The sequence below is a fragment of the Streptomyces sp. NPDC030862 genome (genome assembly GCF_055571835.1).
In genome coordinates this window covers 55,600-110,631 of the sequence record NZ_JBVIEN010000010.1, presented here as the reverse complement: position 1 = coordinate 110,631, position 55,032 = coordinate 55,600, and the positions used below count along the sequence as shown (strand labels likewise).

The following is a 55,032-nucleotide window of genomic DNA, read 5'->3' as shown; positions in this document are numbered from 1 at the left end:
CAAGGCCATCAACGACCACGCCGCGGACGACATCAAGGTGCTCGTCGTCGGCAACCCGGCCAACACCAACGCGCTCATCGCGCAGGCCGCCGCCCCGGACGTACCGGCCGAGCGCTTCACCGCGATGACCCGCCTGGACCACAACCGCGCGCTGTCGCAGCTGGCGAAGAAGACCGGTTCCCAGGTCTCCGACATCAAGAAGCTGACGATCTGGGGCAACCACTCGGCCACCCAGTACCCGGACATCTTCCACGCCACCATCGGCGGCAAGAGCGCCGCCGAGGTCGTCAACGACGAGAAGTGGCTGGCCGACGACTTCATCCCGACCGTCGCCAAGCGCGGCGCCGCCATCATCGAGGCCCGTGGCGCCTCCTCGGCCGCCTCCGCCGCGAACGCCGCGATCGACCACGTGTACACGTGGGTGAACGGCACCGCCGAGGGCGACTGGACCTCCATGGCCATCCCGTCGGACGGCTCCTACGGCGTCCCGGAGGGCCTGATCTCCTCCTTCCCGGTCACCTGCAAGGACGGCGCGTACGAGATCGTCCAGGGCCTGGACATCAACGAGTTCTCGCGCTCGCGCATCGACGCGTCGGTGCAGGAGCTGGTGGAGGAGCGCGACGCGGTTCGCGGTCTCGGCCTGATCTGACCTCACGAGTCCGTACGCGTACGGATCTCACCGCCCCCGGTAGCCGACCGCTGCCGGGGGCGCGGTGTTTCCGCGCCACCCGCCGCGCCCGCCGCGCCCGCGCCGCCCACGTACGGCCGCCGCAGCCGCAGGAACGGCAGTTCGATGGCGTGGTACGTCACGAACGACACCGCCACCGTCAGCGGCAGCGCCACCAGCAGCGTCAGCAGGAACGCCTCGCCCACCGGGGGCAGGACGCCGGGGAACCAGGCGTACTCGCACAGCAGCGTCAGCACCATGAAGTGCGTCAGGTAGACCGAGAAGCTGACCTCCCCGAGCCGGGCCAGCCACCGTGACACCCGGCCCTGCCCGCCGCCGGCCCCGCCCTTCCCGCCCTCCCCGGCCGCCGCCACGTACGCGACGACCACCAGCGCCCACACGGCCCCCTCGGCGCCGCTCCACGCCAGCTTCAGCGGGCTGTCGGAGACGTACCCGTGGAGCTGGTTGTACGACCAGAGCGCCCCCAGTGCGAGGCTCAGCGCCCCCGGCGCCAGCCACCGGGCCGCCGCCCGCAGCCGCTCGCGGTGGTGCACGTACGCCCAGGCGGCCAGCATCCCCAGCAGGAACTGGTCGATGCGCCCCGCCAGGCCCAGGTAGAGCGCCGCCGTGTGCGGCGCGGGCGCCGGGCTGCTGAACCACACCAGCGCCCGCAGCAGGGACACGGCGGCCAGCAGGCGCAGCAGGGCGCCCGGTCCACGCTCCGTCAGGAGCCGGTTGAGCAGCGGGAAGACCAGGTAGAACTGCATCTCCACGCAGAGCGTCCAGAACACGCCCCCGTAGGGCAGGCTCGGCGTCGCGAACGTCAGGATCCGGAGCAGGTCCTGAAAGGTCGGCAGGGAGACGTGGGTCGCCAGGCCGAGGACGGCGATCACCAGGTACAGCGGGTAGACGCGCAGCAGCCGGTTGGTGAGGAAGCGGCCGTAGCGGATCGGGCGGCCGTGCGCGCCGACGGTGAAGATGAAGCCGGACAGCACCATGAAGAGCGCGACGCCCGTGTGGCCTTCGAAGACGAGGGTGGCGGCGGGGTTCGCCGAGTACAGCCAGTCGGTCCCGGCGACGAAGCGCGGCCGCCCCTCGATGCGCGCGCTCAGCAGCTGGCAGCCGTGGTAGAGCACCACGAGCACAGCGGCGACGGCCCGCAGGTGGTCGACGGGGGCGAGGTAGACGCGGTCGTCGCTGCTGCGCATGGACGCACCCTAGGTCGCCCCGGTCGTGGGGCCGGGGAGCGACGCTCCTTCCGGTCATCCATTCGGATCATTGCGTAAGTGCGATCGAATGTAGTACTTCTTATACATGAGCGAGCAGGTGCACAACAGGCTGGCGATGGTCCGGGCTGAGCGGAAGGTGTCGCGACAGGCCCTCGCGGAGGCCGTGGGCGTCCACTACCAGACCATCGGCTACATCGAGCGGGGGCAGTACAACCCCAGCCTCGACCTGGCGTTGAAGGTGGCCCGCTTCTTCCGGCTGCCGGTGGAGGCGCTGTTCTCGCTGGAGCCGTTCCAGCCGCTCACCAGTGAGATCTACGGGGAAAACGGGAGGAAGTAGTAACCATGAACACGACCACGACCACGACCACGACCACGCCCATGGCGGAGACCGTCACGCGCTACGACCGTCGGATGTACGCGCTCATGAACAGGCGTGAGGCGGCCGGGCTGTACGCCACGGCGGCGCGCCGGCGCGCGGTGGTGGGGGCGCACGTCCTGATCACGCTCGCCTCCATCGCCCTGTGGCTCCTCATGGTCCTGGACGGCGACGCCCTCTGGCCCGCCTTCGCCCTGCTCGCGCTGGTGCTGCCCTGGTGCGTCGCCACCGGCGCCATCAACGCCGCCACGCGGGGCCTGCTCGAACTGCGCGGCCGGATGCTCGACGAGCGCCAGCTCACCGAGCGTGACCGCGTGCGGGCGCTGGCGCACCGGATCACCACCGGGCTCCTGTTCCTCTCCGCCGCCGTCATGGGCGCCGTGACGTGGTTCGCCGACGTGCGGTTCGAGGGGCTCGCCTTCGCCGTGCTGTTCAGCGCGCTCGTCATCCACTGGGTGATGCCGCTGTGGGTGGCCGGACTGCGCGCGGAGGACGAGCCCGACCCGTACGGGGACCCCGTAGCCGAGTGAGCAAACCCACTTTCGCGGACTGATTCCGCATGCTTTCCGCCGCCCCGGGCAGGGTCACCGGTCGCCGACCACCGTCGGTGACGACCACCCGAGCAGGACAGGCACAACGGAAGGCAGAACGCGACCGTGGCGGAACAACAGACCATCCACGTGGGCGGAGAGTGGCGCTCGGCCACCTCCGGAGCCACCCGGGACATCCTCGACCCGGCCGACGCCACGACCCTCGCGGTCGTGGCGGAAGGCGGCACCGAGGACACGGACGCCGCCGTCGCCGCCGCCCGCACGGCATTCGACGGGGGCCGCGGCGCCTGGCCGCGCACCCCCGTCGCCGAGCGGGCCGCGCTGCTGCGCCGCGTCGCCGACCTGCTCGTGCGCGACCGCGAGAAGCTCGGCCTGCTGGAGAGCCGCGACGCCGGCAAGACCCTCGAAGAGGGCCGGATCGACGTCGACTGCGTCGCCGACGCCTTCCGCTACTACGCCGACCTCGTCACCGCCGAGAGCGGCGGCCGCGTCGTCGACGCCGGCTCGCCCGACGTCCACAGCGTCGTCGTCCACGAACCCGTCGGCGTGTGCGCGCTGATCACACCCTGGAACTACCCGCTGCTCCAGGCCAGCTGGAAGATCGCCCCGGCCCTCGCCGCGGGCAACACCTTCGTCGTCAAGCCCAGCGAGATCACCCCGCTCACCACCGTCGCCCTCATCGAGCTGCTGGTGGAGGCGGGCCTCCCGGCCGGTGTCGCCAACCTCGTCACCGGCCCGGGCGACCCCGTCGGCGCCCGCCTCGCCGAACACCCCGACGTCGACCTGGTGTCGTTCACCGGCGGCCTCGTCAGCGGTACGAAGGTGATGCGCGCCGCCGCCGACACCGTCAAGAAGGTCGCCCTCGAACTGGGCGGCAAGAACCCCAACGTCGTCTTCGCCGACGCCTGCGCGACCGACGAGGGCTTCGACACCGCCGTCGACCAGGCGCTCAACGCCGCCTTCATCCACAGCGGCCAGGTCTGCTCGGCCGGCTCCCGCCTCATCGTCGAGGAGTCCGTGCGCGAGCGTTTCGTCGCCGAACTCGCCCGCCGCGCCGAGCGGATCCGCATCGGCCGCGGCACCGACGAGGGCGTCGAGTGCGGCCCGCTCGTCTCCGCCCAGCAGCTCGCCCGCACCGAGGAGTACGTCGCCTCCGCCCTCGCCGAGGGCGCGGTCCTGCGCGCGGGCGGCGAACGCCCCGGCGGCCCCGAGCACGCGAGCGGCTACTTCTACCGCCCGACCGTCCTCGACCGGTGCCACCGCGCCATGCGCGTCGTACGCGAGGAGGTCTTCGGTCCCGTCCTGACCGTCGAGACCTTCCGTACGGAGGACGAGGCCGTCGCCCTCGCCAACGACACCGAGTACGGCCTCGCGGGCGGCGTCTGGACCGCCGACCCCGGCCGGGCGCGGCGCGTCGCCGGGCGGCTGCGCCACGGCACCGTCTGGATCAACGACTTCCACCCCTACCTGCCGCAGGCGGAGTGGGGCGGCTTCGGCAAGAGCGGCATCGGCCGTGAACTCGGCCCCTCCGGGCTCGCCGAGTACCGCGAGTCCAAGCACGTCTACCAGAACCTGGCCCCGCGCCCCGTGCGCTGGTTCGCGGGCTGACCGGCGGGAGAACCTTGTGAACACCGACACCCACGCGTACGACCACGAGTACGACTACGTCATCGTCGGCGGCGGGACCGCCGGTTCCGTGATCGCGCACCGCCTCACGGCCGACCCCGACGTCACGGTCGCCGTCATCGAGGGCGGCCCCAGCGACGTCGACCGCCCCGACGTCCTCACCCTGCGCCGCTGGATGGGCCTCCTCGGCGGCGACCTGGACTACGACTACCCCACCACCGAGCAGCCACGCGGCAATTCCCACATCCGGCACAGCCGCGCCCGCGTGCTGGGCGGCTGCTCCTCCCACAACACCCTCATCTCCTTCAAGCCGCTGCCGTCCGACTGGGACGAGTGGGAGGAGGCGGGTGCCGAGGGCTGGCACGCGGCCGCCATGGACCCGTACTACGACAAGCTCCTCAACAACATCGTGTCGGTCGACGAGAAGGACCGGAACGCCATCGCCCGCGACTTCGTCGACGCCGCTCAGGCCGCGCTCGGCGTCCCGCGCGTCGAGGGCTTCAACGAGAAGCCCTTCCACGAGGGCGTCGGCTTCTTCGACCTCGCCTACCACCCGGAGACCAACAAGCGCTCGTCGGCGTCGGTCGCGTACCTCCACCCGGTCATGGACGAGCGGCCCAATCTCCACCTGATGCTGGAGACCTGGGCGTACCGGCTGGAGCTCGACGGTACGACCGCACGCGGTGTCCACGTCCGTACGAAGGACGGCGAGGAGCGGCTCGTCACCGCCCGTCGCGAGGTCGTCGTCTGCGCCGGTGCCGTGGACACGCCCCGGCTGCTGCTGCACTCCGGCATCGGCCCCAAGGCCGACCTGGAGAAGCTGGGCATCCCGGTCGTGCACGACCTGCCGGGCGTCGGCGAGAACCTCCTCGACCACCCCGAGTCGGTCATCGTCTGGGAGACCCACGGGCCCATCCCCGAGAACTCCGCCATGGACAGCGACGCGGGGCTCTTCGTCCGCCGCGACCCGCAGTCGCCGGGTCCGGACCTGATGTTCCACTTCTACCAGATCCCCTTCACCGACAACCCCGAGCGCCTCGGCTACGAACGCCCCGCGCACGGCGTGTCGATGACGCCGAACATCCCCAAGCCGCGCAGCCGCGGGCGCCTCTACCTCACCAGCGCCGACCCCGAGGTCAAGCCGGCCCTCGACTTCCGCTACTTCACGGACGAGGACGACTACGACGGCCGCACCCTCGTCGACGGCATCCGCCTCGCGCGCGAGATCGCCAAGACCGAGCCGCTGGCCGGCTGGCTCAAGCGCGAGGTCTGCCCCGGGCCGGAGGTCACCGACGAGGAGGAGCTCAGCGCGTACGCCCGGCAGGTCGCGCACACCGTCTACCACCCGGCCGGCACCTGCCGCATGGGCGCCGAGGGCGACGAACTCGCCGTCGTCGCCCCCGACCTGAAGGTCCGGGGCCTGGACGGCATCCGGATCGCCGACGCGTCCGTCTTCCCGACCATCCCGGCCGTCAACCCGATGATCGGCGTGCTGATGGTCGGGGAGAAGGCCGCCGATCTGCTGCGAGGTGACGCCCGATGAGCACTCCTGCGAGTACCCCCGTCTTCTCCGTCCAGGGCCTGTGGAAGGTCTTCGGCCCCAAGGCCGACCGCATACCCGGCTCGCCCGAGCTGGCCGCCCTGCCCGCCGCCGAGCTGCGCGAGCGCACCGGCTGCACCGCCGCCGTCCGCGACGTCTCCTTCGACGTGCGCAAGGGCGAGGTCTTCGTCGTCATGGGCCTCTCCGGCTCCGGCAAGTCCACCCTCGTCCGCTGCCTGACCCGGCTCATCGAGCCGACCTCCGGCACCGTCGCCATCGACGGCGAGGACGTCACGGCCATGGACAAGAACCGGCTGCGCGAACTGCGCCGCCACCGCGCCGCCATGGTCTTCCAGCACTTCGGCCTGTTGCCGCACCGCACGGTGCTCGACAACGTCGCCTACGGCCTCGAGATCCAGGGCGTCGCGCGCGCCGAGCGCCGCGCCAAGGCCGCCGAGGTCGTCGCCAAGGTCGGCCTGGAGGGCATGGAGGACCGCACGCCCGCCCAGCTCTCCGGCGGACAGCAGCAGCGCGTGGGCCTCGCCCGCGCCCTCGCCGTCGACCCCGAGGTGCTGCTCTTCGACGAGCCGTTCAGCGCGCTGGACCCGCTCATCCGGCGCGACATGCAGGAGGAGGTGGTACGCCTCCACCGCGAGGAGGGCCGCACGATGGTCTTCATCACCCACGACCTGAACGAGGCGCTGCGCCTCGGCGACCGCATCGCCCTGATGCGCGACGGCCGCATCGTGCAGCTCGGCACGCCCGAGGAGATCGTCGGCGCGCCCGCCGACGCGTACGTCCGCGACTTCGTGCGCGATGTGCCGCGCGAGCAGGTGATGACGGTACGCACCGCCATGCGGCCGCCCTGCGACGCCGACGGCGCCACCGAGTCGGCGGCGGCCGTCGCCCCGGGCGCGACCGTCTCCGAGGCCATCGAGGCGGTCGCCCGCAGCGGCGGCCCGGTGCGGGTCGTCGACGGCGGCCGGTGGGTGGGGGTCGTGGACCACAAGGACCTGCTGTCGGTGGTGGCGGGAATCCCCACCGGCGAGGCGGCACCCACGAATGACCCCGCCGCCGGGCGGAAGGCGGCGGCATGACCGCAGCCGTCACCACCCCCGTCCACCGGACCGAGCGTGAGCGGCAGTCCCGGCTGCCGACCGCCGTGCGCCTCCTCCGCAGGTACTGGCCGCTGGCCGCCGCGCTCGTCGTCCTCCCGCTCGGCGCCGTCCTCGCGGGCGGCGGCAGCTGGCCCGCCGCGCTCGAAGTCGACCTCTCCGGCCCGCTCGGCTCGACCAGCGACTGGATCATCGACCACCGCGACAGCCACCCCCTGTTCCTCTACTTCTTCGGGCACATCAGCAACGCCGTCGTCCTCTCCGTGCGCGCCGTCTACCTCGTGCTGCTCGCCGCCGGATGGGCCGGTGTCACCGCCGCCGCGGGCGTCATCGCCTGGCGCGTCGCGGGCCTGCGCCTCGGGCTCACCGCCGTCGGCGCGTTCTCCGTGTGCGGGCTGCTCGGCATGTGGGTGCCCACCATGCAGACCCTCGCCCTGATGGTCGTCGCCGTGGCCGCGTCCGTCGCGCTCGGCGCGCTGCTCGGCCTCGCGGCCGGTCTTTCGGACCGTACGTACCGGGCGCTGCGGCCGGTGCTCGACACCATGCAGGTGCTGCCCGCGTTCGCGTACCTGCTCCCCGTCGTCCTCGTCTTCGGCATCGGCGTACCGGCGGCCGTCCTCGCGACCGTCGTCTACGCCGCCCCGCCCATGGCCCGCCTCACCGCGCTGGGCCTGCGCGGCGCCGACGCGGGGGTGTTGGAAGCCTCCGCCTCGCTCGGCGCGACCGGGCGGCAGCGGCTGTTCACCGCGCGCCTCCCGCTGGCGCGCAAGGAGCTGCTCCTCGGCGTCAACCAGTCGATCATGATGGCGCTGTCCATGGCGGTCATCGCCTCCGTCATCGGTGCCGGCGGCCTCGGCGACCGCGTCTACCAGGCGCTCGCCTCCGTCGACGTCGGTGCCGCGCTCGCCGCGGGCATCCCGATCGTGCTGCTGGCCGTGGTGATGGACCGTACGGCGACGGGCGCGCGTTCCAGGGCCGGCGGCCGCCGCGAGTGGGCCGCCTGCGCGGTGGGCGTGGTGGCCGCCGCCGTGACCGGCCGGCTGGCCGGCGGGCTCAGCTGGCCCGCGGCGTGGCACCTCGACATCGCGGGGCCGGTCAACCGGGCCGTCGACTGGATGACCGCCCACCTCTACTCGGGCGTCCCCGTCGTCGGCGGCACGGCCGACTGGGCGGGCCACTTCACCCACTGGGTGCTCGACCCCGTCCGCGACGGCCTCCAGGCCCTGCCCTGGTGGACCCTCCTGCTGCTGGTCGGCGTGCTGGCGCTGCTGGTCGGCACCTGGCGCACGGCGCTGACGGCCGTCACCGCGATGGCCGCCATCGGGGTGCTCGGCGTCTGGGACGCGTCCCTCGACACGCTGTCGCAGGTGCTCGCCGCCGTGGCGGTCACGCTCGTGCTGGGCTTCGTCGTCGCGGTCGCCGCCGCGCGCAGTGCGCGTGTCGAACGCTGTCTGCGCCCGGTCCTGGACGTCTTCCAGACGATGCCGCAGTTCGTCTACCTCATCCCGGTGGTGGCGCTCTTCGGCGTGGGCCGCGCCCCGGCGGTCGCCGCCGCCGTGGTGTACGCGCTGCCCGCCGTCGTCCGCATCACCACGCAGGGCCTGCGGGGCGTCGACCCGGTGGCGCTGGAGTCGGCGCGGTCGCTGGGCGCGACGGGCTGGCAGCAGCTGCGCCAGGTCCAGCTCCCGCTCGCGCGGCCCGCGCTGCTGCTGGCCGTGAACCAGGCCGTCGTGCTCGTCCTCGCCGTCGTCATCATCGGCGGCCTGGTGGGCGGCGGGGCGCTCGGTTACGACGTCGTCTTCGGCCTCGCGCAGGGCGACCTGGCGACCGGCCTGGTCGCGGGCGCGGCGATCGTATGCCTGGGCCTGATGCTCGACCGGGTGACCCAGCCGACCGGAAAGGAGGCCGGACATGCTGCGTAAGCGCGTGATGGCCCCCCTGATCGCCGCCCTGACCCTGCTGCCCCTGACGGCGTGCGGCGCGGCGGACATGACCAAGCAGGCGTCCCCGTACGCCGCCGCCCGGGGCGCGAAGACGGTCACGCTCTCCGTCCCCTCGTGGGTGGGCGCGCAGGCCAACGTCGCCGTCGCCAAGTACCTCCTCGAACACGAGCTGGGCTACCGCGTCGACACCGTCCAGATCGACGAGGTGCCGGCCTGGGACGCGCTCAGCCAGGGCCGGGTCGACGCCCTCATGGAGGACTGGGGCCACCCGGAGGAGGAGAAGCGGTACGTCGACGACAAGAAGACCGTCGTACGCGGCGGCGACCTCGGCGTGACCGGCCACATCGGCTGGTACGTCCCCACGTACTTCGCCGAGGCCCACCCGGACGTCACCGACTGGAAGAACCTGAACAAGTACGCCGACCAGCTGCGGACGGCGGAGAGCGGCGGCAAGGGCCAGCTGCTCGACGGCTCCCCGTCGTACGTCACGAACGACAAGGCGCTCGTGAAGAACCTCGGCCTGGACTACAAGGTCGTCTTCGCGGGCTCCGAGGCGGCGCAGATCACCCAGATCAAGCAGTTCGCCAAGGAGAAGAAGCCCTTCCTGACGTACTGGTACAAGCCGCAGTGGCTCTTCGAGAAGGTCCCGATGACGGAGGTGAAGCTGCCCCCGTACAAGGAGGGCTGCGACGCCGACCCGGAGAAGGTCGCCTGCGCGTACCCGCACACGCCGCTGCAGAAGTTCCTCAACGCCGACTTCGCCCGGAAGGGCGGGGAGGCGGCCGCCTTCCTGAAGAACTTCCGCTGGACGACGGAGGCGCAGAACGACGTCGCGCTGATGATCGCCGAGGAGAAGCTGTCGCCGGAGGAGGCCGCCGAGAAGTGGGTCAAGGCGAACGAGCCGACGTGGCGGGCGTGGCTTCCGTAACGCCGGTCACCGGCGGCGCACCTCGGCCATGAAGCAGCCGAACAGCACGGCCCGGATGTGGACCAGCGCCACCGCCGGGTCGGCGAACACCTCGCGCAGCGCGTGCTCCACCTCGCCGGCACGCTCCTGGGGAAGCTCCAGGAGCGTGCCCCCGAGGATGCGCCCGCCCGCGTCGTACGCCCGGAGCACCCGCAGCGCGCCGTGCATCTCCACCGGATAGCCCCCGCCCGGGGCCGGCCCCGCGCACTCCTCGGCGTGGACGAACACGGGCCCGCACTCGTCGTACGCCCCCGGCTCGGCCCCGCTCTCCACCGCCCAGCGCCGCAGGGGCGCGTACGCCACGCGCAGCAGCCGCTCCCCGGCCTCGCTGTGCCGCAGACAGCAGCGCAGCGGGGCCCCGCCCTCCGTGTCGGCGACGGCCTCGCGCGTGATCCCGACGTCATCCCGCGCGCGCAACTCCCGCAGGACGGCGGGTGGGATGGCGCGCACTTCGTAGGTGGTGGTCATGCCTCCAGCATCGGAGGCCCCGCCTCAGGACGCTGGCGGGAATCGGACGTCGCATGGCCGAGTGGAGCGGCCTTCAGCCTTCATCCGTCGACTGCGCCGCGGCTTCGTGGGCCGCGAGTTCCTCGGGGGTGCCCACGAAGGCGGGACCGCACCCGGCCGGCAGGCGCTCAACGACCATGGCGATCGCCTCCTGCGCTGTAGCCGCGGGACCCACCGTCTCACTGCGGAGGGGGCCGGAGACCCAGTAAGTGCCTCCGAGGACGGGCTGGATGTAGGGGATGTCCCAGGTCCACCGTTGCCCGGTGCAGCGGCTGAAGTGCAGTTCCCCCATCCCGGTCCAGGGGAACAGCCGGCGGAGGCGGGGTTCTGCGTACGCCGCTTCCAACAGTTGGGGCCGTACGCGCCCGTCGTCCCGTACTTTCTGCCAGCCCGCTTCGACGACTGCGTCGCCCGCTGCATCCCTGTTCACGGTCCCCATCATGCGGGGGGACGGCCGATCGGTCGCGGCGGGAACGCCGGACGCGAACTACCCAAACACGGGGGAAGGCCCGTACCCCAGCCCCTCGGTGAACGCAGCCCACGCGGTGGGCGCGACGCCGAGTATGGGGCCGTCGGGAGCCTTGGAGTCCCGTACGGCGACGGCGCCGGACACGTTGAGGGCGACCTCGACGCACTCGCCACCGGCGGTGCTATAGGACGACTTTACGAACTCGAAGCGGCTCACTTGTCTAGCTCTCCTCCATGACGCGCCTGATGAGCGACCGGGAGTCGGTCTGCGCGAGTGCCTGACGAGCGGCTCGGTCGAAAATGACCGCGTGGTGCGCAGCGTCCTGCTCGCTCTCCAGCCACAGGCTAGAGGAGGGTGTGTCGAGGTGAACCACTTCCATCGCGCCGGAGTCGGCGAACGACATGACGCTGAACGCGCCCGCCATCCCAGCGTGTGCACCGGCCAGGTACGGCAGTACCTGAAGCCGGAGGCGCTACCGGCCCCGGCTGGCTTCCGTACTGGCTGCCAGGCGCCGTGTGGCGCGGCTCGTACGGGACTTCCTCACTGGGGCTGCCCTTCGGGTCGCGGTGACAGACCCGAAGGGCGAGCGGTTGCCGACACCGCGAACGACCTGCGCTGAGCAGCAGTTCGGACGCGGGCTGATGATCGTCGAGTCCGTCGCGGCTCGGTGGGGCGTGGAGGAGCTCACGGTCGGCAAAACGGTGTGGGCGGAGCTGGTCTCGGTACCGGAGGGCTGAGGCTTGGCCCTCTGGGCGGGCCGACTGCGGTGGGTCGCGGTGCGGGCCGCCCTCGCTCCGAGTGTGGCGGTCTCCGTCGCCCCGTCAAGGGCGCTGCGCGTCGGCTGCGCCGATGGCCTTCGGCCACCCTTGACGGGCCGCCTCCACCCGCCTTTTCACACGCGGAGGGCGGCCCCGGGGGGCGGGCCCCGGCGCAGGTCTGTTTGTGGCGGGGCTGCGTTCCCGGGCGGCGGGTGTGTGGGTGGTGGTGCGCGGCATTGGAATGGGGCGGCCCGGGCCGGTTCGGCGACTGCTGCCCGGTGGCGGGCCGGGGCGCAGGCTGGTGGCCGGGGCTGGGGTCACGGCACCCATGGCCAAACGCCCCCCCGTACAGCCGCTCGGGCCGTACGGGGGGCGCTCTTTGCGCTCAGGCTCACCGGTCAGGGGTCATACCGACCAGCTGTCCTTGGGATCGTCTAGCCAGGCCCGGTGGCCCACGAAGCGGTGGCTGCAGCCTTCCCGCAGCCGACCCACGAGCAAGATCAAGGTCTATGGCTGGAGGTCGCGCTGGTACCAGGTGCCTGACTTGCCGCCGAGATCGGCCGGGGTGGCAGGGCCAACCGGGACGAACCCGGCCTTGGCCAAAACTTTCTGGGACGCGGCGTTGTCGTGGGAGGTGGCCGCCCGCAGTGTGCGCAGGCCGTGCCGCGCTGTCGCCATCCGGCACAGCTCCCGGACGGTCGCGGTCGCCACGCCGCGGCCGGCGACCCGCTCCGCGACCCGGTAGCCGAGTCTGGCAGTGCCGTCCTCCAAGTCGTACAGGTTGAACCTGCCGAGTACCGAGCCGTCCTCGGCGACGAGCACGTAGAAGGCGCAGATGCCGGCCTCCTGCTCGGCCAGCGAGGCGTTGTACCGGTCGGTGAACTGGTCGAAGAAGTCGTCGCCGCGGTCGGAGATCGAGGCAGCGAAGTAGGCGCGGTTCGCCAGCTCGAAGGCCAGGACCGCCGGGGCGTGGCCGGCATGCAGCGGCTTCAGCATGGGCATTGCCCGACCTTACCCAGATGGTCCGTTGAGGCCACCTGGTTTTGCAGACAGCTCCAAGACCAGGGCACATGACGATCTACGACTGGAGTCCTAGGCGCCCTGGTGGTCGCACCCACCGGGCAGAAGCGAGGTCCTGAACCCGGCCGCCCACGGGCCGCAGCCGCTGAGCCGACCCGGGACCCCCCATTCCGCTGCCGCGCAGCCAACCACACACCCGCCGCCCGGCGGCGCGCCTGCGCCGCCCACGCACGTCCACCGCTCGCCCTCACCCGCACGCGGGCGCCTGACTCCCCGGGGCGTAGCCCGCACCCGTACCACGCCCACCACGCAGGCGGCCCCGCCGCGGAGATACTGCCGTGGAGGCGCCTTGCCGCCGGGGCGGAGGGAGGGACTTCGGCATCGGCCGCAGGGGCGGATTCCTCTGCCTACGAGGGCGAGCCGGTGCCGGGCCGGCGTGCCCGGATCTTCGCCGCCGCGTCGCGGAGCAGCCCGGGTGTCAGTCGGCGGTGGAGGGCGGAAGACGGCGTCCAGATGATGCGGCCGAGCAGCCGTTCATAGCGCAGGACCGTCACCAGGGACACCCGCCCCTCGACCGCCCGGACGATGAGGTTGCCGCTGAGGAACCACGACGCCGCCTCGAGCCTGACCCAGTCTTCGCCACGCTCGGCGAGCCGCCAGCCGGCCACGGTCTCCGGCGATCGCCCCCGGCTGAGCCGCAGACCGAGCAGGCCACGCCAGATCACTCGTGCCGGGAGGCTGGGCACGTCGCCGAACATCGCCCGGGCCCACTCCTCCGGGCTCGCCTCGGCGTCCGCGGTGAGGGTGAAGAGGTCGGCATAGTCTGCGTCGGGCAAGGAACTGGGGGCGAGCACCGACGCCGGGACGTTGCCCTTCCATACGGCGCTGTCGACGGTTTCCGGGCTGCCGCCTTCGTGAACCGGGCCCCCGCGCTCCTGCCAGGCGCGTTCCCATTGCCGGGTCAGCGCCGGGTAGACGATGAGACGGCGGAACGGCGCGATGGCGGCCATGTACAGCCGGCCCATCAGGCCGTTGGGCTTCACGAGGACCGCCATGCGCAGCTCGTGCTCGCCGCTCGCGGTCGGCACCCATCCGAGGTGCATGATCGTGTGCACGGTCTTGTTCGCCAGTTCGCGGGCGCACTCGTCGTCGAGCCCGTACACCGGGGTGAGCGGACCGAGTGCAGAGCCGGCAGGCACCGCGCGGAGGTCACGCGGCAGGCGGTCGCGCAGCGACGGAACCCGTGCCGCGATACCCGCTTCGGGCTTGTCCAGGCCGAGGAGGGCGCCGAGCTTCCAGCGCACCGCGAAGAGGAACCGGACCAGGGGGGACTGGCTCCCGGGTCCGTCGGCCGCCTCCATCGCGGCGAGCATCGTGGGGAAGTCGTCGGGTCCGGCGCCAGGCGTGCGGTAGGACCACACGTCCTCCAGTCGGAAGTCCCGGGTGAGTTCGTGGATCCGCCACGGCTGATCGGTGTGGGCTGCTTCCGGAAGCCTCATTGCCACTACCGCCTTCGCTGTCGTGGGACATATACGGGTGCGTATAAGCGAGCCTAGTAGACTTATACGGCACCGTATATTTCCTGGAGTGGTGAGGTGGGACACGTCGTGGGAGCTCCTCGCACGCCGCGTGGCAGGTGGATCGAGGAAGGGCTGCAGGCCCTGGCCGAAGGTGGCCCGGATGCCGTTCGCGTCGAGGCGCTGGCCAAGCGGATCGGCGTGACGAAGGGCGGTTTCTACGGGTACTTCGCCGACCGCGGCGCGCTGCTCGAGGCGATGCTGGACGCCTGGGAGCGGGAGAGTGTCGATGAGGTGCTCGACCGCGTCGAGCGCGAGGGCGGCGACCCCAAGACCAAGATCCAGCGGGCGGGCGCACTCACCTTCTCCAACGACCGTCTGCTGCCCATCGATCTGGCGATCCGCGACTGGGCCCGGCGCGACGAGGCGGTCGCCGAGCGCTTGCGAAGGGTCGACAACGCGCGCATGGCGCTGCTGCGCCAGATGATCGGCACCTTCTGCTCCGATGCGGACGAGGTCGAGGCCCGCAGCCTGCTCGCCTTCTGCGTGGCGATCGGTGAGAACTTCCTCGCCGCCGACCACGGCGAGCGCACCCGGGCCGAGGTCCTCGCCCGCGCCGCCGACCTGCTGCTCGACCGGCCTGCGCCAGGCCGCGCGTGAGCGTGCGGGTGCGCTGACGGAGCCCGGCATCCGCCGGCGCTTGACCGCGTAAGTCCGGGCCGCTCAGGAGAAGTCGCCCACGGCCGGAATCCCCCGCGAGGCGGCCGGCCGTCCGTCGAATCCCCGTCGAATTCCCCGGTCGCATGCCTGTACGCGCATCGCCGCGCCGGTGTACCGTCCGGGCCGATGGGTTTTGGGAGCGCTCCCATCGTGCTCGTATCCGCTTCGCACGAGGAGGAACGCGATGAAACGCTTTGTGGCCTTACTCGCCACCTGCGCGACGGCCCTGGGTCTCACCGCACTGGCCAGCCCGCCGGCCGCCGCCGCCACCGGCTGCAAGGTCGACTACACGGTCGTCAACCAGTGGCAGGGCGGCTTCCAGGCCGGGGTGAAGGTGACCAACCTGGGCGCCCCCGTCACCGGCTGGACGCTCAAGTTCACCCTGCCGGACGCCGGACAGAAGGTCGTCCAGGGCTGGAACGCCACCTGGTCGCAGTCCGGCTCCACCGTCAGCGCCGCCGGCGTCGACTGGAACCGCACCCTGGCCACCGGCGCGGCCACCGACCTGGGATTCACGGGCTCGTTCACCGGCGCCAACCCCAAGCCCACGGCGTTCACGCTCAACGGCGTGGCCTGTACGGGCTCCGTCGGAGGCGAGGAACCCCCGCCCGACCCGGATCCCAACCCGGGCACCGGCACCCCCGTGGGCATCAACGGACAGCTCCACGTCTGCGGTGTGAACCTCTGCAACCAGTACAACCGCCCCATCCAGCTGCGGGGCATGAGCACCCACGGCATCCAGTGGTTCAGTAAGTGCTACAACAACGCATCCCTGGACGCGCTGGCGAAGGACTGGAAGTCGGACCTGTTCCGCGTCGCCATGTACGTGCAGGAGGGCGGTTACGAGACCGACCCGGCGGGCTTCACCGCCCGCGTCAACAGCCTCGTCGACATGGCCGAGGCGCGCGGCATGTACGCCATGATCGACTTCCACACCCTGACGCCGGGTGACCCCAACTACAACCTGGAGCGCGCGAAGACGTTCTTCAAGTCCGTCGCCACCCGCAACGCCGGCAAGAAGAACGTCATCTACGAGATCGCCAACGAGCCCAACGGCGTGAGCTGGGCCGCCATCAAGAGCTACGCCGAGCAGGTCATCCCGGTGATCCGGGCCGCCGACCCCGACGCCGTCGTCATCGTCGGCACCCGCGGCTGGTCCTCGCTCGGCGTCTCGGACGGCTCCAACGAGACCGAGGTCGTCAACAACCCGGTCAACGCCACCAACATCATGTACGCGTTCCACTTCTACGCGGCGAGCCACCAGGACACCTACCGCGCCGCGGTGAGCCGGGCGGCCACGAAGCTGCCGCTGTTCGTCACGGAGTTCGGCACGGTGACCTACACCGGCGGCGGAGCGGTGGACCAGGCCAGCAGCAAGGCCTGGCTGGACCTGCTCGACCAGCACAAGATCGGCTACGCGAACTGGACGTACTCCGACGCCAACGAGGGAAGCGCCGCCTTCAAACCCGGCACCTGCAACGGCACGGACTACTCCAGCAGCGGTGTCCTGACCGAGTCCGGGGCGCTGATGAAGAGCCGCATCAGCACCCCCGACGCCTTCCCGACCAGCTGACCAGCTGACCAGCTGACCGGAGGCACGAGAGGGGCTCCGGCCGACCACCGGAGCCCCGTCCCGGCAGCGGCGCTAACCGCTCACGCCCCCGTCGCCCGCAGCAGCATCAGCGCGATGTCGTCGGTGCGGTGGTGCGTGGGCCGGGCGTGGTGGAGGAGCGCGGCCATGACCTGCTCGAGGTCCTCCTCCGCGGCCTGTTCGTCGAGGTGGGCCGCGACTTCGGTGATGGCGACCTCGATGTCCGTGCCGGCGGCTTCGACCAGGCCGTCGGTGTAGAGGGCCAACAGGGTGCCAGGGTGGAGCGGGATGTCCGTCACCGGGTACGCGGCGTCCGGCACGACGCCGAGGACCGGGCCCGGCGGCACGTCCAGGGGGCGGGCGGGGCCGTCCGGCCGGCGCAGCAGCGGGGGCGGGTGGCCCGCGCTGACCAGGTGGGCGCGGCGGTTGCCGAGGTCGAGGTGGGCGTACAGGCAGGTGGTGAACAGCCCCGGGTCGAGGTCGAGGAGCAGGCGGTTGGTGCGGGCCAGTACCTCGTCGGGTGCCGCGCCGGCGGTCGCGTGGGTGTGGACGGCCGTACGGACCTGGCCCATGAGCGCGGCGGCGGAGACGTTGTGGCCCTGGACGTCGCCGATGACGGCCGCCGCCGTGGTGGAGTCGAGGCGGATCAGGTCGTAGAAGTCGCCGCCGATGTCCATGCCCCGGGTGGCGGGCAGGTAGCGGGCGGCGACGCTCAGGCCCGTGACGGCGGGCAGCGTGTGGGGCAGCAGGGCCTGCTGGAGGCCGTGGGCGAGCTGGTGCTTGGTGTCGTACAGCCGCGCCCGGTCCAGCGCCTGCGCGATCAGCCCCGCGAGGGAGGTGAGGACGGCGCGCTCCTCGGCGGGGAAGGGCCTCGGGTGGTCGTACGTCAGGACGCAGATGCCGACCGGGCGGCCGGAGATGATCAGCGGCAGGAACGCCCACGCCTGCTTGCCGCTGATCAGCGGCGCCTGCGGGTAGATGCGCGCCATGTCGTCGGGGTGCGTGAAGAACGACGGCACACCGGTGGCGAGGGCCCGCCCCGCCGGGGTGAGGCGCGTGTCGAGGGGGAGGCCGTCGAGGCGTTCGATGACGTGCTGCGGATACCCGCGCGAGCCGGTGATCCGCAGGCGGCCGGAGTCGGCGGTGGACAGCACCAGGCCGTGCGCCCCGAAGGCCGGCATGATCTGGTCGGCGACCAGGTCCACCACGTCCTGCACCCCGACGGCCTCGGTGAGCGTGGCCGCCAGGTGCATCAGCTGGTACAGCTGCCCCGCCCGCGCCGGTGCCGCCGCCGGGAGTGACTGGTCGGGGTCCGGGCCGGGCTCCCGGCCCGGCGGGGTCTCGGGCGTGGTCTCGGGCGTGCTGTCGGGTGTGGGGCCGGCCGCCGGACGGGGCCCGGTGCGCGACGGGGTGATGCGTACGCTGATGCCGCTCGCGTCCGGGTACAGCCGGAAGTCCAGCCACCGGTCGGGCGGGCGGCACGCCGTGAACGACACGGGCCGGCGGCTCAGGACCGCCGCGCGGTAGCGGTCCTCGTACACCGGGTCGTCGAGCCACGGCAGCGACTGCCACGGCATGGTGCCCAGCAGGCTTTCGGCGCCGCGCCCGAGCAGCTCGGCGCCCCGGGTGCTCAGGTACGTCACCCGCCCCTGGAGGTCCAGCCCGCAGCAGCCCTCGGGCAGCCGCTCCGCGAAGTCGGCGGCGGCGAGGGCGGGTTGGGGTGCCGCCGGTTCCGGTGCGGTCGGCCGGGACGTGGTCTCCGGGGTGGCCAGGACGCGCGGCCGTTCGGGTGGCGTCACCGGGCGGCCGGCGTCCGCGGCCTCGTCCAGCAGCCGGGCCAGCCGGCGGCTGCTGGAGGCGATGTGGCCGCGTTCGCGCCGCGTCGTGCGCGGCGGATGGTTCCCCGGCCACATCAGCAGCAGCGCACCCCAGCAGCGGTCGCCGGTGACGGGCACGGCGGCCAGCGCCAGCGGGTACGGCAGCGCCACCGCGGTCCGCGGATACGTACGGGCCATCTCCTCCTGTCCCCCGACCCAGACGAGGCGGTTCTCCCGGACCGCGTCCGCCACCGGCGCCGGGGCGGCCGTCGCGACCCGCGTCCACGGCCCGACCAGCTCGGCGGGCACACCGCCCACCACGACCAGGTGCAGCACCTGCTCCTCGGGACGCAGCAGGTAGAAGGCGCCGATGGACGCGCCGGTACGGCGCATGGTCTCGCCGAGCGCCGCGTCCAGCGCCGAGTCCAGCGCCGCGGCGGGGTCCGCGGCCGGGTCCGCGTTCACGGGGTCCTCCCGGCACTGTCCGGGCCTGCCCCGGGCTCAGCCCAGGTCGTCGAACATGTCCAGCAGCGCATGCTCGTCCGCCTCTGCCTCCGGCGTCGCCCGGCGTTCGGTATGCGCGACCTGCTCCGCCCACACCGTCTTCCCCTGCGGCATGTAGCGGGCGCCCCAGCTCTTGGTGAACTGCGCCACCAGGAACAGTCCGCGGCCGCCCTCCTCGGTGGTGGCGGCGCGCCGGATGCGTGGGGAGGAGTTGCTGTGGTCGGACACCTCGCAGATCAGCGTCCCGTCGCGCAGCAGCCGCAGCGCCACCGGCCCTGCACCGCCGTACCGCACGGCGTTGGTCACCAGCTCGCTCACCACCAGTCCCGTGGTGAACTCCAGGTGCGCCAGGTCCCAGTCGATGAGTTGGTGGCGTACGAGCGAACGGGCCTCGGCCACCACCGACGGGTCGGCGGGCAGCTCCCAGCAGGCCACCCGGTCCTCGGGGAGCGCGCGTACCCGCGCCAGCAGCAGGGCCACGTCGTCGCGGGGCCCGTCGGGCAGCAGGGTGTCCGTGATCCGGTCGCAGGTCCGGTCCAGCGAGCCGTCCCGGTCGCCCAGCGCGGCCAGCAGCCGGTCCGTGCGCGCGTCGGAGACCTCGTACCCGCGCTCCTCCTTGAGCAGGCCGTCGGTGTACAGCGCCAGCAGACTGTCCGGCGCGAGGTCGACGGAGGCGGACTCGTACGGCTGGAGCCCGCCGAGTCCGAGCGGCGGGCCGGCCGGCAGGTCGATCAGGCGGGCCGTGCCGTCCGGTGACACCACGGCGGGCGGCGGATGCCCGGCCCTGGCGGCCGTGCAGCGGCACGACACCGGGTCGTACACCGCGTACAGGCAGGTCGCCGCCATGGCGGGGTCCGGCTCCGGGTCCTCCACCGAGGCGGGGTCCGATGGCGGGTCCGACGGCGTCCCGGAGGCGCGGCCGACCAGTTCGTCCAGGTGGGCCAGGACCTCCTCGGGCGGCAGGTCCAGCCCGGCCAGGGTGCGTACGGCGGTACGCAGGCGGCCCATGGTCGCCGCCGCCTGCAGGCCGTGCCCGGCCACGTCGCCGACGACCAGCGCCACCCGCATCCCGGACAGCGGGATCGCGTCGAACCAGTCACCGCCCACCCCCACCCCGGTGCCGGTGTCGGCGGGCAGGTAGCGGAAGGCGAGCTCGGCGGCGGTCAGCCGGGGCAGGTCACGGGGGAGCAGGCTGCGCTGGAGGGTGAGGGAGGCGGTGCGCTCGCGGCTGAAGCGGCGGGCGTTGTCCACGCTGATCGCGGCGCGGGCCGCGAGCTCGCCCGCCAGGGTGAGGTCGTCCTCTTCGTACGGCCTGTCCCGGCCGCGGCGGTAGAACCCCGCCAGCCCGAGGATGGCGCCCCGGGCGCACAGCGGGGCGCCCAGGTAGGAGTGCACGCCCTCGCCGAGGAGCTCGACGGGGTGGGCGCCGCCCACGGAGGCGGCCGCCGCGGCCGCCGCGGGCACCGAGTCGGCGACCGGCCGCCCGGTGCGCAGGCAGCGGGCCTGCGGGGTGCCGGGCGCGTAGTGGACGGGCCGGCCGACGCCCCGAGCGGAGTCGTGGCCCCCGGTCCCGGTGGCCTGCCCGGTGTCCCCGGCGGTGTCCCCGGCGGCGTCCTCGGCCGTCCAGGCGGCGGTACGGCACAGCCCCGCGCCCGGGGCCAGCGGGCCCGGCGGGGGCTCCTCGCCCGCCAGCACGCCGTCGACGAGGTCCACCACGACCAGGTCGGCGAAGCGCGGTACCGCGATCTCGGCCAGCTCCTCGGCGGTGCGCCGCATGTCGAGCGTGGTGCCGACGCGTACGCCGGCCTCGTTGAGGAGGCCCAGCCGCCGGCGGGCCTCGGCGGCGAGGCGGCCGACGCCCGGGTCGCCCACGAGCAGGAGCCACGCGTCCGGACGGCCTCCCGCGGCAGCGCCGGACGGCTCGTGCGGCGGGGGCGGCCCCTGCGGCTCCGGTGGACCGGCGGGGGCGGGCGGCCGGTGGAGCAGCGGCACCTCCCGCCCGTCGGGAGCGGTCGCCATGGGCGCACGGGTGGCCGTGGCGGTCGTACCGGTGGAGCCCGTCGTCGTAGCCGTCGCCGCAGTCGTCATCGTCATCGGCAGCGACGTACGCCGTACGTCGGGGAGGAAGCTGACCTCGACCGCCGCGCCCTCCGCGTCGCCGTGGCGCAGCTGCCTGCGGCGCAGCGCGGCCACGCGGCCGCCCGCCAGGGTGACCTCCGCGAAGGACTCGTCGTTCGAGGAGATCAGCTGGACCGCGGCCTCCAGCAGGGCGAGCCGCTCCCGGCGGGCCAGCCGGGGCGCCTCACCGCCGGGCCCGGCCAGCTCGCCGGAATGCAGGTCGAGGCGGGCGTGCGCGCCGCGCTCCCGCTCCCGGAGGAAGGAGCGCATGAGGTCGCGCTCCTTCGCGGAGCTCAGCTCCAGCAGCCGCTCGGCGATGCGGTCGGTGGCGTCCTGGAGCAGTACGGCCATGCCCGGCTCGGCGAGCGACTCGGGGACGGAGAGGTTGACGGCGCCCTGGACCGTACCGCCCACGGGGTCGAACACCGGGGCCGCCATGCAGGTCAGGGACTTGAGGTTGTGCAGGAAGTGCTCGTGGCCGACGACCACGAACGGCGAGCGGGTGCTCAGCACCATGCTGACGCTGCTGGTGCCCATGAAGCGCTCGTCGACGTTGGCGCCGGTGACCAGCGAGGCCTCGTTCATGAGCTCCAGCCCCACGGGGTCGCCCCACCGCTCCACGATGTTCGCGCGGGCGTCGGCCAGCGCCACGGTGACCGGCAGCCCGGAAAACCGGCGGCACAGCCCCTCCAGCACCGGCGTGGCGGCCCTGATCAACCGCGAGTCGGGATCCAGGTCGCCCTCCACCGGCAGCGCCACGCCCTCGGTGTCGATGCCCAGCGACTGCGATCGCTCCCAGGAGGCGAGGATCTCCGCGCGCACTCCGCCACTGCGGGTCGGATACGAGTCCACAAAACTAGGTTAATCGGGCAAATGGTGCGGTGCTAACGTCGGCCGAAGCCATGATCACAGGCGGAGCCATGGAACACCCGACGAACCAACCGCGTCCGGTCACCGTCGTCACCGGCGGCAGCCGCGGCGGCCGACACCTCCGTCGAGGCGGACGTGGAGAGGCTGTTCGACACCGCCGCGGCCGCGCTGGGCGGTCACCGGCCTGGTGAACAACGCGGGCGTGACCGGCCCGCTGGGCAGGCCCGCCGACGCCCGCAGGGCGTCGCGCCCGTCGGGTCGTACGCGACGGACCGATGCGTTCCGTGGTCATGGAGGGGTCCCTGTGGACGGAGTGCCGACATGCCGGTCCCAGAACGGTCCGGAGAGGCTCGCCACCGGCACCCGGGTCCGGCAGAACCAGACACCCCTGGGCCCTCTCGTTCGGATCGTCGACCGGCATACTGGGCGCCATCCAACGGCTGGAAGCAGACAGCGTGCCATTCGACATACTTCGCACGGGTGCAAGCCTCGCGACCGCCACCATGATGGGATTCGCCCCGTCCGCTTGCGGGACGGTCAAACCCGCCCCCACTCCGAAGGCCGTCACTCATGCCGAATTGGTCGGCCGGTGGGACGGGGAGGGGGAATGCGGATCGCCGATCGTCCGGCTACGCGACGACTACACCTTCTCCAGCAAGGACTTTCCGGTCCAGTGGGACGGTCCCGGGCCGGACTCGCAGGTGACACGCCGTTCAAGCGACGGGAAATGGCATGGGGTCAACAACGACCCCGGCCTGACGCCTTATCTGGTGCTTAGTTTCAAGAATCACAACGACCACCAGTTTCTGGCGTTCTATCTGGAGCGCGGAAAGCTGTGGATGGACGGGACCGTCCACGCGGACGGCGGGGACCCCTATCCCTACTCATGTCACTACACACGCACTTCCGCCGACCCTGAGGCCTAGTACTCCAGCTGTAGATCGTGATGTTGCCGGTGAGGTCGGTGTGGAGACGGGGACAGCCAGATCACGACGTCGGGGCGGCCAGGTTGCCGGCCTGGCCCTGCAGAATGCGTTCGAACCAGTCCGCAGTCCGTTCCGCGCATCGTCCGGGTGAACCGGCCACGTGGAGTCTCCCCACCACAGACCCCTGGAGGGGAATGTACATCTGGTCGTGGAGTTCGGTGCCGAGCACGCCTTGCCCGTCGAAGAACGCACCGAAGACATGGGAAAGGGCATCGGTTCCAGGCGTCACCACATAGAGCAAGGCCAGCAGGTGCGCGAATCCTGTCTCGTCGGGGCGAAGGATGAGGGTGTCGTCGGGGTCACAGGGCCAGGTGACGGCCCGCTCGCGTAGTACGGACACGAACGTGCGCCATGCGCCATCCAGCGTCTCGAACGTGTCCTCGTCGGCTTCCCCAACCGAGAACCAGGGCACGTACACGCGGCCGTCCATGGCCTGCACCCTAGCTGGAAGGCCGGCTGATCAAGCCGACGGCACCCTCCGGCTCGGGTCCCTAGCTCCCGTCCCGTACCTCCTCCGCGATCCGCCGCACCTCCGCCAGCGTGCGGTGCAGCAGCCCCGGACCGAAGGTGACGCGGGTGGCGCCCAGGCGGCCGAGCTCCGCGGGGGGCGGGCCGTCCGGCTTGGACAGGGCGTTGACCGGTGCCGTGATCTCGGCGCTGAGCGACCGGAGGTGCTCGGGCGGGACGAGGATCGGGTAGACGCAGTCGGCGCCCGCCTCGGCGTACAGGCGGCTGCGGGTGATCGCGTCCGCCAGGGCCGCCGCGCCCGTCAGGCCGCGTACGTACGTGTCGACGCGGGCGTTGAGGAAGAGCGCTTCGCCCGCCTCCGCCCGTACCTCCGCGAGCCACTCGGCGTGCCGGTGCGGGTCCTTGAGCGCGCCCGCCTCGCTGTCCTCCAGGTTCACGCCGACCGCGCCCGTCTCCAGCACGCGTGCCACGAGCTCCTTCGGCGGCAGGCCGTAGCCGCCCTCGATGTCCGCCGAGACCGGGACGGACACCGACCGGGCGATCCGGGACACCGCGGCGAACATCTCGTCCGCGGGCGTGGCCCCGTCCTCGTACCCGAGCGACGCCGCGACCCCCGCGCTCGGCGTCGCCAGGGCCGGGAAGCCGGCCGCCTCGAAGGCGCGGGCGCTTGCCGCGTCCCAGGGGCCCGGCAGGACCAGCGGGTCGCCGGGGGCGCGGTCATGGTGGAGGGCGCGGAACGCGGCGACGGGTGACTGCGGGGACGGCTGCGACGGCGCCGACGGCGACGGCTGTGAAAGGTTCACGGCCGTCGTCCTCAGTGGCTGAACTGGCCGGGGGTGTAGTGACCCGGGACCTGGCGGGTGGCCACGCCGAAGCGGTTCCAGGCGTTGATGACCGTGATCGCCGCGATGAGCTGCGCCAGTTCGGCCTCCTCGAAGTGCTCGGCCGCCTTCGCGTAGACCTCGTCCGGTACGAAGCCGTCCGTCAGGACCGTGACCGCCTCGGTCAGTTCGAGCGCGGCCAGCTCCTTCTCGGTGTAGAAGTGCCGCGACTCCTCCCAGGCGGCGAGCTGGACGATCCGCTCCACCGACTCGCCGGCCGCCAGCGCGTCCTTCGCGTGCATGTCGAGGCAGAGGGCGCAGCGGTTGAGCTGCGAGGCGCGGATCTTGACCAGTTCCAGGAGGTCCGCGTCCAGGCCCCGGCGGCTCGCCGCGTCCAGCCGGACCATGGCCTTGTAGACCTCGGGCGCGTGCGTGGCCCAGTCCAGGCGCGGGGTGTGTGCGGGGGCGTAGTCCTTGGCGTCGTTCGTCGTCATGACAGTGACCGTACGGGCCCGATGGCGCGGGGGTATGGTCCATTTCCATGACGGATCCCTGGGCCAATGCGGCGACAGCCGCCCGTGTCACCGTCGGCGCCGACCTACACCTGGAGCTGCGCGGCCCCCGGCTGCGCGCCGGACTCATGGACGCGCTGCGCGACGCCGTGCGCACCGGACGTCTCGCCCCCGGCACCCGGCTGCCGTCGTCCCGCTCGCTCGCCGCCGACCTGGGCATCGCCCGCAACACGGTCGCCGACGCGTACGCCGAACTCGTCGCCGAGGGCTGGCTGACCGCTCGCCAGGGCTCCGGCACGCGCGTCGCCCGCCGCGCCGCCCCGCGCCGGCTGCCCGCGCCCGCACCCGCGCCGGCGGGCGGCGACCAGGGCCGCGCACCGGCGCCGCGCCCGTCCGCCCGGCCACCGGCCCGGCCCCGGCGGGGCCCCCTCCACAGCCTCCACCCCGGCACGCCCGACCTCGGCTCCTTCCCGCGCGGCGAGTGGCTCAAGGCGGCGCGCCGTGCGCTGACGGCCGCCCCGCACGAAGCCTTCGGCTACGGCGACCCGCGTGGCCGGACCGAGCTGCGCACCGTCCTCGCCGACTACCTCGCCCGGGCGCGCGGGGTCCACGCCCACCCGGACCGGATCGTGATCTGCTCCGGCTTCGTCCACGGGCTGATGCTGATGGCCAAGGTGCTGCGCGGGCGCCGCGTACGGGACGTCGCGGTCGAGTCGTACGGCCTCGACGTCCACTGGAGCCTCCTCGCCGACGCCGGACTGCGCACCTCCGTGCTGTCCCTCGACGAACAGGGCACCCGTACCGACACCTTGGGCACCCAGGGCGCGGTCCTCATCACGCCCGCCCACCAGTTCCCGCTGGGCGGTGCCCTGCCGCCCGCGCGGCGCGCGGCGGCCGTCGACTGGGCGCGGCGCGCCGGCGCGCTGATCCTGGAGGACGACTACGACGGCGAGTTCCGGTACGACCGGCAACCGGTCGGCGCCCTGCAGGGCCTCGACCCGGAGCGGGTGGTCTACTTCGGCACGGCGAGCAAGTCGCTGACGCCGGGGCTGCGCCTGGCGTGGATGGTGCTGCCCGAAGCGCTGGTGGGCGAGGTGGCGGAGGCGAAGGGCCCCATCGACTGGGCGTCCGGCGCGCTGGACCAGCTCACCCTCGCGGAGTTCATCTCCTCGGGCGCGTACGACCGGCACGTGCGGTCCATGCGGCTGCGCTACCGGCGCCGGCGCGACCAGCTCGTGGCGGCGCTCGCCGAACGGGCCCCGCACATCCGCGTCAGCGGCATCGCCGCCGGGCTCCACGCCGTGCTCGAACTGCCGCCGGGCACGGAACGGTCCGTCGTCCAGGCCGCCGCCTGGCAGGGCCTCGCCCTCCAGGGCCTCGACGGTTTCCGGCACCCGGGGGTCGAGCGCACCCGGGACGGGCTGGTCGTCGGATACGGGACGCCGACCGACAGCGCGTGGGCCGGCGCGCTGGACGCGCTGTGCCGCGTGCTGCCGTGAGCACCGTTCCCGGACCCGCCCTCTCCGGCGCGGGAACCGCCCTCTAATCTGTGCCGTCCATGGTCGTGTTGACGGACGACGAAAACGGACGACGAGAGGGTGGGCGCATGCGCAGGCTGAGGTCGAGCACGGTCGTGCTCGGCGGCATGGGGGTGCTCGCGGCGACGCTGACGTCCTGCGGCTCTGAGCCGGACAAGCGCTGCGTCGACCCGGTCACGCGCGAGAAGCTCCCCAGCTACGAGTGCGAGAGCGGCAAGGGCGGCAGCGGCGGTTCGACCGGCGGCACGTACTACTACGGCGGCTCCGTCAGCAACGGCAAGGTCTCCGGCGGCAGCTTCGACAAGTCGGCCGTCGAGCGCGGCGGCTTCGGCTGCTCGGGCTCCGGCGGCGGCTGAGCCCGGGGCACGAGGGCACGAGGTCACCGATGAAGCGTTTCACCATCGAGCCGCGCCCCGACTGGCAGCGGACGGTCGAGGAGCAGGGGCTCGTCTACCCCCTCACCCGCTTCCCCGACGGCTCCCTGCGCCCGTACTGGGACGAGAGCGCCTACTACGTCTTCACGCTCCCCGAGGTGGAGGCCCTGGAGGAGGTCGTCGAGGAGCTGCACGCCATGTGCCTCGCCGCGGCCGCCCACATCGTGGACCACGACCGCTTCGCCGACCTCGGCATCACCGACCCGCGCCTCGCCGGGCTCGTCGCCGAGTCCTGGCGCCGGCGCGCCGAACTCCCGTCCCTCTACGGCCGGTTCGACCTGCGCTACGACGGTACGGGCCCGGCCAAGATGCTGGAGTACAACGCCGACACGCCCACCTCGCTCGTGGAGGCCGCCAGCCCCCAGTGGTTCTGGATGGAGGAGCGCTTCCCCGGCGCCGACCAGTGGAACTCCCTCCACGAGCGGCTCGTCGACGCCTGGAAGCGGCAGGCCGCGCTGCTGCCGCCGGGCCCGGTCCACTTCGTCCACTCGGAGGGCGACGAGCTCGGCGAGGACCTGATGACCGTCGCGTACCTGCGCGAGACGGCCCAGCAGGCCGGGCTCGACACCGAGGCGCTGTCGGTCGAGCGGATCGGCTGGGACCGGCTCTCCGGCCGCTTCGTGGACGACCGGCTGCGCTTCATTCGCAGCTGCTTCAAGCTCTACCCGTGGGAGTGGCTGACGACCGACCCCTTCGGCGGGCACGTCCTCGACACCCTCGACAACGGCGGTGGCACCGGCACCACCTGCTGGATCGAGCCCGCCTGGAAGATGCTCCTCTCCAACAAGGCCCTGCTGGCCATCCTGTGGGAGCTGTATCCGGGCCACCCGAACCTGCTCCCGGCCTACCTCGACGGCCCGCGCGAACTGGCCGCCCCCTCCGGGCCCGGTTACGTCGCCAAGCCGCTGCTCGGCCGGGAGGGCGCCGGGGTCACGCTCCACGAGCCCGGCAGCGAGCCCGTGGTGCGCGAGGAGCCGTGCTGCTACCAGGAGCTCGCCCCGCTGCCCGATTTCGACGGCAACCGCGTGGTGCTCGGCGCGTGGGTCGTCGAGGACGAGGCGGCGGGGCTCGGCATCCGGGAGTCGTCCGGCCTGGTCACGGACGAGTACGCCCGCTTCCTGCCGCACGTCATCCTGTAGGGGCGCCGCCGGTCAGCGCAGCACCGCCCGCAGCTGCTCCAGCGCCCAGTCCAGGTCCTCCTTGCCGATCACCAGCGGCGGTGCGATCCGGATCGTCGACCCGTGGGTGTCCTTCACCAGGACCCCGCGCTCCATCAGCTTCTCGGAGATCTGCCGACCGGTGCCGAGCCGCGGCGCGATGTCGACGCCCGCCCACAGGCCCCGCCCGCGGACGGCCTCCACGGCGCCGCCGCCCACCAGCAGGCCCAGCTCGTGGTGGAGGTGGTCGCCCAGCTCGGCCGCCCGCTGCTGGTACTCGCCGGTGCGCAGCATCGCGATCACCTCCAGCGCCACGGCGCACGCCAGCGGGTTGCCGCCGAACGTCGAGCCGTGCTCGCCCGGCCGGTGCACCCCGAGCACCGCCGCACTCGACACCACCGCCGACACCGGCACCACGCCGCCGCCGAGCGCCTTGCCCAGCACGTACATGTCGGGCACCACGCCCTCGTGCTCGCACGCGAAGGTCCGGCCCGTGCGCCCGAGGCCCGACTGGATCTCGTCCGCGATGAACAGCACGTTCCGCTCGCGGGTCAGCTCGCGGACCCGGGCCAGATAGCCGGGCGGCGGCACCAGCACCCCGGCCTCGCCCTGGATCGGCTCCAGGAGCACGGCCACGGTGTTGTCGGTCATCGCCTCCTCGAGCGCGGTGGCGTCGCCGTACGGCACGATCTCGAACCCCGGCGTGTACGGGCCGTAGTCCGCGCGCGCCTCCGGGTCGGTCGAGAAGCTGACGATGGTGGTCGTCCGGCCGTGGAAGTTGTCCGCCGCCACGATGATCTTCGCGGTGCCGTCGGGGACGCCCTTCACCCGGTAGCCCCACTTGCGGGCGGTCTTCACGGCGGTCTCCACCGCCTCCGCACCCGTGTTCATCGGCAGCACCATCTCCATGCCGCACAGGTCGGCGAGCTGCTCGCAGAAGTCCGCGAACCGGTCGTGGTGGAAGGCGCGGGAGGTCAGCGTCACCCGCTCCAGCTGGGCCTTGGCGGCGTCGATCAGCCGCCGGTTGCCATGGCCGAAGTTGAGCGCCGAATAACCGGCGAGCATGTCGAGGAAGCGGCGCCCCTCGACATCGGTCATCCACGCCCCCTCCGCCGAGGCGATGACGACCGGCAACGGGTGGTAGTTGTGCGCGCTGCGCGCCTCCGCGGAAGCGATCGCGTCCTGCGTTCTCGACACGGGGTCTCCGTTCGTCCTGCGGCTGGGGGCCTGGGTACACCCACATCTATCGTCGCTCGCGATGTGGGCCGGGAAACCTCCGTGCGACGCGCCCCCTAAGGTGGGCCGTACGCACGGCGACTGGCGTACGGGGAAGCGACCCCGGGGGAGTCGTGCGCGGCAGACCGCTCGAGGTGCCGCCCGCCTGGGGACCTCGTTGGATGTGAGTGCTGCCGACCCTCCCAGGAGGACGCCATGACCGACGTTTCCCTTCCCCCGCACCACCCGGCCCTGTCCGCCGCCGATCCCGAACTGGCCGCGCTGGTCGGTGCCGAGGAGCGGCTGCAGGCCGAGACCCTGCGCCTGATCCCCAGCGAGAACTACGTCTCCGACGCGGTGCTGGAGGCATCCGGCACCGTCCTGCAGAACAAGTACAGCGAGGGCTACGCCGGGCGCCGCTACTACGAGGGCCAGCAGAACATCGACCAGGTCGAGCGGCTCGCCGTCGGCCGCGCCAAGGCCCTGTTCGGCGTCGAGCACGCCAACGTCCAGCCCTACTCCGGCTCGCCCGCGAACCTCGCCGTGTACCTCGCCTTCGCCCAGCCCGGCGACACCGTGATGGGCATGGCCCTCCCGATGGGCGGCCACCTCACCCACGGGTGGGGCGTCTCCGCGACCGGCACCTGGTTCCGCGGGGTGCAGTACGGCGTACGCGAAGACACCGGGCTGATCGACTTCGACCAGGTCCGCGACCTCGCCCTCAAGGAGCGGCCGAAGATCATCTTCTGTGGCGGCACCGCGCTGCCCCGGACCATCGACTTCGCCGCCTTCGCAGAGATCGCCCGGGAGGCGGGCTCCGTGCTCGTCGCCGACGTCGCGCACATCGCCGGCCTGATCGCGGGCGGCGCCCACCCCTCACCCGTGCCCCACGCGGACGTGATCTCCACGACCACGCACAAGACCCTGCGCGGGCCGCGCGGCGCGATGCTGATGTCGCGCGAGGAGCACGCCAAGGCCATCGACAAGGCGGTCTTCCCGGGCCTCCAGGGCGGTCCCCACAACCAGACCACCGCGGCCATCGCCGTCGCCCTCCACGAGGCCGCCCAGCCCTCCTTCCGGGACTACGCCCACGCGGTCGTCGCCAACGCCAAGGCCCTCGCGGCCGAGCTGCTCGCCCGCGGCTTCGACCTCGTCTCCGGCGGCACGGACAACCACCTGATCCTCATGGACCTCACGCCCAAGGACGTCCCGGGCAAGGTCGCCGCGAAGGCCCTCGACCGGGCCGGGATCGTCGTGAACTACAACACCGTCCCCTACGACCCCCGCAAGCCCTTCGACCCCTCCGGCATCCGCATCGGCACCCCGTCGCTGACCTCGCGCGGGCTGGGCACCGCGCACATGGCGGCCGTCGCCGACTGGATCGACCGGGGCGTCACCGCGGCCCGGACCGGGGACGAGGACTCCCTGGCCAAGATCCGCGCCGAGGTCGCCGACCTGATGGCCGCCCACCCTGCCCCGGGCCTGCCCGTCTGACGCGCACCCGTCCTCCAGTCCGCCCGCTCCCTGTGTTCTTCGTCGCAGAGGGCGGGCGGGATCCGTTCCCCAGCTGTCGGCGGCACCTGCGAGAATGAGGGGCATGGCCTCTGATCGTCCTCGTGTGCTCTCCGGAATCCAGCCCACCGCCGGCTCGTTCCACCTCGGCAACTACCTCGGCGCGGTCCGTCAGTGGGTCGCGCTGCAGGAGTCGCACGACGCCTTCTACATGGTCGTCGACCTGCACGCGATCACCGTTCCGCAGGACCCGGCCGAGCTGCGCGCCAACACCCGGCTCGCCGCCGCCCAGCTGCTCGCCGCCGGTCTCGACCCCGAGCGCTGCACGCTCTTCGTCCAGAGCCACGTGCCCGAGCACGCCCAGCTCGGCTGGGTCATGAACTGCCTCACCGGCTTCGGCGAGGCCGGCCGCATGACGCAGTTCAAGGACAAGGCCGCCAAGCAGGGCGCCGACCGCGCCACCGTGGGCCTCTTCACGTACCCGATCCTCCAGGTCGCGGACATCCTGCTCTACCAGGCCCATCAGGTCCCGGTCGGCGAGGACCAGCGCCAGCACATCGAGCTCACCCGGGACCTCGCCGAGCGGTTCAACGCCCGCTTCGGTGAGACGTTCACCATCCCGGCGCCGTACATCCTGAAGGAAACGGCGAAGATCTACGACCTGCAGGACCCGACCGCCAAGATGAGCAAGTCGGCGTCCACCCCGAAGGGCCTGATCAACCTGCTCGACGAACCGAAGACGACGGCGAAGAAGGTGAAGAGCGCGGTCACGGACACCGACACCGTGATCCGCTTCGACCCGGAGGAGAAGCCGGGCGTCAGCAACCTCCTGACGATCATGTCCACCCTCACCGGCACCTCCGTCCCCGACCTGGAGCGGTCGTACGAGGGCAAGCTGTACGGAGCCCTGAAGACCGACCTCGCCGAGGTCGTCGTGGACTTCGTCACCCCCTTCCGGACCCGTACGCAGGAATACCTGGACGACCCGGAGACGCTGGACTCGATCCTGGCCAAGGGCGCGGAGAAGGCCCGGACGGTCGCCGGCGAGACGCTGGCCCGGACGTACGACCGGATCGGCTTCCTGCCCGCGAAGCACTGAGCACGCACGGAGCGAGCACGGAGCGCGCTCGCGCGGTGGCCCGACGGCTCTGGCCACGCGGCGGGTGCAGCCGCCACACTGGCGCTGCGCCCGCACCGACCGGACGACTGGACTGAGGAGTGAGGAGAACGACGTGGGGACCGTAACGCTCGGCGTTTCGATCGCGGTCCCGGAGCCCTACGGCAGCCTGCTCCAGGAGCGGCGCGCGGGCTTCGGGGATCCCGCCGCGCACGGCATCCCCACCCACGTCACGCTCCTGCCCCCGACCGAGGTCGACGCGGCGCGGCTGCCCGAGGTCCGGGCGCACCTCGCCGCCGTCGCGGCGGCCGGCCGCTCCTTCCCGATGCGGCTCAGCGGCACGGGCACGTTCCGGCCGCTGTCGCCGGTCGTCTTCGTCCAGGTCGTGGAGGGCGCGTCGGCGTGCTCCTGGCTCCAACAGCAGGTCCGCGACCCCTCCGGGCCGCTGGCGCGCGAGCTGGCGTTCCCGTACCACCCGCACGTCACCGTCGCGCACGGCATCCCCGACGAGGCGATGGACCGGGCGTACGACGAGCTCGCCGGCTTCGAGGCGGCGTGGACCGTCGGCTCCTTCGCGCTCTACGAACAGGGCGCGGACGGAGTGTGGCGCAAGCTGCACGCGTACGAGTTCGGCGCCGGCCGCCCGACGAAGGGCGGCGTGCCCGCGCAGGGCGCACCCGTGGACGAGCCGGCCCCGACGCGCGGCTGACCCGTCCTGCCGGCGGGCCCCTCAGAACGGCAGCCGGCGGAAGACCGGGCGCGGCAGGTGCCGCAGGACCGACATGACCGGCCGCAGTGCGCCCGGCACCCACACCGTCTCCGCGCGCCGCCGCAGCCCCTGCTCGACGGCGTGGGCGACCGCCTCCGGGGTCGTCGCGAGCGGCGGCTCGGCGAGCCCGGCCGTCATCTTTGTTCGTACGAACCCGGGCCTGACCACCATGACGTGCACGCCGGTGCCGTGCATCGCGTCGCCCAGGCCCTGGGCGAAGGCGTCGAGGCCCGCCTTGCTGGAGCCGTAGACGAAGTTGGCGCGGCGGGCCCGCTCGGCGGCCACGGAGGAGAGCACGACCAGCGAGCCGTGGCCCTGTGCGCGCAGGGCGTTGGCGCAGGCCAGCGCCGAGGAGACGCCCCCGGTGTAGTTGGTCTGGGCGACCTGCGCGGCGGCCGCCGGGACGGCCTCGTCACGGGCCTGGTCCCCCAGGACGCCGAAGGCCAGCAGCACCATGTCGACGTCGCCCTCCGCGAAGACCTTGCCGAGCGTCTCCTCGTGCGCGGCGGTGTCGAGGGCGTCGAACGGCACCGTGTGCGCCACGGCCCCGAGCTCCCGCAGCGACGCGGCGGCCGCGTCCAGCGCGGGGGAGGGGCGCCCGGCGAGCCACACGGTCCGGGTGCGGCCGGCGATCAGGCGGCGGGCGGTGGCCAGGGCGATCTCCGACGTACCGCCGAGGATCAGGAGGGACTGGGGGGCGCCGAAGGCGTCCTTCATGGCGGCGTACTCCTTACAGGCCGAGGCGGCGGGCGAGGTCCGAGGTGAAGACGGAGCCGGGGTCCAGGCGGCCCCGCAGGGCGAGGAAGTCGGGCAGCCGGGGGTACATGGCGCGCAGCGTCTCCGGGCGCATCCGGGAGTCCTTGGCGAGGTAGACCCGGCCGCCCGCCCCCGCCACCTCCTCGTCGAGTGCGTCGAGGAACGCGCCGAGGCCCGGCAGTCCGGCCGGGATGTCCAGCGCCAGCGTCCAGCCCGGCATCGGGAAGGAGAGCCAGCCGGAGCCGGCCTCGCCGAAGCGCTTCAGCACGGCGAGGAAGGACGGGCAGCGGCGGCGCGCGATCCGGTGCACGATGCGGCGCAGGGTGTCCTCGCGGCCGTACGGGACGACGAACTGGTACTGGACGAAACCGGCGCGGCCGTAGACCCGGTTCCAGTGCGGCACGCCGTCGAGCGGGTGGAAGAAGGCCGGGATCGGCTGGAGCTGCCCGGTGCGGGGGCGGCGCGGGGCCTTGCGGTACCAGAGCTCGTTGAAGGCGCGGACGCCGGAGCGGCTCAGCAGCCCGTCGCGGGAGGGCAGGTGGGGCGGCGGGGGCAGCTGGCCGGTGCGGAAGGCGAGCGGGCGGCGCCGCGCGCGGGCCGGGAGCGCGTCGTACGGGGCGTGGTCGCCGCGCGTGAGGACGGCGCGGCCGGTCGCGGCGCCGCGCGCGAGGAGGTCGATCCAGGCGACGGAGTAGCGGTAGCGGTGGTCGGTCGCGGTCAGACGGCCCATCAGGTCGTCGAGGTCGGCCGCGCGTTCGGTGTCCACGGACATCAGGGACGTCTCGACGGGCAGGAGCCGGATCGTGGCGGCGAGGATCACGCCGGTGAGCCCCATGCCGCCGGCGGTGGCGTCGAACAGCTCGGTGCCGGGTGCCACGGTGCGGATCTCGCCCTCGGCGGTGAGGAGTTCGAGGGCGTGTACGTGGTGGGTGAAGGAGCCGGAGACGTGGTGGTTCTTGCCGTGGATGTCGGCGGCGACGGCTCCGCCGACCGTGACGTGGCGGGTGCCGGGGGTGACGGGGACGAACCAGCCGAGCGGGAGCAGCACCTCCATCAGGTGGTGGAGGCTGACCCCGGCGTCGCAGACGACGACGCCCACGTCGGCGTCGAGGGAGCGGACGCGGGCGAGGGCGGTCATGTCGAGGACGGCGCCGCCCGCGTTCTGCGCGGCGTCGCCGTAGGCCCGGCCGAGGCCGCGGGCGACGGCCCCCCGGGCACCGCACGCGCGGACGGCGGCGGCTGCCTCCTCGTACGTGCGGGGCCGTACGACGCGGGCGACGGTGGGGGCGGTGCGGCCCCAGCCGGTGAGGGACTCCGTGGCGGGCTCGGTGGCGGACTCCGTGACGGACTCGGTGGCGGGCTCGGTGGGCATGGGGCGACGGTAAGTCGTTCCATGCCCCTTCCAGATGATTTCGAGCGGGATGTACCGCTTATCGCCTGACTCCCCGAAATGGGTGATTAAACGAGTGTCAGGAAAGATGTCCGTGCGATGAGACGCCCGGCGGGCGACAGTCGCCTCCGATGCAGAGGGGTGCAGAAAGGGGTGGCAGATGCGATACGTCGACCACCGGCTGCTCGCCGCCGCACGCGACGCCGGGCGCCGCAGGCCCGCCGTGGCGGTGGCCGCGCGGGTGCTGTCGGCCGGCGGCGAGCACGCGGCGCTGTGGCTGGCCGCGGGGCTCGCGGGCGCGGCGGCCGACCGGGAACGGCGCGCGGCCTGGCTGCGGGCCACCGCGCTCGTCGGTGCGGCGCACGGGGTGAGCATGGGCGCGAAGCGGGTGGTGCGCCGGCCCCGCCCGAGCGACGCGCCCGCGCTCGTCCGTACCGCCGGACGGCACTCCTTCCCCAGCTCCCACGCCACCTCCGCCACCGCCGCGGCGCTCCTCTTCGCCGCCCTCCGCCCCCGCGCAGGCCGGGTGACCGCGCCGCTGGCCGCCGCGATGTGCCTGTCCCGCCTGGTGGTGGGCGTCCACTACCCGACGGACGTGGCGGCGGGCGCGCTGCTCGGCGCCGCGACCGGCCTCGCGGGCGCGGGCTGGGCGCGGGACGGGCGGGCGGTGCGCGATGCGTGAGGCCCGCGGCGGGCTGACACCCCCTGCCCCACCCCCGCCCCGCACGGCCCACGGCGTCACCGACCCGCCCGGACCGCGCGCGACGGCCCCCCGCCCGGTGCGGCGGCCCGCGCTGCGCACCGTGGGGCTCGGGGTGCTGCGGGCGGCGCGCCCGCGCCAGTGGGTGAAGAACGTGCTCGTCGTCGCCGCGCCCGCCGCCGCGGGCGAGCTCGTCTCGCGGCACACCGCGCTCCAGCTCGGCGTGGTCTTCCTGCTGTTCACGGCCGCCGCCTCGGGCGTCTACCTCGTCAACGACGCCCGCGACGCCGACGCCGACCGGGCGCACCCCGCCAAGTGCCGCCGCCCGGTCGCCGCGGGCGAGGTGCCCGTACCCGTGGCGTACGCGGCGGGCGGCGCGCTCGCGGTGGGCGCGCTCCTCGGCGGGGCCGTGCTCTGCAACGCCATGACGGCCGCCCTCCTCGCCGCCTACCTGCTCATGCAGTTCGCCTACTGCCTGCGCCTCAAGCACGTCCTCGTCGTCGACCTCGCCGTCGTCACGACCGGCTTCGTCCTGCGCGCCATGATCGGCGGTGTCGCGCTCGCCATCCCGCTCTCGCGCTGGTTCCTCATCACCACCGCCTTCGGCGCCCTGTTCATGGTGGCGGCCAAGCGGTACTCGGAAGCCGTGCAGATGGCCGGCCGTAACGGCACCACGCGCGCGCTGCTCACCGAGTACACCACCGGCTACCTCCGCTTCGTCTGGCAGCTCGCCGCCGGGGTCGCCGTCCTCGGCTACTGCCTCTGGGCCCTGGAGAACAGCGGCACCTGGCGCCAGCTGTCGATGATCGCCTTCATCCTCGCGGTCCTCCGCTACGCCGTCTTCGCCGACCGCGGCGCCGCCGGCGCGCCCGAGGACGTCGTCCTGCGCGACCGGCCCCTCGCCGTCATCGGCCTCGTGTGGACGGCGATGTACGGGATGGCGGTCGCCGACCTTTGACCCGGACGAGACGACGGGAGGTCCTGGGCTTCCTCGGCGTGGGCGGCGTCGCGTACGCGGCCGACCTCGCCGTCTTCCTCCTGCTGCGCCGCACGGCCCTCGACCCGCTCGCCGCGAAGGCGGTCTCCTTCCTCGCCGGCTGCACGGTCGCCTACCTGGGCAACGCCCTCGGCACCTACCGCCGCAGGGCCCTGGACCTGCGCCGGTACGCGGTCTTCTTCGGCGTCAACCTCGCGGGCGCCGCCGTGCAGGTGGCCTGCCTCGGCGTCTCGCGCCACGGCCTCGGGCTGACCTCCCCGCTCGCCGACACGGTCTCCGGCCTCGGCGTCGGCATGGTTCTCGCCACCTTCCTGCGTTTCTGGGGGACGAGGACCCTGGTCTTCGGTGTACGGGGGTAGGCGGACCCCATGGACTGGCTGACCAAGCTTCCCCTCATCGGCCCGTGGGCCGCGCGTCTCCTGCGGACGCACGCGTGGCGTTCGTACGAGACCCTCGACCGCGTCCACTGGACGCGCCTCGCCGCCGCGATCACCTTCGTCAGCTTCGTCGCCCTCTTCCCGCTGATCGCCGTCTCCGCCACCGTCGGCGCGGCGCTCCTCAGCGACGAGCAGGTGCGCCGCCTGGAGGGCACGCTCGCCGAGCAGGTCCCCGGCATCTCCGACCAGCTCGACCTGAACGCCCTCATCTCGAACGCCGGCACCGTCGGGCTGGTCGCCGGCGCCGTGCTGCTGTTCACCGGCATCAACTGGGTCGGTTCCATGCGCGACTGCCTGCGCGCGGTGTGGCGCATCGACGACTGCGACGAGGGCAACCCCTTCGTCCGCAAGGGCAAGGACGCCGTCATCCTCGTCGGCCTCGGCGCGACCGGCCTCGCCTCGCTCGCCGCCTCCGCCTTCGGCTCCACCGCCGTCGGCTGGACCGCGGAGCGGCTCGGCATCCCCGAGAGCGGCGCCGGCGGCGTGCTCCTCCAGGCCGGCGCCCTCGCGGTCGCCGTCCTCGCCGACTTCCTGATCCTGCTCTACGTCCTGACCCTGCTGCCCGGCGTGGAGCCGCCGCGCCGCCGCCTCGTCGTCGCGGGGCTGATCGGCGCGGTCGGCTTCGAGGCGCTGAAGCTGCTGCTCGGCGGCTACATGAGCGGCGTGGCGGCGAAGTCGATGTACGGCGCCTTCGGCGTGCCGGTCGCGCTGCTGCTGTGGATCAACTTCACTGCCAAGCTGCTGCTGTACTGCGCCGCCTGGACGGCTACCGGCTCCCTGAGTGAGGCGGACGACGACGGCGTACGAGCTCCGGAAGCGGCCAGCGGCGGTTGACCAGGAACACCGCGCCCGCCAGCAGCACCAGCGCCCCGCCGGCCACCGCCAGCGCCGTCCCGGCGCCACCGCCGCCGGTCTGCGACGCGGTGACTGGGGCCTTCGTCGCCGCCTCGCCGGTGCCCGTCTCGATCTGCCGCGTGTCCGAGGTGCCCGTACGCGCCGACTTCGGCGGCACCAGCTCACCGACCGGCCGCACCTTCCCGGCCGCTGCGAAACCCCAGTCCAGCAGCCGTGCCGCCTCCTTGTAGACGGCGTGGCTCTCCTTCGCGGACGGGTTCATGACCGTCACCAGCAGCACCTTGCCGTTGCGTTCGGCCACCCCGGTGAAGGTGGCGCCGGCATGCGTCGTACTGCCGTTCTTCACGCCCGCGATGCCCTTGTACGGCATCATGCCGAGGTCACCGGTGAGCAGCCGGTTGGTGTTCTGGATCTCGAACGTCCCGCGCTTCTTGTCCCCGGGCTTCAACTCCCCGGGGAACTGCGCGCGTGGTGTCGAGCAGTACTCCCTGAAGTCCTTCTTCTGCATGCCGCTGCGCGCGATGAGGGTGAGGTCGTACGCGGACGAGACCTGGCCCTCGGCGTCGTAACCGTCCGGCGAGACGACGTGGGTGTCGAGCGCCTGGAGTTCGTCGGCGCGGGCGTTCATGTCCTTGACGGTCTGGGCGATGCCGCCGTTCATCTCGGACAGGACGTGCACGGCGTCGTTGCCGGAGCGCAGGAAGACGCCGAGCCACAGGTCGTGGACGGTGTACGTCTGCTTCTCCTTGACCCCCACCAGGCTGGAGCCCTCGCCCACCTTCGCCAGGTCCTGCTGGGTCACCAGGTGCGACTTCGTCTTGTCGAGCTTGGGGAGCAGCGTGTCCGCGAAGAGCATCTTGAGCGTCGAGGCGGGGGGCAGCCGCCAGTGCGCGTTGTGCGCGGCCAGCACGTCGCCGCTCTCCGCGTCCGCGACGACCCAGGAGCGCCCCGTGACCTCCTTGGGGAGGACCGGTACGCCGGGCGCCAGGTTGACCTGGGTGCCCGGGCGGCCGAGCGCCTTGCCGCCGACCGTCGACATGATCGCGGGCGGCTTGGGCTGCTTGTCCTCCTTGGTGTCCGCCGACGCGGGGACAGCCGTGAGGGCGGGGAGCAGCGCGGCGGCGGTGACCGTCAACGCGGTCTTTTTCAGAGCTGACACGATCGAGAACGTACAGGGCACGTTCGTGGTTGGTGCGACCACCCACACCCGACCCGGCGCACGGCACGCCTTCGGGGGTGGCGATACTGGCTCCATGAAGCTCAGCCGCTCCGCCTCCTGGTTCCTGCTCGCGTTCGGGGTGTGGAGCTGGGTCATCTGGATCACTTTCATCAAGAACCTGTGGAAGGACGCGAGTGGACTCGCCTTCGACGACGCGGGCGACCCGACGGCGTACTTCTGGGTTCATCTGCTGCTCGCCGTGACGTCCTTTGTTCTGGGGACGGTGGTCGGGGTCATCGGGTTGCGCGGCGTCCGCGCACTGCGTCGCGGCTCACGCCGCGTCTAGGGGGTGGGGGCCGTGTCCGTGCTGCTCGTCGTGGTGTCGATCGTCGTGGTGCTCGGTCTGCTGGGCGCGGTGCACTGGTACGTATGGCGGCGCCTGGTGCGCGACGTGACGCTGCCCGGGAGCCTGGCGCGACGTGCGGGCACGGTCGCCCTGGTGGTGCTGCCGCTGCTGTCGCTCGGCGCCCTGACGGCGGGCCGGGCCGGCGCGCCGTTCTGGCTCCAGCGCGTGCTGGCCTGGCCGGGCTTCCTGTGGCTGGCGCTGCTGCTGTACGTGGTGCTGGCGCTGGTGGTGGGCGAGGCGGTGCGGCCGCTGCTGCGGCGGTGGCTGCAGGCGCGGGGTGCCGCGGCCGCCGAGCCCCCGGTCCGGCCGGAGCCCGCGCCGGCGGAGGCGGCGGGAGCGGCCCTGCCCCGGGTCTGCGGGACCGCCATGGCCGCCGGAGCCGCTCTGACTGCGGGAGGTGCCGGAGGTGCCCGGCCCGCGGACTCCGCCGGAGCCCCGGCCCCCGCCGGAGTCGCGGCACCCGCAGCCGAAGCACCGGCGCCGACGGAGCCCGCCGAAGCGCCCGCGCCCGCCGAGGCCGCCGCGACCGGAGCGGGAGGCCCCGGGTCCTCTCCCGCCCTCTCCCGCCGGCTCTTCGTCTCCCGCGTCGTCGGCGGCACGGCGGCCGGCGTCGCGCTCGGCACCGTCGGGTACGGCGCCTACGGCGTCCTGCGCGGCCCGCGCGTCAAGCGGGTGACGGTGCCGCTCGCCAAGCTGGGCCGCCGCGCGCACGGGTACCGGATCGCGGTGGTGAGCGACATCCACCTCGGGCCCATCCTGGGGCGCGCCCACACCCAGCGGATCGTCGACACCATCAACGCCACCCAGCCCGACCTCGTCGCCGTCGTCGGCGACCTCGTCGACGGCAGCGTGGAGAACCTCGGCCCCGCCGCCGAGCCGCTGGCCCGGCTCCGCGCCCGCGACGGCTCCTTCTTCGTGACGGGCAACCACGAGTACTTCTCCGGCGCCGAGGAGTGGGTCGACCACGTCCGCGAGCTCGGGCTGCGCCCGCTGCGCAACGAGCGCGTCGAGATCGCCGGCTTCGACCTGGCCGGGGTCAACGACGTGGCCGGCGAGAACTACGGTGACGGCCCCGACTTCGTACGGGCCCTCGGCGACCGCGACCGGGCCCGCGCCGCCGTGCTGCTGGCGCACCAGCCGGTCGTCATCCACGACGCCGTACGGCACGGGGTCGACCTCCAGCTGTCCGGCCACACGCACGGCGGTCAGCTCTGGCCCGGCAACGTCCTCGCGGACCTCGCCAACCCCACCCTCGCCGGGCTCGAACAGTACGGCGACACGCAGCTGTACGTGTCGCGCGGCGCCGGGGCCTGGGGGCCGCCGGTCCGAGTCGGCGCGCCCTCGGACATCACGCTGGTGGAGCTGGCTTCGCAGCAGGCGTGACGCCGCCCGGCAGGAACTCCTCCAGCACCTCGTGCACCTGACGTACGAGCGGCCGCAGCAGCCGGAAGCGCGAGAGCGCGATGGCGCGGGCGGCGATGGGCGCGGTGCGCTCGACGAGGCGGCGGCTGCGGTCGGCGCGGTCCGAGCGGTCGTACACCCAGTACAGCACCAGGCCCATGTGCATCAGCCACATCAGGTGGGGGAGGAACTCCTCCAGTTCGGGCGCGGTCTTGGTGTCGGAGCCGGAGAGCACCCGCCGGTGGATGGAGATCACGGCCTCGCGGGCGGCGACCGACTCGGGCGAGAAGGGGCTGAGGGGGCTCTCGGGGTCGGCGGCGTTCTTGAAGAACTGGGCGGCGAAGCGGTGGTACTGCTCCGCGACGTCCAGCCAGGTCAGCAGGGAGTCGCGGATGCGGACGGCCAGCTCCCGGTCGCCCGCGAGGACCGGCTGGACCGCCACTTCGTGCTCGGCGGCCAGCCGGTCGTAGAAGCCCTGGACGAGGTGCTCCTTGGACGAGAAGTAGTAGTACGCGTTGCCGACGGAGACGCCCGCCTCCTGGGCGATGGCCCGCATCGTCGTCTTGTCGTAACCGCGTTCCTGGAAGAGCCGGAGCGCGGTCTCGAGGATGAGGGTGCGGGTCTGCTCACTGCGCGGAGCCTTCGCCTTCGGCGCCTTGGCCGCCTGGCCCGCCTGGCCCGCCTTCGCGCCCCTGGCTTCCGGTGCGTTGGCCTCGGCCGTCACGTCGGTCCCGTCCTTCTTGCGCTTCTCGTCCGTCTCGTCCATCACGGTGACCGAGCCTAACCGGGCATCCCCGGCACCCCGCACCGCCCGCCCTCGCAGCCGCTCCCGGCCGTCGCCGCACGCCACTTGGCGGCGGCGAGGACGGTGGCCCGGGCGAACGGCAGGCCGGCCGGGGTGGCGAGCCAGTGGGCCTTCGGCCGGTGCTCCGCCAGCGCCCAGAGGCAGACGATGAAGGCGGCGGTGGAGCGGTAGACCTGGCCGGCGTCCCCGACGACGGTGATCTCGTTCAGGGTCGACCGGTGGTCCAGCCCCGGGAACCGGCGCCGCGCCTCCTCGGAGGCGGCGGGCACCAGGTCCAGCGGGACGAGCTGCGGCTGGCGCAGCAGCCAGTGCCGCAGGTGGACGCAGAGCGGGCACTGCGCGTCGTACAGCACGGTCAGCCGCTTCACGGGGGTGGGCGGCGCCACCCGGTCGGTCGCCACGGCCGGCTCACCAGCGCGCAGTGGGCGCGGTCCAGCCCTGCGGCGGCACCGGCGGCACCGCCTGGCGCTCCATGGCCCCGCGCCGGCGGATCTTGTTGAGCACGTACACATTGCCCAGGTGCATCACACCGAGCACGAGCAGCACGACCCCGAGCTTGACCGAGAGCGCCTCGAACAGGTTCCGGGCGTCGGTGACGGCCTCGTCCTGGCTGAGGTAGAGGGCGACGAAGCCGAAGTTGACCAGGTAGAAGCCGACCACCAGCAGGTGGTTGACGGCCTCGGCGAGCTTCTCGTCGCCCTTCAGCACATCAGCGAGGAAGATCCGCCCGTTTCGGCTGAGGGTGCGCGCCACCCAGATGGTGAGCGCGACGCTGATCAGCAGGTAGACGACATACGCGACGACAGTGAGGTCCATGCCCCACCCTCCCTTGAACGCGTTCAAAAGCTGGCAGGACTGACTCTAGACCTCGGTTTGAACACGTTCAACGCGGGGGTCGGTGACCCCGGTCACCCGCCGCACCCCCGGTACCAGAGCCGTGCCGGCACACAGGGCCGCCACGATCAGCGCCGCGGCGACGAGCGGCACTCCCGGCCCCCACAGCGCGGCGGCGGGCGGCGCGAGCGCGTACCCGAGGGGCATGGCGGCGAGCGAGAGCAGCCAGTCGTACGACGTGACGCGGGCCAGCGCGTGCGGCGGTATGGCCCGCTGGACGGTGGTCTGCCATATCGGCGTCAGGAAGCCGAGCCCCATCTGCGCGACGCCGTACGCGGCGATGGTCAGCGGAGCGGGCGCGGCCACGGCCAGCGCCACCAGGGGGAGGGCGTACGCGGCGAGGCCGAGGTTCGCCGTCAGGACCGGGCGGCGGGGGCGGGCGCGCCCCGCCAGCAGGGAGCCCAGGAGCAGGCCGACCGCGCCGGCCTGGAGGAACGCCACCCAGGTGCCGGCGCCGCCCAGCCGGGTCAGCGCGACGGCCGGGCCCAGGGTCGTCAGCACGGCGGCGGCGCCGTTCCAGGCGGCGTGCGCGACCAGGCTGCTCCAGTACCAGTCGCGGCACCGGACCTCCCGCCACCCCTCCCGTAGATCGGTGAGGAAGGGCCGCCGCTCCACCGGTGTGCGGGCGACGCGTACGGCGGCGAGCAGCGCGGCGCCGGCCGCGAAGGTCGCGGCGTCCAGGATGAACGCCCAGCCGGGCCCGGCGGTCACCACGAGCAGCCCGGCGAGGGCGGGCCCGCCCAGCCGGGCGGCGCTCGCCGCCGCGCCCATGGCGGCGTTGGCGCGGCCCAGGCCGTCCGGTGCGACGGTCCCCGTGATCAGCGGCGAGGTCGTCGGCAGCGCGAACGCCCCGGCCGCACCGCCCACCGCCTGGGCGGTGGCGACGACCCACAGGCTCGGCCGGCCGCTGAGCAGCTGGAGGCCGACGAGGAGCTGGGTGGCGCAGCGTACGAGGTCGGTGGCGAGTGCGACGGTACGCACGTCGAACCGGTCGCCCACCACGCCGCCCAGCGGCAGCAGGAGCAGCTTGGGCAGCATCGCGCAGGCGAGGACGAGCGCGAGCGCGGAGGTCGAGCCGGTCGCCTGGTGGACGGCGATGGCGAGCGCGGCCGGGATGACGGCGTCACCCGTGAGGGACAGGGCCCGTCCGGCGAACAGGAGTTGAAAGGGGCGCGTGCGCAGGGGATGAGGCGGTGGTGGAGAGGGTGGCATGATCGGCAAAGTACTGAACGCCACCCCCGGAAGGACGAAGGGGCGGCCCGGGAGCCCGAAGCTCCCCGGGCCCTGACCCCGTGAGGGCGGAGCGGGCCCTCACCCGAGCCGTCGGTCAGTGCTCGCAGAGGGAGAATTCCCGTTCGTAGACCTGGTCGTTGTGTTCGGCCACGAAGAACTTGCGCTCCCGCATGAGCTCTTCGCGGTACGCCTTCGCCTGCTCGAGCGTCATCGTGGAGGTGGCGGACCACGGTTGCTGCGGCGGGACGTCGGAGGTCGAGACGATCGTCGTCGAGGGGTCGACCAGGAAGAACGCGAGGATCTTGCGGTGCCCCGGGCGGGTGGGGTCCGCGAGGCGGAACGAGCCGACGCGGTGTTGCAGGATGTTCGGGAACGCCAGACAGCGACCCGCCGGCGTCGCCGCCGATCCCAGCACCTGGTTGAGCGCGTCCTCGTTCTCCAGGCCGTAGACCTCGCGCACCCCCGCGTCGTCGTTCTGTTCGTAGTACGGGTCGTCGAGCGCCGCGCGGAAACTCAGCCGGCTCTCGGTGATGTTCTCGCTGTCCCAGTAGTAGATGCCGGTCGAGACGATCCGCTCGTTCAGCATCCCCTCCACGTGCCAGGAGCCGCCCGCGTACTCGGGCCTCTCCGGGGTGAGATGAATGGTGGCGAGCTTGACGATGACCTGGAGGCGGCGGCCGCGCAGGTCGACCCGGGCGGCCTCGCCGGGCAGCTCGGGCGGGGTGAAGTCCGGCGCGTCCGGCACGACCGGGCGGCGGTTCTCCCACCAGTCGTCCTGGGCCTTTTCCCACGCGCGTACGGCTTCCGCACGGGCCGCGGCGTCACCGGAGGAAGACGGGTCCGGAAACTCCGGTTCCGAGTCGTACCACCCGTAAGGATCGGCCTCGATCCGCAAGGGCCGCGGATGGCGCAGATCGGTGAGCACGTTCTCCCACAGCGGCAGCATGCGCGCGAAGACGCCCGGCAGGACGGCGGCGAGGGCGTGATGGGTCTCGGGGTGGACGTTGTTGACGTACGAACGGAAGGCCACGTCGCCCTCGTCGCTGACGTCGACATCCGTGGGCAGCCACTGGAACCTCTCCGAGAACTCGTGCTTCGAGTAGCGGTCCGTCGGGTTCTTCCAGGCCCACTCGGGCCCCCCGCTCACCTCTCGCACCAGGCAGAACAGCGAGGGGTGCACCAGGTCCAGCACCTGTCCGTCCGAACCCGGATGCCAGTCCCGTTCCGCCTCGGGCACCTCTTCCAGGACCCGGACCGCCTCGCGCAGCCGGGACGTGAGCTCGTCATCGACCAGCGTGTCCGACTGCCACACCCCGTCGACGGCGGACACCTCGATGCCGGTCCGCCCGTCCCGCAGCGCGGCGTAGTGCCCGAGTTCCGCGAGCACGTACCGGACCTGCGCTTCGGTGAGCCCCTGGGCGACCGCCTCCCGCGTCCACCGCGCGACGATGCCGGCGTCGTGCATCTTGTCGAACCACCCGGGCTTCGCCCGGATGTGGGCGCTGCACTCCATCATCTGCAGCTCCCGCAGCGTCCGGGGTGTCGCGAAGGCTATGGAACGCGAGGCTTGAAAGGGCAGCGGAAAGGCGGAGAGGCCGGACAACTCTGGTCATCCCTACGGTCGGTGAGCGGTCCGGGAAGGATAGCCCGGCGCACCGACACCACCGCCGCGGGGCACGGCCGTCCGGCCCGCCGGCCGGGGCCCCTGGTGACGGGCCCCGGCCGACGGGCCGGTGAGCGCGGACGAGCGCGGGCGGACTAGTCCGAGACGGTGATCGCCTGCACCGGGCAGGCGCGGGCCGCCTCGCGGACCAGGGGTTCGCCGGCGCCGTGCTCGGCGCCCGGCATCAGCTCGCCGAAGCCGTCGTCGTCCTGGGTGAAGACGCGGGGCACCGTCAGCGCGCACTGGCCCGCTCCGATGCAGACGTCCTTGTCGATGGAGATTCGCATACCGGACATCAACTCACCAGGTCACGGGGAGTTCCAGCATCCCCTGGATCGTGTCGCCCGGCTTGAACGGGATCTCCTCCGCCGGTGCCGCCAGCCGCAGCCCCGGCAGCCGGCCGAAGAGGGAGGTGAGCGCGATCTCCATCTCCGCGCGCGCCAGGTTCTGCCCCAGGCACTGGTGGATGCCGAAGCCGAAGGCGACGTGGTGGCGCGCCGAGCGGTGCCAGTCCAGCGTGTCGGGGTCGGCGTACGCGGCCGTGTCGCGGTTGATGACCGACGTGGAGAAGACGACACCGTCGTTCGCCCGGATGGTCACCCCGTCGACATCGATGTCCTCCGTGGCCACCCGCAGCATCCCGTCCGCGATCGACAGGAACCGCAGCAGCTCCTCCACGGCCACCGGCATCAGCCCCGGGTCCGCCTTCAGCTCGGCCAGCTGCTCCGGGTGCCGGAGCAGGGTGTACGTACCCAGCGAGATCATGTTCGCCGTGGTCTCGTGACCGGCGACGAGCAGGATCACCGCCAGGTCCACGACCTGCTGCCGGTCGAGGTGCCCCGCCGCGAGCTGCTGCGCCACGAGGTCGTCGATGACCCCGTCCCCGGGATTGGCGCGTTTGCGGTCAACCAGCTCGCCGAGGTAGCCCTCCAGCAGATCGCGGGCCTCCCTGGTGTCCTCGGCCGCCGGGCCCCGCAGCAGCCGGCGCGACTGCGCCTCGAAGAAGTCGTGGTCGGCGTACGGCACACCGAGCAGGTCGCATATGACGATGGACGGCACCGGCAGCGCGAACGCCGACACCAGCTCGGCCGGCGGCCCCTGCTCGACCATCGCGTCGAGCAGCTCGTCCACGGTCGCCTGGATGCGGGGCCGCAGCTCCGCCGTCCGCCGGAGCGTGAAGCCGGGGATGAGCATCCGCCGCTGGGCGTTGTGCTCCGGATCGTCGTACCCCAGCAGCGCGGCACGGCGCTGGTCGCGTACGGCGGCGAAGCGCTCCGTGGGGATGGGGAACGCCTTGTGCGTGGTGTCGGTCGACAGGCGCTGGTCGGTCAGCAGCGTGCGCGCGGCCGCGTGTCCGGTGACGACCCACACCGAGCGGCCGTCGTAGAGCGTGACCCGGGACAGCGGCCGCGCCTCGCGCAGCGGTGCGTAGGCGGTGGGCGGGTGGTAGGGGCAGGTGCGGTCCTGAGGGAACGCGACGGTTTCCGTCATGGTGGCCTCACAAGCGTGTATCGGCGACGGAGCGGTCGTGCTCCGTACCGATCTCCACTACATGCCCGAGGCACCTAGTCGGTCTACGCGCAGTTCGGCCAAACCACCGGGACGGACGAGCGAGCCCGGCCGCTAGACGCTGAGCGAGCGCGCGTAGTTGAGCTGGCTCATCACGATGTGGAACGTCTCGGGGCCCGTCGCCGGGATCATCGTGGAGTGGTACCGCCCGCCGCTGCTGACCGTGACCTGGATGAAGCCGACCGTCTGCTTCTCCTTCATCAGCAGGAACAGTAGCCCCAGCAGGCAGAACACGGCGAAGACGACCGCCAGCACGACCGCGTGCGTCGGGATCTTCTCCTCCGTGCGCGACATGTCGGTGGCGTTCCACACCGCGCCCTTGAGCGGCATGGTCCCGGCGGGCGTCACGATCGAGTCCGCCAGGACGGTGATGTCACCGATGGACAGCAGGGGCGCCCCCGCGCCGCCGGCCGGGACCGGCGGGTACGGGTGCTGCGGGTAGCCGTACCCCGGCGCGCCGCCGGGGTATCCGTACCCGGGTGCCCCCGGGGGATGCGCCGGGCCCCACGTGTACTCCCCGTCCCTGTACTCCCCGCCCGCGTACGGATTCGGCTCGCTCATCTGTCCCCGTTCCTGACAACCACGAAGGCCCGTTCCTGTACGGAAGAGCGTACAGAAACGGGCCCTCTGACGGTGCGTCAGGCGTGACGGAGGGTCAGAAGCGACGCGTGATCAGCGCGCGCTTGACTTCCTGGATCGCCTTGGTGATCTCGATACCGCGCGGGCAGGCCTCCGTGCAGTTGAACGTGGTGCGGCAGCGCCACACGCCGTCCTTGTCGTTGAGGATCTCCAGCCGCTGCTCCCCGGCCTCGTCACGCGAGTCGAAGATGAAGCGGTGCGCGTTGACGATCGCGGCCGGACCGAAGTACTGGCCGTCGTTCCAGAACACCGGGCAGGACGACGTGCACGCGGCGCACAGGATGCACTTGGTCGTGTCGTCGAACCGCTCGCGGTCCTCGGCGGACTGGATCCGCTCACGCGTCGGCTCGTTGCCCTTGGTGACCAGGAACGGCATCACGTCGCGGTACGCCTGGAAGAACGGCTCCATGTCCACGACCAGGTCCTTGAGGACCGTCAGGCCCTTGATGGCCTCGATCGTGATGGGCTTCTCCGGGTTGATGTCCTTGATCAGCGTCTTGCAGGCGAGCCTGTTCTTGCCGTTGATCCGCATCGCGTCGGAGCCGCAGATGCCGTGCGCGCAGGAGCGCCGGAAGGTGAGCGAGCCGTCGACGTCCCACTTGATCTTGTGGAGACCGTCGAGCACGCGCTCCTTCGGGTCGATCTCGATCTGGAAGTCCTGCCACTGCGCCTCGTCGGAGATCTCCGGGTTGAAGCGGCGGATCCGGAAAGTGACCGTGATGTACGGCGAGGCGGCCGACTTGGCCACCGCCTCGGCCTTGTCCATGACGGGGGTAGCCATCAGTACTTACGCTCCATCGGCTGGTAGCGGGTCTGGACGACCGGCTTGTAGTCGAGGCGGACGGTCTCGGTGCCGTCGTCGCCGACCTCGCGGTACGCCATGGTGTGGCGCATGAAGTTGACGTCGTCGCGGTTCGGGTAGTCCTCGCGGTAGTGACCGCCGCGCGACTCCTTGCGGGCCAGGGCGGAGACGGCCATGACCTCGGCGAGGTCGAGCAGGTTGCCCAGCTCGATGGCCTCCAGCAGGTCGGTGTTGTACCGCTTGCCCTTGTCCTGGATCGCCACGTTTCGGTACCGCTCGCGCAGCTCCGCGATCTTCTCGACCGCGGTCTTGATCGTCTGCTCGGTGCGGAACACCATCACGTTGGCGTCCATCGTCTCCTGGAGCTCCTTGCGGAGTACGGAGACCCGCTCGGTGCCGGTGGAGTTGCGCAGCCGCTCGACCTGCTCCTGGACGAAGGAGGCGGGGTCGTCCGGCAGCTCGACGTAGTCGGCCTTCGCCGAGTACTCGGCGGCGGCGATGCCCGCCCGCTTGCCGAAGACGTTGATGTCCAGCAGCGAGTTGGTGCCGAGGCGGTTGGCGCCGTGCACCGACACGCACGCGACCTCGCCGGCCGCGTACAGGCCCGGCACGACGGTGGTGTTGTCGCTGAGGACCTCACCCATCACGTTGGTCGGGATGCCGCCCATGGCGTAGTGCGCGGTGGGCTGGATCGGGATCGGGTCCGTGTACGGCTCGATGCCGAGGTACGTACGCGCGAACTCGGTGATGTCCGGGAGCTTGGCGTCCAGCTGCTCCGGCGGCAGGTGCGTCAGGTCCAGGTAGACGTGGTCGCCCTCGGGGCCGCAGCCGCGGCCCTCGCGGATCTCCGTGTAGATGGACCGGGACACGACGTCACGCGACGCCAGGTCCTTCATGACGGGCGCGTACTTCTCCATGAAGCGCTCGCCGTCCTTGTTGCGCAGGATGCCGCCCTCACCGCGGGCGCCCTCCGTGAGCAGGATGCCCATGCGCCAGATGCCCGTCGGGTGGAACTGGAAGAACTCCATGTCCTCCAGCGGCAGACCACGGCGGTAGCAGGCGGCCTGGCCGTCACCGGTCAGGGTGTGCGCGTTCGACGTCACCTTGAAGAACTTGCCGGTGCCGCCGGACGCGTAGATCACGGCCTTCGCCTGGAAGACGTGGATCTCACCGGTGGCCAGCTCGTAGGCGACCACGCCGGCGGACTTCTTCACGCCGTCGACCTCGGTGATCAGCTGGTCCAGGACGTAGAACTCGTTGAAGAACTCCACGCCCTCCTTGACGCAGTTCTGGTACAGCGTCTGGAGGATCATGTGGCCGGTGCGGTCCGCGGCGTAGCAGGACCGTCGGACCGGGGCCTCGCCGTGGTTGCGGGAGTGGCCGCCGAAGCGGCGCTGGTCGATGGTGCCGTCCGGGGTCCGGTTGAACGGCAGGCCCATCTTCTCCAGGTCGAGGACGGCGTCGATGGCCTCCTTCGCCAGGATCTCGGCGGCGTCCTGGTCGACCAGGTAGTCACCACCCTTGACCGTGTCGAAGGTGTGCCACTCCCAGTTGTCCTCCTCCACGTTCGCCAGCGCGGCGGCCATGCCGCCCTGCGCGGCGCCCGTGTGGGAGCGGGTCGGGTAGAGCTTCGTCAGCACGGCGGTACGGCTGCGCTTCGTCGCCTCGATGGCGGCGCGCATGCCCGCGCCGCCGGCGCCGACGATGACGGTGTCGTACTTGTGGATCTTCATGCGGATTTCCTCAGCCCCGTGCCTAGCGGATGTTCGGGTCGAAGGTGAAGATCACCAGCGTGCCCAGAAGGATGGTGAACACCGTGGCGGTGTACAGCAGGCCCTTGAGCCACAGGCGCGTGTTCGGGCGCTCGGCGTAGTCGTTGATCACGGTACGCAGGCCGTTGGCGCCGTGCAGCATCGCCAGCCACAGCATCAGCAGGTCCCAGACCTGCCAGAACGGGGACGCCCAGCGGCCGGCCACGAAGGCGAAGCCGATCTTGGAGACGCCGCCGTCCAGCACCAGCTGGATCAGCAGGTGGCCGATGACGAGGACGACGAGGACCACGCCGGACAGGCGCATGAAGAGCCACGCGGCCATCTCGAAGTTGCCGCGCGTCGACTTCGGCGTCTTCGTGGTGCGCTTGCGCGGCGGCTCGATGAGCGGGGCGGGGTGGTCGACGTCGTAGAGGCTTACGCCCTCGACGGGACCGACCGCGGAAGTGGGGGTGTCAGTGGACATCTCTGGCGTCAGCTCCCGAACAGTTCACGTGCGGCGTGGCCGAGGACGGGGTAGATGGCGCCCGCCATCAGCACCACCCAGACGACCATCACGGTCCAGAGCATGTGCTTCTGGTAGCGGGTGCCCTTGGACCAGAAGTCCACGGCGATGACGCGGAGGCCATTGAGCGCGTGGAAGAGGATGGCCGCGACGAGGCCGTACTCCAGCAGCGCGACGAGCGGCGTCTTGTACGTGGCGACGACATCGTCGTAGGCCTCGGGCGAGACGCGGACGAGAGCGGTGTCCAGTACGTGTACGAACAGGAAGAAGAAGATGAGGACGCCGGTGACTCGATGAGCCACCCACGACCACATGCCTTCCCGGCCGCGGTACAGCGTTCCAGCCGGCACGGAAAAACCCTCCGGGAGCGGGATTGGGGCCGGCCGGCTTCTCTGTCGGTCTGGCCCGGCCGGGTACGGTCCACCGGCCCCGGTCATCGTAGCGACGCTTTGTCGGTTCGCTCGCGCGGGGTCCGCCAGTGTGATCAAACAGGCAATCAAACGAGCACGTACGGGCTACCCGGGCGCCCACAATCCGCCACAAGGCGGGACAATCTGCCGCGAGCCAGGCGGCGCAGCTCGTCGGCGGCGACGGCGCGCTCCTCGTCGGGCGCGTGGCCCAGCCGGCAGCGGATTCCGGCCAGCACCTGGTCGACGTGCTCCTCGGGGCGGTAGCCGTCGAGGCAGATCACGAAGGCGTGCCCGAAGCGCTGCTGGTACGCGGCGTGGGCGGCCTCCAGCGCGGTGTGCGCGGCCGCGGGCGTGCCGGGCGGCAGCACGGGCGGGGCCTCGTCGGCGAGCGCCTCGACCAGGTCGGCGGCCGACAGGTCGTACCCCGCCTCGTCGGCGGCGGCCAGCAGTGCGTCGAGCGTGGGGTACGGCCGGTGTGCCGCGACCCGCCGCCCCCAGCGGCGGCTGCCGCAGCAGGCGAGCAGCGCGGCCTCGGCGTCCCGCCGCGCGGCGGCGTTGAACCGGGCGAGCCCGTCGGCCGCGGGGCGTGCGCCGGGTATGGCGAGCGGCCGATTCGGGGTGCCTGCGGTGGATTCGGCGGCCATCGTGGGCTCCTCGAATGGGGCAGGTGTGAGGGGTGGTCACAACGTTACACAGGGTGAGCGAGAGGTGTCCGAGAGATGCAAGAACTTCACCCGGACGGGAGAGTTTCCGTGGAGATGCTGGACGAATGCGACAGGAGATGGTCGCGTGAGCGGCGTGACTCGGCACCTGACGTGGCCCTCGACGGACGCTTCCGGCGGCGGTGCGGCCGCTGACCTGACGGCCCCCGCCGCCGGCGGCGGGACCCGGCCTCTGCCCGCCGGCCCGCCCGCCGACGCGGGCGCGTCCCGACGCTCCGGCCCTTCCGGCGGTTCCGGTGATTCCGGTGCGGCCCTCGGGCGTGGCGCGCGCCGTAGGGGGCGGGTGCCGCGCTGGGGGGCGGGGCTGGCCGGGGTGGTCGTCGTGGCGCTCGCCCTCGGGGGGTGCGCGGACGGTGACGGCGGGCCCGCCGCCACCACCGGGGCCACCCGGGCGCAGCCCGGGACCCCGACACCCCCGCAGTCGAGGACCCCGTCGCCCTCACCCACCCCCACGCGGAGCTACCCGCTCTCCTCCGAGCCCCGGACCATCCCGGCCGTACGCGACCACGAGCCCGCGCGCGGCCCCGGCTGGAAGCCCCGGGCCGGGAGCGCCGTCGTCGTCGCGCGTGGCAGCGGCGTCCTCGCCGACGAGGCGCGGCTCCTCGCCCGCGAGCTCAAGGTGGAGTACCGGGGCGAGGCGGCGGCCCGGGCCGGGGACGTCGAGCTGGCACTGCGGAGCGGGCAGAGCGGCGGCGCCGAGTCGTACACGCTCACCGCGCGCGACGAGCGCGTACGGATCAGCGGACCCGACGAGGCGGGCGTCTTCTACGGCACGCGGACCCTGAAGCAGGCGCTGCGTTCCGGCGGCGCCGTGCCGGAGGGTGTCATCCGCGACCGGCCCGGCAAGCCGCAGCGCGGCCTCATGGTCGACATCGCCCGCAAGCACTTCAGCGCCGCGTGGATCGAGGCGCGGCTGCGCGAGATGGCCGACCTCAAGCTGAACCAGCTGGGGCTGCACTTCTCCGACGACCAGGCGTTCCGCATCGAGTCGTCGTCGCACCCCGAGGTGGTCGCCCGCGAGCACCTCACCAAGGCCGAGGTGCGGCGGATCGTTTCGCTCGCCCGGAGCCTGCACATCGAGGTCGTGCCCGAGATCGACTCGCCCGGCCACCTCGGCGCGGTCATCGCCGCCCACCCCTCGCTCCAGCTGCGCAGCGCGCAGGGCTCGACGCCGCGCGGCGCGGTCGACATCGCCAACCCGGCCGCCGCCCGCATCGTCGACGAGCTGCTGCGCGAGTACGCGGGGCTGTTCCCGGGCGCGTACTGGCACCTCGGCGCCGACGAGTACGTGGCGCTGATGGCCCGGAACCCCGAGGCGTCGTACCCGAACCTCGCCGCCGAGGCCCGCCGCAAGTACGGCGCGAACGCGCGCGTGCAGGACCTCGCCACCGGCTGGCTCAACGACCGGGCGGCGGTGGTGCGGCCCACCGGCAAGCGGATGCGCGCCTGGAACGACGGGTTCTTCCCCGGCGGCACGGTGACGCCCGCCAAGGACGTCGACGTCGCCTACTGGACGGGCAAGGAGATCGGCGCACGCCCGCCGGTCGAGTACCTCCAGGAGGGCCGCCGGCTGATCAACTACAACGACGAGTACCTCTATTACGTCCTCGGCGAGCCGAACCAGTTCACGTACCCCACCGGCAGCCGCATCTACCAGGAGTGGACCCCGCTCGTCGTCCGCGGCACCACCCCCGTCCCGGCGCGCTACGCCGGCCAGATCCTCGGCGGCAGCTTCGCCATCTGGTGCGACCTCGCGAACGCGCAGACCGCCGACCAGGTGGCGGCCGGCATCCGCATGCCGCTGCGCGCGACCGCCCAGAAGCTCTGGGACCCCGACAGGCCCCCGCTGACCTGGGAGGCGTTCAGGACCCTGGCGGGCAGGCTGGGCTGACGGAGCCTTAAGGTGCGGTGCGCCCTCGGAGCGGGGGCGCACGTTCCGTTTCCCTGGGGGCCCGCGTGTCCGTCCTTCGTTCGCCCGTCGGCCTGAGCCGCGCCGTGGTCGCGCTGCTCGGTGTCGTCATCGCCGTCGACTGTTACGCCCTCTACGCCGACCTCGCCGTGCGCCGGATGATGCGCGAGCAGGTGACCGCCGGGCAGCCGATGGCGACCGTGGAGGGCGTGGGGGCCGACGTCCTGACGAGTGCGGCCGGCGTGCTGCAGACGCTGTCCGTCCTCACCACCGCCGTGGTCTTCATCATCTGGTTCCACCGGGTGCGGGTGAACGCCGGCGTGTTCGCGCCGGACATGTTCGGCAACGGCCCCGGCTGGGCGATCGGTGCCTGGTTCATCCCCATCGCCAACGTCGTCATCCCCTGCAAGATCGCCCGGCAGACCTGGCGGGCGAGCCGTCGCGATCCCCGCGCCGCGTACGGGAAGGGCGAGCGGCCCACCCTCGTCATGGTGTGGTGGCTGCTGTGGCTGTTCTCGGGGTTCGTCGGCCTCCTCGCGAGCAGGGCGTACGAGGAGGCCGACCGGGCCCGGGAGTTCGTGACCGCGTGCGAGGCGCTGGCCGTCTCCGAGGTCACGGACGCCTTGGCGGCGGTCCTCGCCATCGCCGTCGTACGCCGCCTGACGGCGATGCAGGAGGCGAAGGCGCAGTACGGACCCGTGCTCGCGCCGGCCGCAGTGTGAGCGCGGTTGCGGAAACGATCTTTCGCGTGCACCGCGAGTGACGATTTCCGGACGGGCGGCGCAGTAAGGGGAGTACCGCGACCGCGACGGGAGACGACCCCCATGAGTACTCACCCGAGCACGAGCACGACCCAGAATCCGGGCCAGGCCCCGACCCTGGTGGAGCTGATCGCGCGGGCCGACGAGCGCGCGCTCGCCGGGTCCGCGCTGGCCTGCTTCGACCGTTGCCTGCCCCTCCTCGACCCGGCGCCCACCGCCGAGGTCCTCCGCTCGCTGTGGGCGGCGGTCGCGCGCGGTGAGGACGGCTGGGACCGGCGGCTCGCCGAGGCCCGGCAGGCCGTGGCGGAGGACGGCGCCCCGGCGGACGCGACCGGCGCGCTCGTACGGACGATGCTCGACGACGCGCCCCCGGCGTGGGCCCGGACACCGCTCCACGCGTGGGCCGACGCCTGCTCCCGCTCGGCGCTCGCCCTCCACCAGGGCCTGGAGCCCGCCTCCACCGGCGCGCCGGAGCGCTACCGGACGGGCGAGACCGACGGCGCCGGACCCCTGGTCAGCGGCGAACTGCGCCGCCAGACCCGGGTCCTGGAGCTCCTCGCCACCGGCGGCCCGGCCGGGCTGCGCCTGGCCCGGGACATCTCCGCCGAGGGGCAGCGGGTCCTGCGCGCGGTCGTCTCCCGCCGCGCGCGTACCGCGTAGAAATCACTTGAGCGGGGCAACTCTTTGGCCGCATGGTGAGTCTTCTGGGTGATCACAGGGTGATCGCACTGACGAGGAGATCATCATTTCAGCCATACGCAAGTCCCTGACCGCCACCGCCATCGCCACCGCCGTGCTGGCGGGCGTGACCGCCTG

Annotated in this window: 56 protein-coding genes, 1 pseudogene and 1 riboswitch (2 of these 58 cut by a window edge); of the genes and pseudogenes, 28 read left to right on the top strand and 29 right to left on the bottom strand. The window is 72.6% G+C overall.

The features are described from left to right. On the top strand, nt 1-649 hold the 3' portion of the coding sequence (locus tag ACZ42X_RS26010) for a malate dehydrogenase (protein ID WP_468294710.1). 341 nt of this gene lie to the left of the window's left edge; the window shows 649 of its 990 coding nt (coding positions 342-990); its start codon lies off the left edge, out of view; its stop codon occupies nt 647-649. A gap of 2 nt (nt 650-651) precedes the next feature. Here ACZ42X_RS26010 and ACZ42X_RS26005 read toward each other — a convergent pair whose 3' ends face one another. Continuing rightward, nucleotides 652-1,875, bottom strand: coding sequence for an acyltransferase family protein (locus ACZ42X_RS26005; RefSeq protein WP_468294707.1), 1,224 nt, complete (start codon nt 1,873-1,875; stop codon nt 652-654). 106 nt (nt 1,876-1,981) lie between these two features. On the opposite strand from ACZ42X_RS26005, the gene ACZ42X_RS26000 reads away from it, so the two are divergent. The 7 genes from ACZ42X_RS26000 (at nt 1,982) to ACZ42X_RS25970 (ending at nt 9,975) form a co-directional block, all read left to right on the top strand. After that, nucleotides 1,982-2,233, top strand: coding sequence for a helix-turn-helix transcriptional regulator (locus ACZ42X_RS26000; protein WP_468294704.1), 252 nt, complete (start codon nt 1,982-1,984; stop codon nt 2,231-2,233). A gap of 5 nt (nt 2,234-2,238) precedes the next feature. After that, on the top strand, nt 2,239-2,802 hold the full coding sequence (locus ACZ42X_RS25995) for a hypothetical protein (RefSeq protein ID WP_468294701.1): 564 nt from the start codon (nt 2,239-2,241) through the stop codon (nt 2,800-2,802). A gap of 126 nt (nt 2,803-2,928) precedes the next feature. Continuing rightward, on the top strand, nt 2,929-4,431 hold the full coding sequence (locus ACZ42X_RS25990) for an aldehyde dehydrogenase family protein (protein ID WP_468294698.1): 1,503 nt from the start codon (nt 2,929-2,931) through the stop codon (nt 4,429-4,431). A 16-nt stretch (nt 4,432-4,447) separates the two neighbouring features. Beyond that, nucleotides 4,448-5,992: a GMC family oxidoreductase gene (locus ACZ42X_RS25985; RefSeq protein ID WP_468294695.1), complete on the top strand. Its 1,545-nt coding sequence runs from the start codon at nt 4,448-4,450 to the stop codon at nt 5,990-5,992. Further along, nucleotides 5,989-7,086 carry a quaternary amine ABC transporter ATP-binding protein gene (locus tag ACZ42X_RS25980; RefSeq protein ID WP_468294692.1) on the top strand — a complete coding sequence of 366 codons (1,098 nt, stop codon included), beginning with the start codon at nt 5,989-5,991 and terminating at the stop codon, nt 7,084-7,086. The genes ACZ42X_RS25985 and ACZ42X_RS25980 overlap by 4 nt, the downstream gene beginning before the upstream one ends. After that, nucleotides 7,083-9,026 carry an ABC transporter permease subunit gene (locus ACZ42X_RS25975; RefSeq protein WP_468294689.1) on the top strand — a complete coding sequence of 648 codons (1,944 nt, stop codon included), beginning with the start codon at nt 7,083-7,085 and terminating at the stop codon, nt 9,024-9,026. Before ACZ42X_RS25980 ends, ACZ42X_RS25975 begins: the two co-directional genes overlap by 4 nt. Further along, nucleotides 9,016-9,975, top strand: coding sequence for an ABC transporter substrate-binding protein (locus ACZ42X_RS25970; protein WP_468294686.1), 960 nt, complete (start codon nt 9,016-9,018; stop codon nt 9,973-9,975). The genes ACZ42X_RS25975 and ACZ42X_RS25970 overlap by 11 nt, the downstream gene beginning before the upstream one ends. A 6-nt stretch (nt 9,976-9,981) precedes the next feature. On the opposite strand, the gene ACZ42X_RS25965 is transcribed toward ACZ42X_RS25970, so the two are convergent. The 4 genes from ACZ42X_RS25965 to ACZ42X_RS25950 form a co-directional block, all read right to left on the bottom strand. Next, nucleotides 9,982-10,482: a DUF1203 domain-containing protein gene (locus ACZ42X_RS25965; RefSeq protein ID WP_468294683.1), complete on the bottom strand. Its 501-nt coding sequence runs from the start codon at nt 10,480-10,482 to the stop codon at nt 9,982-9,984. A 73-nt stretch (nt 10,483-10,555) separates the two neighbouring features. Beyond that, nucleotides 10,556-10,960: a DUF6193 family natural product biosynthesis protein gene (locus ACZ42X_RS25960; protein ID WP_468295208.1), complete on the bottom strand. Its 405-nt coding sequence runs from the start codon at nt 10,958-10,960 to the stop codon at nt 10,556-10,558. Between the two features lie 48 nt (nt 10,961-11,008). Then, on the bottom strand, nt 11,009-11,206 hold the full coding sequence (locus ACZ42X_RS25955; RefSeq protein ID WP_468294680.1) for a DUF397 domain-containing protein: 198 nt from the start codon (nt 11,204-11,206) through the stop codon (nt 11,009-11,011). A gap of 4 nt (nt 11,207-11,210) precedes the next feature. Continuing rightward, complete coding sequence (locus ACZ42X_RS25950) at nt 11,211-11,414, bottom strand: Scr1 family TA system antitoxin-like transcriptional regulator (protein WP_468294677.1); 204 nt, start codon at nt 11,412-11,414, stop codon at nt 11,211-11,213. Between the two features lie 142 nt (nt 11,415-11,556). Between ACZ42X_RS25950 and ACZ42X_RS25945 the strand changes: the two genes are divergently transcribed. Next, a complete protein-coding gene (locus ACZ42X_RS25945; RefSeq protein WP_468294674.1) occupies nt 11,557-11,727 on the top strand; it encodes an ATP-binding protein in 171 nt (56 codons plus the stop codon). Between the two features lie 528 nt (nt 11,728-12,255). Here the strand turns inward: ACZ42X_RS25945 and ACZ42X_RS25940 are convergent. After that, entirely contained in the window at nt 12,256-12,750 is a 495-nt protein-coding gene (locus ACZ42X_RS25940) for a GNAT family N-acetyltransferase (RefSeq protein WP_468294671.1), read from the bottom strand. 938 nt (nt 12,751-13,688) lie between these two features. Beyond that, nucleotides 13,689-14,267, bottom strand: a pseudogene (locus tag ACZ42X_RS25935) (DUF2867 domain-containing protein); the annotation flags it as partial. Between the two features lie 108 nt (nt 14,268-14,375). On the opposite strand from ACZ42X_RS25935, the gene ACZ42X_RS25930 reads away from it, so the two are divergent. Both ACZ42X_RS25930 and ACZ42X_RS25925 read left to right on the top strand, forming a co-directional pair. Then, a complete protein-coding gene (locus ACZ42X_RS25930) occupies nt 14,376-14,945 on the top strand; it encodes a TetR/AcrR family transcriptional regulator (protein WP_468294668.1) in 570 nt (189 codons plus the stop codon). Between the two features lie 244 nt (nt 14,946-15,189). Beyond that, nucleotides 15,190-16,578 (top strand): cellulase family glycosylhydrolase, encoded by a 1,389-nt coding sequence (locus tag ACZ42X_RS25925; RefSeq protein WP_468294665.1) that lies wholly within the window; start codon nt 15,190-15,192, stop codon nt 16,576-16,578. An 80-nt stretch (nt 16,579-16,658) separates the two neighbouring features. Here the strand turns inward: ACZ42X_RS25925 and ACZ42X_RS25920 are convergent, their stop codons facing one another. After that, nucleotides 16,659-18,806, bottom strand: a complete 2,148-nt coding sequence (locus ACZ42X_RS25920) for a SpoIIE family protein phosphatase (RefSeq protein ID WP_468295205.1) — start codon at nt 18,804-18,806, stop codon at nt 16,659-16,661. 108 nt (nt 18,807-18,914) lie between these two features. Then, the gene (locus ACZ42X_RS25915; RefSeq protein WP_468294663.1) at nt 18,915-21,887 is read right to left on the bottom strand and encodes a SpoIIE family protein phosphatase; all 2,973 of its coding nucleotides are present in this window, start codon (nt 21,885-21,887) and stop codon (nt 18,915-18,917) included. 473 nt (nt 21,888-22,360) lie between these two features. Here ACZ42X_RS25915 and ACZ42X_RS25910 point away from each other — a divergent pair, with 473 nt between their 5' ends. Beyond that, nucleotides 22,361-22,831, top strand: coding sequence for a hypothetical protein (locus ACZ42X_RS25910; protein WP_468294660.1), 471 nt, complete (start codon nt 22,361-22,363; stop codon nt 22,829-22,831). Nucleotides 22,832-22,892: 61 nt separating this feature from the next. On the opposite strand, the gene ACZ42X_RS25905 is transcribed toward ACZ42X_RS25910, so the two are convergent. From ACZ42X_RS25905 to ACZ42X_RS25895, 3 genes are all read right to left on the bottom strand, one after another. Further along, nucleotides 22,893-23,321 carry a hypothetical protein gene (locus ACZ42X_RS25905; RefSeq protein WP_468294657.1) on the bottom strand — a complete coding sequence of 143 codons (429 nt, stop codon included), beginning with the start codon at nt 23,319-23,321 and terminating at the stop codon, nt 22,893-22,895. 61 nt (nt 23,322-23,382) lie between these two features. Beyond that, complete coding sequence (locus ACZ42X_RS25900) at nt 23,383-24,162, bottom strand: isocitrate lyase/PEP mutase family protein (protein WP_468294654.1); 780 nt, start codon at nt 24,160-24,162, stop codon at nt 23,383-23,385. A gap of 11 nt (nt 24,163-24,173) precedes the next feature. After that, a complete protein-coding gene (locus tag ACZ42X_RS25895; protein WP_468294651.1) occupies nt 24,174-24,674 on the bottom strand; it encodes a carboxymuconolactone decarboxylase family protein in 501 nt (166 codons plus the stop codon). 47 nt (nt 24,675-24,721) lie between these two features. Between ACZ42X_RS25895 and pdxR the strand changes: the two genes are divergently transcribed. From pdxR to ACZ42X_RS25880, 3 genes are all read left to right on the top strand, one after another. Further along, nucleotides 24,722-26,191, top strand: coding sequence for a MocR-like pyridoxine biosynthesis transcription factor PdxR (gene pdxR / locus ACZ42X_RS25890; RefSeq protein WP_468294648.1), 1,470 nt, complete (start codon nt 24,722-24,724; stop codon nt 26,189-26,191). A gap of 107 nt (nt 26,192-26,298) precedes the next feature. Further along, nucleotides 26,299-26,586 carry a hypothetical protein gene (locus tag ACZ42X_RS25885; protein ID WP_468294645.1) on the top strand — a complete coding sequence of 96 codons (288 nt, stop codon included), beginning with the start codon at nt 26,299-26,301 and terminating at the stop codon, nt 26,584-26,586. 29 nt (nt 26,587-26,615) lie between these two features. Further along, nucleotides 26,616-27,803 (top strand): glutathionylspermidine synthase family protein, encoded by a 1,188-nt coding sequence (locus tag ACZ42X_RS25880; protein ID WP_468294642.1) that lies wholly within the window; start codon nt 26,616-26,618, stop codon nt 27,801-27,803. Nucleotides 27,804-27,815: 12 nt separating this feature from the next. Here ACZ42X_RS25880 and rocD read toward each other — a convergent pair whose 3' ends face one another. Beyond that, complete coding sequence (gene rocD, locus ACZ42X_RS25875; protein WP_468294639.1) at nt 27,816-29,018, bottom strand: ornithine--oxo-acid transaminase; 1,203 nt, start codon at nt 29,016-29,018, stop codon at nt 27,816-27,818. Between the two features lie 106 nt (nt 29,019-29,124). Continuing rightward, nucleotides 29,125-29,215: riboswitch (ZMP/ZTP riboswitch) on the top strand. Between the two features lie 37 nt (nt 29,216-29,252). Between rocD and ACZ42X_RS25870 the strand changes: the two genes are divergently transcribed. The 3 genes from ACZ42X_RS25870 to ACZ42X_RS25860 all read left to right on the top strand — a co-directional run bounded on the left by ACZ42X_RS25870 (nt 29,253) and on the right by ACZ42X_RS25860 (nt 32,374). Beyond that, the gene (locus ACZ42X_RS25870; protein WP_468294636.1) at nt 29,253-30,530 is read left to right on the top strand and encodes a serine hydroxymethyltransferase; all 1,278 of its coding nucleotides are present in this window, start codon (nt 29,253-29,255) and stop codon (nt 30,528-30,530) included. Between the two features lie 103 nt (nt 30,531-30,633). Next, on the top strand, nt 30,634-31,647 hold the full coding sequence (gene trpS / locus ACZ42X_RS25865) for a tryptophan--tRNA ligase (RefSeq protein ID WP_468294633.1): 1,014 nt from the start codon (nt 30,634-30,636) through the stop codon (nt 31,645-31,647). A gap of 133 nt (nt 31,648-31,780) precedes the next feature. Beyond that, nucleotides 31,781-32,374 (top strand): 2'-5' RNA ligase family protein, encoded by a 594-nt coding sequence (locus ACZ42X_RS25860; RefSeq protein ID WP_468294631.1) that lies wholly within the window; start codon nt 31,781-31,783, stop codon nt 32,372-32,374. Between the two features lie 21 nt (nt 32,375-32,395). On the opposite strand, the gene ACZ42X_RS25855 is transcribed toward ACZ42X_RS25860, so the two are convergent. Next, on the bottom strand, nt 32,396-33,151 hold the full coding sequence (locus tag ACZ42X_RS25855) for a decaprenylphospho-beta-D-erythro-pentofuranosid-2-ulose 2-reductase (protein WP_468294628.1): 756 nt from the start codon (nt 33,149-33,151) through the stop codon (nt 32,396-32,398). Nucleotides 33,152-33,164: 13 nt separating this feature from the next. Further along, nucleotides 33,165-34,562 carry an FAD-binding protein gene (locus ACZ42X_RS25850; protein WP_468294625.1) on the bottom strand — a complete coding sequence of 466 codons (1,398 nt, stop codon included), beginning with the start codon at nt 34,560-34,562 and terminating at the stop codon, nt 33,165-33,167. Between the two features lie 178 nt (nt 34,563-34,740). Here ACZ42X_RS25850 and ACZ42X_RS25845 point away from each other — a divergent pair, with 178 nt between their 5' ends. The 4 genes from ACZ42X_RS25845 to ACZ42X_RS25830 are packed head-to-tail and all read left to right on the top strand — an operon-like array spanning nt 34,741 to nt 37,548. Then, complete coding sequence (locus ACZ42X_RS25845; RefSeq protein WP_361421002.1) at nt 34,741-35,262, top strand: phosphatase PAP2 family protein; 522 nt, start codon at nt 34,741-34,743, stop codon at nt 35,260-35,262. Further along, nucleotides 35,255-36,238, top strand: coding sequence for a decaprenyl-phosphate phosphoribosyltransferase (locus ACZ42X_RS25840; RefSeq protein ID WP_468294621.1), 984 nt, complete (start codon nt 35,255-35,257; stop codon nt 36,236-36,238). Before ACZ42X_RS25845 ends, ACZ42X_RS25840 begins: the two co-directional genes overlap by 8 nt. Then, the gene (locus ACZ42X_RS25835; RefSeq protein ID WP_468294618.1) at nt 36,235-36,636 is read left to right on the top strand and encodes a GtrA family protein; all 402 of its coding nucleotides are present in this window, start codon (nt 36,235-36,237) and stop codon (nt 36,634-36,636) included. Before ACZ42X_RS25840 ends, ACZ42X_RS25835 begins: the two co-directional genes overlap by 4 nt. Before the next feature lie 9 nt (nt 36,637-36,645). Further along, the gene (locus tag ACZ42X_RS25830; RefSeq protein ID WP_468294615.1) at nt 36,646-37,548 is read left to right on the top strand and encodes a YihY/virulence factor BrkB family protein; all 903 of its coding nucleotides are present in this window, start codon (nt 36,646-36,648) and stop codon (nt 37,546-37,548) included. On the opposite strand, the gene ACZ42X_RS25825 is transcribed toward ACZ42X_RS25830, so the two are convergent. Continuing rightward, a complete protein-coding gene (locus ACZ42X_RS25825; RefSeq protein ID WP_468294612.1) occupies nt 37,481-38,728 on the bottom strand; it encodes a D-alanyl-D-alanine carboxypeptidase family protein in 1,248 nt (415 codons plus the stop codon). The two genes, ACZ42X_RS25830 and ACZ42X_RS25825, sit on opposite strands and share 68 nt — an antisense overlap. Nucleotides 38,729-38,822: 94 nt before the next feature. Here ACZ42X_RS25825 and ACZ42X_RS25820 point away from each other — a divergent pair, with 94 nt between their 5' ends. Further along, complete coding sequence (locus ACZ42X_RS25820) at nt 38,823-39,074, top strand: SCO4848 family membrane protein (protein WP_403549731.1); 252 nt, start codon at nt 38,823-38,825, stop codon at nt 39,072-39,074. Between the two features lie 18 nt (nt 39,075-39,092). Then, nucleotides 39,093-40,517: a metallophosphoesterase gene (locus ACZ42X_RS25815; protein ID WP_468295202.1), complete on the top strand. Its 1,425-nt coding sequence runs from the start codon at nt 39,093-39,095 to the stop codon at nt 40,515-40,517. Here the strand turns inward: ACZ42X_RS25815 and ACZ42X_RS25810 are convergent. The 13 genes from ACZ42X_RS25810 to ACZ42X_RS25750 form a co-directional block, all read right to left on the bottom strand. Beyond that, nucleotides 40,483-41,301, bottom strand: a complete 819-nt coding sequence (locus ACZ42X_RS25810) for a TetR/AcrR family transcriptional regulator (protein WP_468295199.1) — start codon at nt 41,299-41,301, stop codon at nt 40,483-40,485. The two genes, ACZ42X_RS25815 and ACZ42X_RS25810, sit on opposite strands and share 35 nt — an antisense overlap. A 14-nt stretch (nt 41,302-41,315) precedes the next feature. Continuing rightward, on the bottom strand, nt 41,316-41,708 hold the full coding sequence (locus tag ACZ42X_RS25805; RefSeq protein ID WP_468295197.1) for a thiol-disulfide oxidoreductase DCC family protein: 393 nt from the start codon (nt 41,706-41,708) through the stop codon (nt 41,316-41,318). 40 nt (nt 41,709-41,748) lie between these two features. Beyond that, nucleotides 41,749-42,156, bottom strand: a complete 408-nt coding sequence (locus tag ACZ42X_RS25800; RefSeq protein ID WP_468294608.1) for a hypothetical protein — start codon at nt 42,154-42,156, stop codon at nt 41,749-41,751. A gap of 45 nt (nt 42,157-42,201) precedes the next feature. Beyond that, entirely contained in the window at nt 42,202-43,446 is a 1,245-nt protein-coding gene (locus ACZ42X_RS25795; RefSeq protein WP_468294605.1) for an MFS transporter, read from the bottom strand. Between the two features lie 115 nt (nt 43,447-43,561). Then, nucleotides 43,562-45,070: a DUF4246 domain-containing protein gene (locus tag ACZ42X_RS25790; protein ID WP_468294602.1), complete on the bottom strand. Its 1,509-nt coding sequence runs from the start codon at nt 45,068-45,070 to the stop codon at nt 43,562-43,564. A 155-nt stretch (nt 45,071-45,225) separates the two neighbouring features. Further along, nucleotides 45,226-45,417, bottom strand: coding sequence for a ferredoxin (locus ACZ42X_RS25785; protein ID WP_468295194.1), 192 nt, complete (start codon nt 45,415-45,417; stop codon nt 45,226-45,228). A 13-nt stretch (nt 45,418-45,430) separates the two neighbouring features. Continuing rightward, the gene (locus tag ACZ42X_RS25780; RefSeq protein ID WP_468294599.1) at nt 45,431-46,621 is read right to left on the bottom strand and encodes a cytochrome P450; all 1,191 of its coding nucleotides are present in this window, start codon (nt 46,619-46,621) and stop codon (nt 45,431-45,433) included. 132 nt (nt 46,622-46,753) lie between these two features. Next, a complete protein-coding gene (locus tag ACZ42X_RS25775; protein ID WP_468294597.1) occupies nt 46,754-47,260 on the bottom strand; it encodes a hypothetical protein in 507 nt (168 codons plus the stop codon). Between the two features lie 94 nt (nt 47,261-47,354). Further along, nucleotides 47,355-48,119 (bottom strand): succinate dehydrogenase iron-sulfur subunit, encoded by a 765-nt coding sequence (locus ACZ42X_RS25770; RefSeq protein ID WP_468294595.1) that lies wholly within the window; start codon nt 48,117-48,119, stop codon nt 47,355-47,357. Continuing rightward, on the bottom strand, nt 48,119-49,873 hold the full coding sequence (gene sdhA / locus ACZ42X_RS25765; protein ID WP_468294593.1) for a succinate dehydrogenase flavoprotein subunit: 1,755 nt from the start codon (nt 49,871-49,873) through the stop codon (nt 48,119-48,121). Before sdhA ends, ACZ42X_RS25770 begins: the two co-directional genes overlap by 1 nt. A 22-nt stretch (nt 49,874-49,895) precedes the next feature. Then, entirely contained in the window at nt 49,896-50,375 is a 480-nt protein-coding gene (locus ACZ42X_RS25760; RefSeq protein ID WP_468294590.1) for a succinate dehydrogenase hydrophobic membrane anchor subunit, read from the bottom strand. 8 nt (nt 50,376-50,383) lie between these two features. Further along, nucleotides 50,384-50,764, bottom strand: a complete 381-nt coding sequence (gene sdhC, locus ACZ42X_RS25755; protein ID WP_361420963.1) for a succinate dehydrogenase, cytochrome b556 subunit — start codon at nt 50,762-50,764, stop codon at nt 50,384-50,386. A 146-nt stretch (nt 50,765-50,910) separates the two neighbouring features. After that, nucleotides 50,911-51,468, bottom strand: a complete 558-nt coding sequence (locus ACZ42X_RS25750; protein ID WP_468294587.1) for a 2-oxo-4-hydroxy-4-carboxy-5-ureidoimidazoline decarboxylase — start codon at nt 51,466-51,468, stop codon at nt 50,911-50,913. Between the two features lie 361 nt (nt 51,469-51,829). Here ACZ42X_RS25750 and ACZ42X_RS25745 point away from each other — a divergent pair, with 361 nt between their 5' ends. The 4 genes from ACZ42X_RS25745 to ACZ42X_RS25730 form a co-directional block, all read left to right on the top strand. Continuing rightward, nucleotides 51,830-53,437 (top strand): beta-N-acetylhexosaminidase, encoded by a 1,608-nt coding sequence (locus tag ACZ42X_RS25745; RefSeq protein WP_468295191.1) that lies wholly within the window; start codon nt 51,830-51,832, stop codon nt 53,435-53,437. A gap of 65 nt (nt 53,438-53,502) precedes the next feature. Further along, nucleotides 53,503-54,177, top strand: a complete 675-nt coding sequence (locus tag ACZ42X_RS25740) for a DUF4328 domain-containing protein (protein ID WP_468294585.1) — start codon at nt 53,503-53,505, stop codon at nt 54,175-54,177. A gap of 102 nt (nt 54,178-54,279) precedes the next feature. Continuing rightward, nucleotides 54,280-54,876: a hypothetical protein gene (locus tag ACZ42X_RS25735; RefSeq protein WP_468294583.1), complete on the top strand. Its 597-nt coding sequence runs from the start codon at nt 54,280-54,282 to the stop codon at nt 54,874-54,876. A gap of 133 nt (nt 54,877-55,009) precedes the next feature. Beyond that, nucleotides 55,010-55,032 carry the beginning of a hypothetical protein gene (locus ACZ42X_RS25730; RefSeq protein WP_468294580.1) on the top strand. The gene runs 1,048 nt beyond the window's last position, so only the first 23 of its 1,071 coding nucleotides appear in the window; its start codon is at nt 55,010-55,012; its stop codon lies beyond the right edge, outside the window.

Bases quoted from the DNA above. Each gene is read 5' to 3' on its own strand.
- ACZ42X_RS26005 (WP_468294707.1), bottom strand. From the start codon at position 1,875: ATGCGCAGCAGCGACGACCGCGTCTACCTCGCCCCCGTCGACCACCTG.
- ACZ42X_RS26000 (WP_468294704.1), top strand. From the start codon at position 1,982: ATGAGCGAGCAGGTGCACAACAGGCTGGCGATGGTCCGGGCTGAGCGG.
- ACZ42X_RS25995 (WP_468294701.1), top strand. From the start codon at position 2,239: ATGAACACGACCACGACCACGACCACGACCACGCCCATGGCGGAGACC.
- ACZ42X_RS25980 (WP_468294692.1), top strand. From the start codon at position 5,989: ATGAGCACTCCTGCGAGTACCCCCGTCTTCTCCGTCCAGGGCCTGTGG.
- ACZ42X_RS25975 (WP_468294689.1), top strand. From the start codon at position 7,083: ATGACCGCAGCCGTCACCACCCCCGTCCACCGGACCGAGCGTGAGCGG.
- ACZ42X_RS25970 (WP_468294686.1), top strand. From the start codon at position 9,016: ATGCTGCGTAAGCGCGTGATGGCCCCCCTGATCGCCGCCCTGACCCTG.
- ACZ42X_RS25965 (WP_468294683.1), bottom strand. From the start codon at position 10,482: ATGACCACCACCTACGAAGTGCGCGCCATCCCACCCGCCGTCCTGCGG.
- ACZ42X_RS25960 (WP_468295208.1), bottom strand. From the start codon at position 10,960: ATGGGGACCGTGAACAGGGATGCAGCGGGCGACGCAGTCGTCGAAGCG.
- ACZ42X_RS25950 (WP_468294677.1), bottom strand. From the start codon at position 11,414: ATGGCGGGCGCGTTCAGCGTCATGTCGTTCGCCGACTCCGGCGCGATG.
- ACZ42X_RS25940 (WP_468294671.1), bottom strand. From the start codon at position 12,750: ATGCCCATGCTGAAGCCGCTGCATGCCGGCCACGCCCCGGCGGTCCTG.
- ACZ42X_RS25925 (WP_468294665.1), top strand. From the start codon at position 15,190: ATGAAACGCTTTGTGGCCTTACTCGCCACCTGCGCGACGGCCCTGGGT.
- ACZ42X_RS25920 (WP_468295205.1), bottom strand. From the start codon at position 18,806: ATGCGCCGTACCGGCGCGTCCATCGGCGCCTTCTACCTGCTGCGTCCC.
- ACZ42X_RS25905 (WP_468294657.1), bottom strand. From the start codon at position 23,321: ATGGACGGCCGCGTGTACGTGCCCTGGTTCTCGGTTGGGGAAGCCGAC.
- ACZ42X_RS25895 (WP_468294651.1), bottom strand. From the start codon at position 24,674: ATGACGACGAACGACGCCAAGGACTACGCCCCCGCACACACCCCGCGC.
- pdxR (WP_468294648.1), top strand. From the start codon at position 24,722: ATGACGGATCCCTGGGCCAATGCGGCGACAGCCGCCCGTGTCACCGTC.
- ACZ42X_RS25885 (WP_468294645.1), top strand. From the start codon at position 26,299: ATGCGCAGGCTGAGGTCGAGCACGGTCGTGCTCGGCGGCATGGGGGTG.
- ACZ42X_RS25880 (WP_468294642.1), top strand. From the start codon at position 26,616: ATGAAGCGTTTCACCATCGAGCCGCGCCCCGACTGGCAGCGGACGGTC.
- ACZ42X_RS25870 (WP_468294636.1), top strand. From the start codon at position 29,253: ATGACCGACGTTTCCCTTCCCCCGCACCACCCGGCCCTGTCCGCCGCC.
- trpS (WP_468294633.1), top strand. From the start codon at position 30,634: ATGGCCTCTGATCGTCCTCGTGTGCTCTCCGGAATCCAGCCCACCGCC.
- ACZ42X_RS25855 (WP_468294628.1), bottom strand. From the start codon at position 33,151: ATGAAGGACGCCTTCGGCGCCCCCCAGTCCCTCCTGATCCTCGGCGGT.
- ACZ42X_RS25850 (WP_468294625.1), bottom strand. From the start codon at position 34,562: ATGCCCACCGAGCCCGCCACCGAGTCCGTCACGGAGTCCGCCACCGAG.
- ACZ42X_RS25845 (WP_361421002.1), top strand. From the start codon at position 34,741: ATGCGATACGTCGACCACCGGCTGCTCGCCGCCGCACGCGACGCCGGG.
- ACZ42X_RS25840 (WP_468294621.1), top strand. From the start codon at position 35,255: ATGCGTGAGGCCCGCGGCGGGCTGACACCCCCTGCCCCACCCCCGCCC.
- ACZ42X_RS25830 (WP_468294615.1), top strand. From the start codon at position 36,646: ATGGACTGGCTGACCAAGCTTCCCCTCATCGGCCCGTGGGCCGCGCGT.
- ACZ42X_RS25820 (WP_403549731.1), top strand. From the start codon at position 38,823: ATGAAGCTCAGCCGCTCCGCCTCCTGGTTCCTGCTCGCGTTCGGGGTG.
- ACZ42X_RS25810 (WP_468295199.1), bottom strand. From the start codon at position 41,301: ATGGACGAGACGGACGAGAAGCGCAAGAAGGACGGGACCGACGTGACG.
- ACZ42X_RS25800 (WP_468294608.1), bottom strand. From the start codon at position 42,156: ATGGACCTCACTGTCGTCGCGTATGTCGTCTACCTGCTGATCAGCGTC.
- ACZ42X_RS25795 (WP_468294605.1), bottom strand. From the start codon at position 43,446: ATGCCACCCTCTCCACCACCGCCTCATCCCCTGCGCACGCGCCCCTTT.
- ACZ42X_RS25785 (WP_468295194.1), bottom strand. From the start codon at position 45,417: ATGCGAATCTCCATCGACAAGGACGTCTGCATCGGAGCGGGCCAGTGC.
- ACZ42X_RS25780 (WP_468294599.1), bottom strand. From the start codon at position 46,621: ATGACGGAAACCGTCGCGTTCCCTCAGGACCGCACCTGCCCCTACCAC.
- ACZ42X_RS25775 (WP_468294597.1), bottom strand. From the start codon at position 47,260: ATGAGCGAGCCGAATCCGTACGCGGGCGGGGAGTACAGGGACGGGGAG.
- ACZ42X_RS25770 (WP_468294595.1), bottom strand. From the start codon at position 48,119: ATGGCTACCCCCGTCATGGACAAGGCCGAGGCGGTGGCCAAGTCGGCC.
- sdhA (WP_468294593.1), bottom strand. From the start codon at position 49,873: ATGAAGATCCACAAGTACGACACCGTCATCGTCGGCGCCGGCGGCGCG.
- ACZ42X_RS25760 (WP_468294590.1), bottom strand. From the start codon at position 50,375: ATGTCCACTGACACCCCCACTTCCGCGGTCGGTCCCGTCGAGGGCGTA.
- ACZ42X_RS25750 (WP_468294587.1), bottom strand. From the start codon at position 51,468: ATGGCCGCCGAATCCACCGCAGGCACCCCGAATCGGCCGCTCGCCATA.
- ACZ42X_RS25735 (WP_468294583.1), top strand. From the start codon at position 54,280: ATGAGTACTCACCCGAGCACGAGCACGACCCAGAATCCGGGCCAGGCC.